60 protein-coding genes (2 of these 60 cut by a window edge) are annotated in these 54,462 nt (G+C 61.4%); 24 read left to right on the top strand and 36 right to left on the bottom strand.

All coding sequences use genetic code 11. The features are described from left to right. Both nth and ACR0NT_RS09380 read left to right on the top strand, forming a co-directional pair. Positions 1–364, top strand: the 3' portion of a protein-coding gene (gene nth / locus ACR0NT_RS09385; protein ID WP_170672912.1) for an endonuclease III. The gene continues 281 nt to the left of window position 1, outside the view; only the last 364 of its 645 coding nucleotides appear in the window; its start codon lies off the left edge, out of view; its stop codon occupies positions 362–364. Next, entirely contained in the window at positions 361–1,350 is a 990-nt protein-coding gene (locus ACR0NT_RS09380) for an adenosine kinase (protein ID WP_170672909.1), read from the top strand. Before nth ends, ACR0NT_RS09380 begins: the two co-directional genes overlap by 4 nt. A 4-nt stretch (positions 1,351–1,354) precedes the next feature. Here ACR0NT_RS09380 and ACR0NT_RS09375 read toward each other — a convergent pair whose 3' ends face one another. The 3 genes from ACR0NT_RS09375 to ACR0NT_RS09365 all read right to left on the bottom strand — a co-directional run bounded on the left by ACR0NT_RS09375 (position 1,355) and on the right by ACR0NT_RS09365 (position 4,136). Then, positions 1,355–2,191: a DUF547 domain-containing protein gene (locus ACR0NT_RS09375; protein WP_170672907.1), complete on the bottom strand. Its 837-nt coding sequence runs from the start codon at positions 2,189–2,191 to the stop codon at positions 1,355–1,357. Beyond that, complete coding sequence (locus ACR0NT_RS09370) at positions 2,188–3,561, bottom strand: radical SAM protein (RefSeq protein WP_170444005.1); 1,374 nt, start codon at positions 3,559–3,561, stop codon at positions 2,188–2,190. The genes ACR0NT_RS09375 and ACR0NT_RS09370 overlap by 4 nt, the downstream gene beginning before the upstream one ends. 89 nt (positions 3,562–3,650) lie before the next feature. Further along, positions 3,651–4,136 (bottom strand): RNA pyrophosphohydrolase, encoded by a 486-nt coding sequence (locus ACR0NT_RS09365; protein WP_170444007.1) that lies wholly within the window; start codon positions 4,134–4,136, stop codon positions 3,651–3,653. A 137-nt stretch (positions 4,137–4,273) separates the two neighbouring features. On the opposite strand from ACR0NT_RS09365, the gene ACR0NT_RS09360 reads away from it, so the two are divergent. After that, positions 4,274–6,301 carry an NADPH-dependent 2,4-dienoyl-CoA reductase gene (locus ACR0NT_RS09360; protein ID WP_170672904.1) on the top strand — a complete coding sequence of 676 codons (2,028 nt, stop codon included), beginning with the start codon at positions 4,274–4,276 and terminating at the stop codon, positions 6,299–6,301. A gap of 187 nt (positions 6,302–6,488) precedes the next feature. Further along, a complete protein-coding gene (locus ACR0NT_RS09355) occupies positions 6,489–7,145 on the top strand; it encodes a hypothetical protein (RefSeq protein WP_170444011.1) in 657 nt (218 codons plus the stop codon). A gap of 95 nt (positions 7,146–7,240) precedes the next feature. Here the strand turns inward: ACR0NT_RS09355 and ACR0NT_RS09350 are convergent, their stop codons facing one another. Continuing rightward, positions 7,241–7,681: a DUF4399 domain-containing protein gene (locus ACR0NT_RS09350; RefSeq protein WP_170444013.1), complete on the bottom strand. Its 441-nt coding sequence runs from the start codon at positions 7,679–7,681 to the stop codon at positions 7,241–7,243. A 228-nt stretch (positions 7,682–7,909) separates the two neighbouring features. Here ACR0NT_RS09350 and ACR0NT_RS09345 point away from each other — a divergent pair, with 228 nt between their 5' ends. After that, entirely contained in the window at positions 7,910–8,815 is a 906-nt protein-coding gene (locus ACR0NT_RS09345) for a LysR family transcriptional regulator (protein WP_170444015.1), read from the top strand. 58 nt (positions 8,816–8,873) lie between these two features. Here ACR0NT_RS09345 and ACR0NT_RS09340 read toward each other — a convergent pair whose 3' ends face one another. Genes ACR0NT_RS09340 through ACR0NT_RS09320 form a run of 5 tightly spaced genes read right to left on the bottom strand, consistent with a single transcriptional unit; the run spans position 8,874 to position 12,553 of the window. Further along, entirely contained in the window at positions 8,874–9,584 is a 711-nt protein-coding gene (locus tag ACR0NT_RS09340; RefSeq protein WP_170672901.1) for an SDR family NAD(P)-dependent oxidoreductase, read from the bottom strand. A 53-nt stretch (positions 9,585–9,637) separates the two neighbouring features. Next, positions 9,638–10,540, bottom strand: coding sequence for an OmpA family protein (locus ACR0NT_RS09335; RefSeq protein ID WP_170444019.1), 903 nt, complete (start codon positions 10,538–10,540; stop codon positions 9,638–9,640). Next, positions 10,537–11,109: a peroxidase-related enzyme gene (locus ACR0NT_RS09330; protein WP_170444021.1), complete on the bottom strand. Its 573-nt coding sequence runs from the start codon at positions 11,107–11,109 to the stop codon at positions 10,537–10,539. Before ACR0NT_RS09330 ends, ACR0NT_RS09335 begins: the two co-directional genes overlap by 4 nt. Next, a complete protein-coding gene (locus ACR0NT_RS09325; protein WP_170444022.1) occupies positions 11,106–11,834 on the bottom strand; it encodes a GNAT family N-acetyltransferase in 729 nt (242 codons plus the stop codon). Before ACR0NT_RS09325 ends, ACR0NT_RS09330 begins: the two co-directional genes overlap by 4 nt. Then, a complete protein-coding gene (locus ACR0NT_RS09320; RefSeq protein WP_170444024.1) occupies positions 11,831–12,553 on the bottom strand; it encodes a molybdopterin-binding protein in 723 nt (240 codons plus the stop codon). The genes ACR0NT_RS09325 and ACR0NT_RS09320 overlap by 4 nt, the downstream gene beginning before the upstream one ends. A 51-nt stretch (positions 12,554–12,604) precedes the next feature. Between ACR0NT_RS09320 and sfsA the strand changes: the two genes are divergently transcribed. Together sfsA and ACR0NT_RS09310 are read left to right on the top strand one after the other, a co-directional pair. After that, positions 12,605–13,312, top strand: coding sequence for a DNA/RNA nuclease SfsA (gene sfsA / locus ACR0NT_RS09315; RefSeq protein ID WP_170672899.1), 708 nt, complete (start codon positions 12,605–12,607; stop codon positions 13,310–13,312). Positions 13,313–13,382: 70 nt separating this feature from the next. Continuing rightward, positions 13,383–13,805, top strand: coding sequence for a hypothetical protein (locus ACR0NT_RS09310; RefSeq protein ID WP_170444028.1), 423 nt, complete (start codon positions 13,383–13,385; stop codon positions 13,803–13,805). Here ACR0NT_RS09310 and ACR0NT_RS09305 read toward each other — a convergent pair. Continuing rightward, on the bottom strand, positions 13,802–15,469 hold the full coding sequence (locus tag ACR0NT_RS09305; protein ID WP_170672896.1) for a tetratricopeptide repeat-containing sulfotransferase family protein: 1,668 nt from the start codon (positions 15,467–15,469) through the stop codon (positions 13,802–13,804). The two genes, ACR0NT_RS09310 and ACR0NT_RS09305, sit on opposite strands and share 4 nt — an antisense overlap. Before the next feature lie 189 nt (positions 15,470–15,658). Here ACR0NT_RS09305 and map point away from each other — a divergent pair, with 189 nt between their 5' ends. Next, a complete protein-coding gene (map, locus tag ACR0NT_RS09300) occupies positions 15,659–16,471 on the top strand; it encodes a type I methionyl aminopeptidase (RefSeq protein WP_170444032.1) in 813 nt (270 codons plus the stop codon). Here map and ACR0NT_RS09295 read toward each other — a convergent pair. Genes ACR0NT_RS09295 through ACR0NT_RS09280 form a run of 4 tightly spaced genes read right to left on the bottom strand, consistent with a single transcriptional unit; the run spans position 16,459 to position 19,058 of the window. Beyond that, positions 16,459–16,638 carry a hypothetical protein gene (locus ACR0NT_RS09295; protein ID WP_170444034.1) on the bottom strand — a complete coding sequence of 60 codons (180 nt, stop codon included), beginning with the start codon at positions 16,636–16,638 and terminating at the stop codon, positions 16,459–16,461. The genes map and ACR0NT_RS09295 overlap by 13 nt on opposite strands. 23 nt (positions 16,639–16,661) lie before the next feature. Then, positions 16,662–17,297, bottom strand: a complete 636-nt coding sequence (locus tag ACR0NT_RS09290; RefSeq protein WP_170672893.1) for an HAD family hydrolase — start codon at positions 17,295–17,297, stop codon at positions 16,662–16,664. Next, on the bottom strand, positions 17,290–17,850 hold the full coding sequence (gene rsmD / locus ACR0NT_RS09285; protein WP_170672890.1) for a 16S rRNA (guanine(966)-N(2))-methyltransferase RsmD: 561 nt from the start codon (positions 17,848–17,850) through the stop codon (positions 17,290–17,292). Before rsmD ends, ACR0NT_RS09290 begins: the two co-directional genes overlap by 8 nt. Beyond that, entirely contained in the window at positions 17,847–19,058 is a 1,212-nt protein-coding gene (locus tag ACR0NT_RS09280; RefSeq protein WP_170672887.1) for an FAD-dependent oxidoreductase, read from the bottom strand. Before ACR0NT_RS09280 ends, rsmD begins: the two co-directional genes overlap by 4 nt. Positions 19,059–19,156: 98 nt before the next feature. Here ACR0NT_RS09280 and ACR0NT_RS09275 point away from each other — a divergent pair, with 98 nt between their 5' ends. The 4 genes from ACR0NT_RS09275 (at position 19,157) to ACR0NT_RS09260 (ending at position 20,703) form a co-directional block, all read left to right on the top strand. Beyond that, the gene (locus ACR0NT_RS09275) at positions 19,157–19,642 is read left to right on the top strand and encodes a peroxiredoxin family protein (RefSeq protein WP_170444042.1); all 486 of its coding nucleotides are present in this window, start codon (positions 19,157–19,159) and stop codon (positions 19,640–19,642) included. A 103-nt stretch (positions 19,643–19,745) separates the two neighbouring features. Continuing rightward, entirely contained in the window at positions 19,746–19,991 is a 246-nt protein-coding gene (locus ACR0NT_RS09270; protein ID WP_170444044.1) for a glycine zipper 2TM domain-containing protein, read from the top strand. Between the two features lie 11 nt (positions 19,992–20,002). Continuing rightward, positions 20,003–20,350, top strand: a complete 348-nt coding sequence (locus tag ACR0NT_RS09265) for an EF-hand domain-containing protein (RefSeq protein WP_480442945.1) — start codon at positions 20,003–20,005, stop codon at positions 20,348–20,350. 47 nt (positions 20,351–20,397) lie between these two features. Further along, positions 20,398–20,703, top strand: coding sequence for a hypothetical protein (locus tag ACR0NT_RS09260; RefSeq protein WP_170672882.1), 306 nt, complete (start codon positions 20,398–20,400; stop codon positions 20,701–20,703). Here the strand turns inward: ACR0NT_RS09260 and ACR0NT_RS09255 are convergent. From ACR0NT_RS09255 to ACR0NT_RS09240, 4 genes are read right to left on the bottom strand one after another with little or no spacing between them, the layout of a single operon-like run. Continuing rightward, positions 20,700–20,993: a 4a-hydroxytetrahydrobiopterin dehydratase gene (locus tag ACR0NT_RS09255; protein ID WP_170444050.1), complete on the bottom strand. Its 294-nt coding sequence runs from the start codon at positions 20,991–20,993 to the stop codon at positions 20,700–20,702. The two genes, ACR0NT_RS09260 and ACR0NT_RS09255, sit on opposite strands and share 4 nt — an antisense overlap. Next, on the bottom strand, positions 20,990–22,177 hold the full coding sequence (locus tag ACR0NT_RS09250) for a GNAT family N-acetyltransferase (protein ID WP_170672879.1): 1,188 nt from the start codon (positions 22,175–22,177) through the stop codon (positions 20,990–20,992). Before ACR0NT_RS09250 ends, ACR0NT_RS09255 begins: the two co-directional genes overlap by 4 nt. Positions 22,178–22,222: 45 nt before the next feature. Further along, positions 22,223–22,990, bottom strand: a complete 768-nt coding sequence (locus tag ACR0NT_RS09245) for a glycerophosphodiester phosphodiesterase family protein (protein WP_170672876.1) — start codon at positions 22,988–22,990, stop codon at positions 22,223–22,225. Further along, positions 22,987–23,442 (bottom strand): RidA family protein, encoded by a 456-nt coding sequence (locus ACR0NT_RS09240; RefSeq protein WP_170672873.1) that lies wholly within the window; start codon positions 23,440–23,442, stop codon positions 22,987–22,989. The genes ACR0NT_RS09245 and ACR0NT_RS09240 overlap by 4 nt, the downstream gene beginning before the upstream one ends. A gap of 335 nt (positions 23,443–23,777) precedes the next feature. On the opposite strand from ACR0NT_RS09240, the gene ACR0NT_RS09235 reads away from it, so the two are divergent. Continuing rightward, the gene (locus tag ACR0NT_RS09235) at positions 23,778–24,548 is read left to right on the top strand and encodes an MlaA family lipoprotein (protein WP_170445007.1); all 771 of its coding nucleotides are present in this window, start codon (positions 23,778–23,780) and stop codon (positions 24,546–24,548) included. Beyond that, on the top strand, positions 24,538–25,140 hold the full coding sequence (locus ACR0NT_RS09230) for a Tgt2/MlaC family protein (protein WP_170444057.1): 603 nt from the start codon (positions 24,538–24,540) through the stop codon (positions 25,138–25,140). Before ACR0NT_RS09235 ends, ACR0NT_RS09230 begins: the two co-directional genes overlap by 11 nt. Positions 25,141–25,199: 59 nt before the next feature. Here ACR0NT_RS09230 and ACR0NT_RS09225 read toward each other — a convergent pair whose 3' ends face one another. Genes ACR0NT_RS09225 through ACR0NT_RS09210 form a run of 4 tightly spaced genes read right to left on the bottom strand, consistent with a single transcriptional unit; the run spans position 25,200 to position 29,371 of the window. After that, positions 25,200–26,297: a sn-glycerol-3-phosphate ABC transporter ATP-binding protein UgpC gene (locus ACR0NT_RS09225; RefSeq protein WP_170672870.1), complete on the bottom strand. Its 1,098-nt coding sequence runs from the start codon at positions 26,295–26,297 to the stop codon at positions 25,200–25,202. Positions 26,298–26,302: 5 nt separating this feature from the next. Next, positions 26,303–27,202, bottom strand: a complete 900-nt coding sequence (locus ACR0NT_RS09220) for a carbohydrate ABC transporter permease (RefSeq protein ID WP_170672867.1) — start codon at positions 27,200–27,202, stop codon at positions 26,303–26,305. Then, positions 27,195–28,067 carry a carbohydrate ABC transporter permease gene (locus ACR0NT_RS09215; RefSeq protein WP_170401214.1) on the bottom strand — a complete coding sequence of 291 codons (873 nt, stop codon included), beginning with the start codon at positions 28,065–28,067 and terminating at the stop codon, positions 27,195–27,197. The genes ACR0NT_RS09220 and ACR0NT_RS09215 overlap by 8 nt, the downstream gene beginning before the upstream one ends. A gap of 59 nt (positions 28,068–28,126) precedes the next feature. Continuing rightward, on the bottom strand, positions 28,127–29,371 hold the full coding sequence (locus ACR0NT_RS09210) for an ABC transporter substrate-binding protein (RefSeq protein ID WP_170444063.1): 1,245 nt from the start codon (positions 29,369–29,371) through the stop codon (positions 28,127–28,129). 219 nt (positions 29,372–29,590) lie between these two features. Here ACR0NT_RS09210 and ACR0NT_RS09205 point away from each other — a divergent pair, with 219 nt between their 5' ends. After that, complete coding sequence (locus ACR0NT_RS09205; RefSeq protein ID WP_170444065.1) at positions 29,591–30,328, top strand: response regulator transcription factor; 738 nt, start codon at positions 29,591–29,593, stop codon at positions 30,326–30,328. After that, positions 30,325–31,776: an ATP-binding protein gene (locus ACR0NT_RS09200; RefSeq protein ID WP_170672864.1), complete on the top strand. Its 1,452-nt coding sequence runs from the start codon at positions 30,325–30,327 to the stop codon at positions 31,774–31,776. The genes ACR0NT_RS09205 and ACR0NT_RS09200 overlap by 4 nt, the downstream gene beginning before the upstream one ends. Positions 31,777–31,781: 5 nt before the next feature. Here the strand turns inward: ACR0NT_RS09200 and fliP are convergent, their stop codons facing one another. The 4 genes from fliP to fliF are packed head-to-tail and all read right to left on the bottom strand — an operon-like array spanning position 31,782 to position 34,978. Further along, complete coding sequence (gene fliP, locus ACR0NT_RS09195; protein ID WP_170672862.1) at positions 31,782–32,513, bottom strand: flagellar type III secretion system pore protein FliP; 732 nt, start codon at positions 32,511–32,513, stop codon at positions 31,782–31,784. Then, entirely contained in the window at positions 32,513–32,800 is a 288-nt protein-coding gene (locus tag ACR0NT_RS09190) for a FliM/FliN family flagellar motor switch protein (protein ID WP_170401225.1), read from the bottom strand. The genes fliP and ACR0NT_RS09190 overlap by 1 nt, the downstream gene beginning before the upstream one ends. Further along, complete coding sequence (locus tag ACR0NT_RS09185) at positions 32,793–33,389, bottom strand: ABC transporter ATP-binding protein (protein WP_170672859.1); 597 nt, start codon at positions 33,387–33,389, stop codon at positions 32,793–32,795. Before ACR0NT_RS09185 ends, ACR0NT_RS09190 begins: the two co-directional genes overlap by 8 nt. Then, the gene (gene fliF / locus ACR0NT_RS09180; protein ID WP_170444073.1) at positions 33,389–34,978 is read right to left on the bottom strand and encodes a flagellar basal-body MS-ring/collar protein FliF; all 1,590 of its coding nucleotides are present in this window, start codon (positions 34,976–34,978) and stop codon (positions 33,389–33,391) included. Before fliF ends, ACR0NT_RS09185 begins: the two co-directional genes overlap by 1 nt. Positions 34,979–35,097: 119 nt before the next feature. On the opposite strand from fliF, the gene ACR0NT_RS09175 reads away from it, so the two are divergent. Genes ACR0NT_RS09175 through ACR0NT_RS09155 form a run of 5 tightly spaced genes read left to right on the top strand, consistent with a single transcriptional unit; the run spans position 35,098 to position 39,819 of the window. Then, on the top strand, positions 35,098–35,589 hold the full coding sequence (locus tag ACR0NT_RS09175; protein ID WP_170444075.1) for a flagellar basal body-associated FliL family protein: 492 nt from the start codon (positions 35,098–35,100) through the stop codon (positions 35,587–35,589). A gap of 9 nt (positions 35,590–35,598) precedes the next feature. Next, on the top strand, positions 35,599–36,198 hold the full coding sequence (locus ACR0NT_RS09170; RefSeq protein ID WP_480442940.1) for a hypothetical protein: 600 nt from the start codon (positions 35,599–35,601) through the stop codon (positions 36,196–36,198). After that, entirely contained in the window at positions 36,195–36,770 is a 576-nt protein-coding gene (locus tag ACR0NT_RS09165) for a MotE family protein (protein ID WP_170444077.1), read from the top strand. The genes ACR0NT_RS09170 and ACR0NT_RS09165 overlap by 4 nt, the downstream gene beginning before the upstream one ends. Positions 36,771–36,808: 38 nt before the next feature. Next, positions 36,809–37,678 (top strand): flagellar motor stator protein MotA, encoded by an 870-nt coding sequence (gene motA / locus ACR0NT_RS09160; protein WP_170444079.1) that lies wholly within the window; start codon positions 36,809–36,811, stop codon positions 37,676–37,678. Next, a complete protein-coding gene (locus ACR0NT_RS09155) occupies positions 37,675–39,819 on the top strand; it encodes a hypothetical protein (RefSeq protein WP_170672856.1) in 2,145 nt (714 codons plus the stop codon). The genes motA and ACR0NT_RS09155 overlap by 4 nt, the downstream gene beginning before the upstream one ends. Positions 39,820–39,892: 73 nt before the next feature. On the opposite strand, the gene ACR0NT_RS09150 is transcribed toward ACR0NT_RS09155, so the two are convergent. The 3 genes from ACR0NT_RS09150 to betB all read right to left on the bottom strand — a co-directional run bounded on the left by ACR0NT_RS09150 (position 39,893) and on the right by betB (position 45,249). After that, positions 39,893–41,236, bottom strand: a complete 1,344-nt coding sequence (locus tag ACR0NT_RS09150) for an MmgE/PrpD family protein (protein WP_170444083.1) — start codon at positions 41,234–41,236, stop codon at positions 39,893–39,895. Beyond that, a complete protein-coding gene (locus tag ACR0NT_RS09145; protein WP_170672853.1) occupies positions 41,233–43,674 on the bottom strand; it encodes an FAD-dependent oxidoreductase in 2,442 nt (813 codons plus the stop codon). The genes ACR0NT_RS09150 and ACR0NT_RS09145 overlap by 4 nt, the downstream gene beginning before the upstream one ends. 120 nt (positions 43,675–43,794) lie before the next feature. Next, positions 43,795–45,249 (bottom strand): betaine-aldehyde dehydrogenase, encoded by a 1,455-nt coding sequence (gene betB / locus ACR0NT_RS09140; protein ID WP_170672851.1) that lies wholly within the window; start codon positions 45,247–45,249, stop codon positions 43,795–43,797. A 191-nt stretch (positions 45,250–45,440) separates the two neighbouring features. On the opposite strand from betB, the gene ACR0NT_RS09135 reads away from it, so the two are divergent. Beyond that, on the top strand, positions 45,441–45,770 hold the full coding sequence (locus tag ACR0NT_RS09135) for a hypothetical protein (protein ID WP_170672849.1): 330 nt from the start codon (positions 45,441–45,443) through the stop codon (positions 45,768–45,770). A 14-nt stretch (positions 45,771–45,784) separates the two neighbouring features. On the opposite strand, the gene ACR0NT_RS09130 is transcribed toward ACR0NT_RS09135, so the two are convergent. Both ACR0NT_RS09130 and trhO read right to left on the bottom strand, forming a co-directional pair. Then, positions 45,785–46,288 carry a potassium channel family protein gene (locus ACR0NT_RS09130; RefSeq protein WP_170672847.1) on the bottom strand — a complete coding sequence of 168 codons (504 nt, stop codon included), beginning with the start codon at positions 46,286–46,288 and terminating at the stop codon, positions 45,785–45,787. A 76-nt stretch (positions 46,289–46,364) separates the two neighbouring features. Next, entirely contained in the window at positions 46,365–47,270 is a 906-nt protein-coding gene (gene trhO, locus ACR0NT_RS09125; RefSeq protein WP_170672845.1) for an oxygen-dependent tRNA uridine(34) hydroxylase TrhO, read from the bottom strand. A 115-nt stretch (positions 47,271–47,385) separates the two neighbouring features. Here trhO and pncA point away from each other — a divergent pair, with 115 nt between their 5' ends. After that, positions 47,386–47,979 carry a bifunctional nicotinamidase/pyrazinamidase gene (pncA, locus tag ACR0NT_RS09120; RefSeq protein ID WP_170672843.1) on the top strand — a complete coding sequence of 198 codons (594 nt, stop codon included), beginning with the start codon at positions 47,386–47,388 and terminating at the stop codon, positions 47,977–47,979. Here pncA and ACR0NT_RS09115 read toward each other — a convergent pair. Beyond that, positions 47,976–48,509 (bottom strand): hypothetical protein, encoded by a 534-nt coding sequence (locus ACR0NT_RS09115; RefSeq protein WP_170444097.1) that lies wholly within the window; start codon positions 48,507–48,509, stop codon positions 47,976–47,978. The genes pncA and ACR0NT_RS09115 overlap by 4 nt on opposite strands. Positions 48,510–48,674: 165 nt before the next feature. On the opposite strand from ACR0NT_RS09115, the gene pncB reads away from it, so the two are divergent. After that, positions 48,675–49,967 carry a nicotinate phosphoribosyltransferase gene (pncB, locus tag ACR0NT_RS09110; protein ID WP_170444099.1) on the top strand — a complete coding sequence of 431 codons (1,293 nt, stop codon included), beginning with the start codon at positions 48,675–48,677 and terminating at the stop codon, positions 49,965–49,967. 3 nt (positions 49,968–49,970) lie between these two features. Here pncB and ACR0NT_RS09105 read toward each other — a convergent pair whose 3' ends face one another. The 4 genes in view from ACR0NT_RS09105 to ACR0NT_RS09090 are tightly spaced (at most 32 nt apart) and all read right to left on the bottom strand, a layout consistent with a single transcriptional unit that may run on beyond the window. Continuing rightward, positions 49,971–51,422, bottom strand: coding sequence for an aldehyde dehydrogenase family protein (locus tag ACR0NT_RS09105; protein WP_170444101.1), 1,452 nt, complete (start codon positions 51,420–51,422; stop codon positions 49,971–49,973). A gap of 32 nt (positions 51,423–51,454) precedes the next feature. After that, complete coding sequence (locus ACR0NT_RS09100; protein ID WP_170672841.1) at positions 51,455–53,053, bottom strand: dipeptide ABC transporter ATP-binding protein; 1,599 nt, start codon at positions 53,051–53,053, stop codon at positions 51,455–51,457. After that, positions 53,050–53,865: an ABC transporter permease gene (locus ACR0NT_RS09095; protein ID WP_170672838.1), complete on the bottom strand. Its 816-nt coding sequence runs from the start codon at positions 53,863–53,865 to the stop codon at positions 53,050–53,052. Before ACR0NT_RS09095 ends, ACR0NT_RS09100 begins: the two co-directional genes overlap by 4 nt. Further along, positions 53,862–54,462, bottom strand: partial view of an ABC transporter permease gene (locus tag ACR0NT_RS09090; RefSeq protein WP_170672836.1) — the 3' portion only. Its footprint extends 347 nt past the window's final position; only the last 601 of its 948 coding nucleotides appear in the window; the start codon falls outside the window, past its right edge; it ends in the stop codon at positions 53,862–53,864. The genes ACR0NT_RS09095 and ACR0NT_RS09090 overlap by 4 nt, the downstream gene beginning before the upstream one ends.

The raw sequence follows: 54,462 nt of genomic DNA, 5'->3' as shown, positions 1-54,462 counted from the left end.
CAAGCTCAGCCGTATTCTGGTCGAGGACTACGGTGGCGAGGTCCCCAATTCCCGCGCCGCGCTGCAATCGCTGCCGGGGGTCGGGCGCAAGACGGCCAATGTGGTTCTGAACATGTGGTGGCGCTATCCGGCGCAGGCGGTGGACACCCATATCTTTCGCGTCGGCAACCGCTCCGGCATTTGCCCCGGCAAGAATGTGGACGCGGTCGAACGCGCCATCGAGGACAATATCCCAACCGATTTCCAGCTGCATGCGCATCACTGGCTGATTCTGCATGGCCGCTATCACTGCAAGGCCCGCAAACCCATGTGCGGCACCTGTATCATCCGCGATCTCTGCGAATTTGAGGACAAGAATCTATGAAAACCTACCAATTGACTGGCATCGGCAATGCCGTTGTGGACGTGATTTCCCAGGCCGATGACAGTTTTCTGGAGCTGATGGGCATCGAAAAAGGCATCATGCAGTTGATCGAGCAGGAACGCGGCGAAGTTCTGTATGCCTCGATGGAAGGCCGGGTGCAGACGCCGGGCGGGTCCGTGGCCAACACCATCGCCGGGGCCGGTGCGCTGGGCCTGGACGCGGCGTTTATCGGCCGGGTGCATGATGACGCCTTGGGCCGGTTCTACGCGGATGCGATGAACGAGGATGGCGTTGATTTCGTGAACCCTCCGGTCCCGGGCGGAGAGCTGCCGACCTCGCGCTCGATGATCTTTGTTTCGCCCGATGGTGAGCGGTCGATGAACACCTATCTGGGGATTTCGTCCGAGCTGTCCTCGGCCGACGTGTCCTCGGACGTTGCGGGTAAAAGCCAGATCATGTTCCTTGAGGGCTATCTGTTCGACAAGGAAAAGGGCAAGGCGGCGTTCCTTGAGGCGGCGCGCGATTGCCACAAGGGCGGCGGCAAGACCGGCATCGCCATTTCCGACCCGTTCTGCGTGGAACGCCACCGGGTCGATTTCCTGCTGCTGATCGAGAATGAGTTGGATTTCGTGATCGGCAACGAAGCCGAGATCAAATCGCTGTTCGAGACCGACGATCTGGAAGAGGCGCTGGCGAAAACCGCCGGGATTTGTCCTCTGGTCGTCTGCACCCGCTCGGGCGACGGGGTGACCGTTCTGCATGGCGGTCAGCGCATCGACGTGCCGGTGGAAAAGGTGGTTCCGGTGGACGCGACCGGCGCGGGCGATCAGTTTGCTGCAGGCTTCCTGTTCGGCATGGCCACGGGCCGCGACTATGAAACCTGTGCCAAGATCGGCAATGTCTGTGCCCGCGAAGTGATCAGCCATATCGGCCCAAGGCCCGAGGCCAACATGCAGGAACTGCTGCGCGCCGAAGGGTTGCTCTGACCTTTCAGAACGCCGCAGCAGCGTCGTTCAAGGCCCAGTTGTATTTATAAGCATTGACGCGCGCGGTGTTCTGCAACCGCGCGCGCACATCGGGATCGGCCACTGTCTGGAGATAATTCAGAACTGCCTGCTCGTTGGCGCCGAAATCTTCACGAAACCAGATATAGATCTTTGACAGGATCAACCGCCCGCGCTCGTCAAACCGGACCCCGCGCGGATCGTTGACATAGGCGCGTTCGGCGGCGGCAAAGTCACGCTCGAGCGTCTCGGCCTGCCAGGCGCGGTTCATCAGGTTGGGGCAGCCCACGGCGGCGCAGTTCAACGCGTAATGGATACGTGGATCGTCGAACGTGGGCCGGATGATACGATGCTCGATATCGTTCAGGGTCAGCGTTTGCCCCGCGACCTGCACCAGCGGGCGGCTCCAAGGCCCGATCGAAAGCGGCCCGTCCTTGATGTCGCGAATCGAAGCAACGGGATAATTCTCGAGGATCACATCCACCGTCACCGCATTATAAAGGTTGATCCAATAGGCCAGTTGCTGATCTCGGGTCAGGCGTGTCGGGTCAACGGCCTGCAGGTCGGCCAAGTAGTCGCTTAGTCGCGCCCGGTCCGCCGGGGACACCTGCCCATAGGCCACCCGGTTCACGCCTTGGGCATCCGCCGCGACATAGCGGGTCAGAAACACCGTCCAGTCCTTGTGATCGACTTGCTGGCCCGGCGCAGAGGCAAACCGGGTCAGGGATTGCCCCGGCAACACCTCGGGCGCGGGCAAAGCCAGACGTTCGACGCTGGCGCAGGCGGCCAACAGGGGCAGCAGCAGGATAAGCAGCTTTTTCATGACGCATCTTTCCGAATCTGGCGTAGGACCCGCATCTGCCCCTTCAACCGTTTAAGCGGCGCCAGTGCAGGGTCGTTCAGGTCAGGCAAGTCCGAACATGCGGACAAACGGGGCACCGCCGCGTTCCACCAGCTTGGCCCGGTGGGTCCGTCGATCCGATCCGGACTGGCCAGATGCTGATCGCGCTGGGCGTTGTGCACGCACATCGACAAGGGGCCGTTCGCCGTCGCCACCATGAACACACACGAGGCGCAGCGGTCCTCCTCCAACGCATCCGCCGCCATGAAATTGTGGATGAACACCGCCTGCCGTCGCACCGGACCGCGCAACAAGCCCGTCCCCAGACGCGCCATGCTCACTGCCAGATGTGCCACGGCACGCAGCGCCAGCAATGGGTGACGCCGGATCGCGCGCCACAGCTTGGGTCGAATACGGATATGAGCGTCCTGCCTGTCATCCACCCCTTCCAACACTGCAATAACCCGATGCACCAGGCGCCGGTTCGACAAAAGCGACACCGCGCGCCCTCCGGCGGTGACGACACTGGAATAGCGGTTGCATTTGGAATGCCCCACCGCGGCCGTGCCGAAATGCAGCGGCGCCCCGTAGCCCGCCTCAATCGCACGCGCGACGCTGTCCTGCGTGATCGCATCGGGCCGCGCACGCAATACGCCACGCCCGGTATCGGCCTGCATCTGGAACGAGACAAAGGCGACCTCGGGGCAATCCCGCAGGAACCGCGCCAACGCCGGGAGGTCCTCGAAATTGCCGCCAAAAACGGTGGTGTTGAACAGAATACGCAGCCCCAACCCCTGCGCCCGGCGGATATAGGCGCGGCGCACGGTGTTCAGTTCGACCTCGTTGCGGAACCCTTTGCGCTCCTGCGTCATGTCCACGTGAAAGGCCACATCGTCCAGCCCCGCCGCCACCAGCCGTGTCAGCATCGCCCGGCTGGCGCGGATGCCGTTGGTCATCAGGCAGGACCGCATCCCCAGACGGCGGATTTCACGACACAACGCTTCAAGGTCCTCAACCTTGCGCAGGGTCGGGTCGCCGCCGGTCAGTTGCACCGAAACCCCGGTGCCGTAATGGCTGCGGATCGTCGCCAACCGCGCAAACAGCACCGAGAGCGGCGGATCATAGGTCATCTCGGCCCGGTCCGAGAGGTAGCACAGCGTACAGTCCAGATTGCAGCGCTGCGTGACCTCCAGCGCGACGCAGGCAATGGGATAGAACCGTCCCGCCGTCTGGCCGGGGCCGTATTCACCGCAGCTTTGCAGCCCCTTTCGCAGGCGCGCGCGCCGGTCTTTGCCTTGGAATGTACGACCGGCAGGAACGATGGCGGGTTGTATAGGGGCAACGTCTTTCATGCCCACCAAGCTAGAGAGGTGCCGGAACCCGAACCACGCCCCCTCACGGCAAGTTGTCGCGGGGTGATCAGCAGGATGAGGTGCCGCCCTTAGCCCAGATAGCTGTCAAACGCTGCAATCACCTGCTCATACACCTCGCGCTTGAACGGCACGATTTCCTCGATCAGCTTGCCGGGGTCCTGCCATTTCCAGCGGGTGAATTCCGGATGGTCGGTTTCGATATTGATCTGATCGTCGCGGCCGGTGAAGCGCAGCAGGAACCATTTCTGCTCCTGCCCGCGATAGCGGCCTTTCCAGATGTTTGGCACGATGTCATGGGGCAGATCATAGGGCAGCCAGCCGTCGGTCTCGGCCACGACCTCAACCAGTTCAGCCGTCACACCGGTTTCTTCCCACAGCTCGCGCAGGGCGGCGTCGCGGGGAGCTTCGCCCTTGTCCACGCCGCCCTGAGGCATCTGCCAGGCATCCGCGTGCCGGTCATTGCGCTGGCCGACGAAAATCTTGCCCTCGGCATTCATCAGCATCAGCCCGACGCAGGGGCGATAGGGCAGTTTGGCGATTTCTTCGGGGGTCATGCGCGGCCTCGTAGGTTGCTCTGGCAACTCTGTATCAAGCGGTTCGGGAACAGCAAAGGGTGTGACGTTAGGTTCTGCGTGACAAAGGTGACGTGAACGTCAATCTAACACTTAAGAATCGGGAGGGAGAGTTCGCCATGACTGCGTACCCAAACATGCTGGCCCCGCTGGATCTGGGCTTTACCACGTTGAAGAACCGCGTCCTGATGGGCTCGATGCACACGGGGCTTGAGGAAACCGGCGACTGGAACCGCGTGGCTGAATTCTATGCCGACCGGGCGCGCGGGGGTGTGGCGCTGATGGTGACAGGTGGGATTGGCCCGAACCTTGAAGGCTCGGTTCTGCCCGGCGCGTCGATGATGACCAACGACAAAGAAGTCGCGAACCATGCAATCGTCACACAGCGGGTGCATGAGGCGGGCGGCAAGATCGCCATGCAGATCCTGCACGCAGGCCGCTATGCCTATGGTCCCAAATGCGTGGCCCCCAGCCCGGTGAAATCCCCGATCTCTCCGTTTCCGCCGACTGAGCTGGACGAGGACGGGATCGAGAAGCAGATCAGCGACATCGTTAACGCCGCCGTTCTGGCCCGGAAAGCGGGCTATGACGGGGTCGAGATCATGGGGTCCGAGGGGTATTTCCTGAACCAGTTCCTGGTGACACACACCAACAAGCGCACCGACTGCTGGGGAGGCTCCTATGAAAACCGGATGCGCCTGCCGATCGAGGTGGTGCGCCGCACGCGTGAGGCCGTGGGGACGGATTTCATCATCATCTATCGGCTGTCGATGATCGACCTGATCCCAAATGGCTCGACCCATGAAGAGGTTGTGGAACTGGCCCAGCGGATCGAAAAGGCCGGGGCCACGATCATCAACACCGGTATTGGCTGGCATGAAGCGCGGATTCCCACCATCGCCACCAGCGTGCCGCGCGCGGCCTTTGCCTGGGTGACGAAAAAGCTGATGGGCAAGGTCGGCATACCGGTGATCACGTCGAACCGGATCAACACGCCGGAAGTGGCCGAAGAGGTTCTGTCCACCGGCTGCGCCGACATGGTATCTCTGGCGCGTCCGATGCTGGCGGATGCGGATTTCGTGAACAAGGCGATGACCGGTCAGTCGGCGCAGATCGCGCCCTGTATCGCCTGCAACCAGGCCTGTCTGGATCACACCTTCAGCGGCAAGCTGACCTCGTGTCTGGTCAACCCGCGCGCCTGCCATGAGACCGTGTTGGAGATTGGCACTGCCGAGACGCCGAAGACCGTCGCCATCGTTGGTGCCGGTCCGGCCGGGCTGTCCACCGCCATGACCGCCGCGCAGCGCGGCCATGACGTGACCCTGTTCGATCGCGCCGCCGAGATTGGTGGCCAGCTGAACATGGCCAAACAGGTGCCGGGCAAGGAAGAGTTCTGGGGGCTGGTTGACTGGTACCGCACCATGATGGCTGATCTGGGCGTCAAGGTGGAACTGAACCGAGACGTCAGCGCCGACGACCTGACCGGTTTTGACGAGGTGATCATCGCCACCGGTGTCACCCCCCGCGATCCGCAGATTCCGGGGCAGGACCGAAACAACGTCATCACCTATATCGACGTGCTGCGCGACAAGGCCGAGGTCGGGAAATCCGTCGCCGTTATCGGCGCGGGCGGTATCGGCTTCGATGTGTCTGAATTCCTGCTTGAGAACGGCCACAGCATCACCACCGACCTGCCCGCCTGGATGAAGGAATGGGGCGTGACCGACCCGGAGCAGCATCGCTCGGGCCTGGCACCTGAAGGCCCGCAACCCGAAGCCCCCGCGCGCGACGTCACGCTGCTGCAGCGCAAGAAACAGGCACACGGCAAGGGACTGGGCAAGACGACCGGCTGGATTCACCGTGCAACGCTGAAGATGAAGGACGTTAATTTCGCGGGTGGCGTGAACTACGAACGCATCGACGACGACGGTCTGCATATCAGCTTTGGCGAAGAACGCGCCGACCCCACCGTGATAGCCGCAGACACGATCGTGCTGTGTTCCGGTCAGGTGTCCGAACGCAGCCTTGCGGATGCGCTGATCGAACGGGGGATCACCCCGCATGTGATCGGCGGCGCGGATGTGGCGGCGGAACTGGACGCAAAACGGGCGATCAATCAGGGGACGCGGCTGGCAGCAAAGTTATAAAAAGTCGCGCCGTTCTTTGGAAAACGAAAGAACTGTTATTTGATAAGAAATAGTCTGTTTCGCCCTGCCTGATTTGCAAGGCGTTTTAATGTGTTGATCAAAGGGGGGTTACTGGGCATCTATTTCAAAAACTATTGGCTTGCACCAAGAAAATGCGAGCCTCGCAGAGATAGGCAGGAGTCAGAAATTGGAAGCACTGAAAGTCAGGAAACCTTTCGAACTAGAACATTGTCAGGGTAAAACCATCGCCCATTTTGAACCCGTGGGATTTGTGCTTTCAGGAAAAGAGTTCCAGGGCAAAATTGCCGTATTCCTCGCATTTTTGTTCGGTTGGTTGCCGAGTTCTTTTTTCGGGGTGCTTGTGGCTTTGCCGTTTATGGCGATCTGGCCCGTTGACGAAAGTGGCTTGGCTGCGATCCCGGGAGTCGCAGGCTTTGTCGCGGGGTGGGTGATGTTAATCAAATTTGCCCGGAGAATTGGGCGGAAAGCGCGTGAAGCAAGCTTAGCGCACGGCAGCAATGCGACCACTATTATCTTCGAAAAAGACAAGGTTCGCGCGTCGTCGCTCGACAAAGAACCTGTGGTTCTTGCCAGAGAGGAGATTGGAGAGGTTTTCTCGAATTCGCCAGACACAAGCTACACTTATAACGGTCGAACCGACCGTGCGGTGAAGGAAGCTGTCGCAAGAAACAAAGCAAAAACGGCTCATGCTGTAATTGTAGAGTACGGGCAGGACCGCATTCCTATTGTGCCCGGCGTTCTCAGTGAACTTCAAGCTGACAGGATCCGAGATCTCGTTACAAATTGGCGTGACGATCCTTCTTCGATTGTCACTGGTGCCTAATTCGCCGATCAGGATTCAGGCGAAGCATGATTTTGGCACGTCAAGTAACTACTGTCGCCAGAATACTCGCGCGCGCTGATCTGGAGTCTAGGAACTCACTCCACCGTTATCGTAATCACATCAGACACAATCGGCGTGGAATGCGGTACGTGGCCCGCATCGCCCAGCACCAGTTGCAGCGTATGCTCACCAGGGGCCAGTTCCAAAGTCACCTCGGTCTGACCGCCGCCGAAATGCAGGTGGTTGTCGTCCGCGGGCAGACCGTAGGCCAGCTCATCCGCGCCGTCCTCGCCCTCACCCAGCGGCGGACGGTCGATCAGCAGGTGGTGATGGCCGGTGTTTTCCTTCTCGGTCCCGGCGGGGGCCACGCCCATGCCGCTGAGGCCAAAGACCACGATGACCGGCGACTGGACGGTGTCCCCATCGGCAAGGTTCACGAAATAAACCTTCGCGTCAGGGTTGGATGCGGTTTCCCCTCCGGCCAGCGCAAGGGTTGCGGACAGGCACAGGGCAGTTAGGGCAAGCAAGGCTTTCATGAAATCCTCCGTGGTCACAAATTTGCCATGCTCACCTTAGCACAATCGGACGCAAACGCCGAAAATCCCTGTCTGTCAGGCTCTGCGGCGATGCCGGAAACCATTGTTTCCGCGTTTCCTATCTGCAAACGATCTGATTCAAATCCCTGATATTATCCCATGTCTGCCCTGTTTCCGCCCAGATTGAAGGCGACAGTCGGGCAACGACTATACACCCGGGGAACGAGAATGGATCGACTTACCGAAATGGAAGCCTTTGCCAATGTGGTGGACCAGGGTGGATTCACCGATGCGGCCAAGAAAATGGGCATCTCCAAATCGGCTGTGTCAAAGCACGTGTCCAGCCTTGAGGCCCGATTGGGCGCACGACTGCTGAACCGTACCACACGCCGCGTTTCCCCCACCGAGATCGGACTTGCCTATTACGACCGCGCGCGCCGTGTGCTGAATGACGCGGGCGAGGCGGATGCGCTGGTAACCTCGATGCAGTCCGCCCCCTCGGGCCTGCTGCGGATCAGCGTGGCGACGGATTTCGGCGTCAATCATCTGTCGCCGGTTCTATCGGATTTCCTGGCCGCCTATCCCGACATCACCGTCAACATGGTGCTGAACAACCGCTATGTTGAGCTGATTTCCGAGGGGTTCGACGTTGCCGTGCGCATTGGCGAGCTGGAAGACAGCACCCTGCGCGCGCGCAAGCTGACCGAAACCGTGAAACGCATGGTTGCCGCGCCCAGCTATATCGAGAAATTCGGGCGTCCGCAGAAGATCGACGACCTGAACGAACACAAGCTGCTGCACTACTCCAGCCAATCCTCGGGCAATGTATGGAAGCTGACCGCGCCTTCGGGTGAAAAGCGGCAGGTTCGCACCGCAGGCTGGCTGAGCGTCAATGACGGGCAGTCGCTGTTGAATGCGGCCATCTCGGGGCTGGGGATCGCGTATCTGCCCAGCTATCTGTACGCGGACGCACTAAAATCCGGTCAGGTACTGGATGCGATGCCGTCGCTGCCAGATGAGGTGCAGGGCATCTACGCCGTCTACCCGCCCGGCCGTTTTACCCAACCCAAGGTGCGGGCATTCATTGATTTTCTTGTCGAGTCCTTCAACGAAAAGGGCCCGATGGACTGGTAATATCTCCCCCGGTGAACCTCGACGGCCCGCGCATCTGTGCGGGTCTTTTTTTGTCGTCTCAGAACCGTTCGACCCAGGGCCGCAGGGTAAGTTCATCGCTCCAGGCCGATCGGTCCTGATGGATCAGATGCATGTATTCGCGGGCAATGGCATCCGGATCCAGCATCGAGTCGGGCGTGTCGGCCGCTGCAATCCGCTCGGGGTTGCGGATACCGCCGTCGATATTGACCCAGGCCACATGGATGCCGCGGGGGTGCAGCTCGCGCGCCATGGACTGCGCCAACCCTCGTTGCGCGAACTTGCCCATGGCAAAAGGCGCCGACAGCGGAAAGCCTTTGACGCCCGCCGAGGCACCGGTGAACAGGATCGTGCCCCGCCGGTTGTCACGCATCGGCTGATCCAACATGCGGCGGGCGGCGGCCTGACCCAGAAGGAACGCCCCATGCGCCGTCACCTCAACCGCCTTGCGGACGGTTTCCGGGTCAAGCTCTGTGATCGGGCCGCGCTGCCGGGCCGAGGGGTTATAGCACGCCACCCGAAGCTCACCCGGCAGGCTGGTAACCAGCGTCGCCACGCCCTGCGCATCCGTGCCATCCAGCTGATGCAACCTCGCCCCTGTCTCGGCGGCCAAAAGTTCCAGATCCGAAACGTCGCGGGCGGCCAGATGCACGGCATACCCGCCCTGCGCCAATGCTCGCGCGAACGAGGCCGACAGACCGGCCCCTGCGCCAATGATCACGGCCTGCGGCGTTGGTGTCTGGTCAGTCATGTGGGGTCCTTTCGTTTTCGATCGGCTCGCCTGTCTGACCTATGCCACCAAGGTCAATTGACCAGCAAAACCGCCTCGACCCGACGGTTCAGGTCGCGGCCCTCGGGCGTAGCATTCGAGGTCAGCGGGGCCAGGTAGCCAATGCCGCGCGCCTCGACCCGGTCGGCGGCAACCCCATGGGCCTCGATCAGACGGGTCCGGACCGCCTGCGCCCGCCCGGTGCTGACCGAGATGTTGGCATCCAGCGCGCCGGTGTCGTCCGTGTGCCCGACCAGCGCCAGCCGCGTATCGGGGTTGTCTGCCAGAAAGGCCGCGATCTGGTCCAGCGAAGCAAAAGGACCTTCGCCCAGCGTAATTTCTCCAGTGCGGAAATGCAGATCATCCAGAATGACATGCCCATTCTTTTCCAACGTCGCCAACAGCCCGCCGGACGGGCCGACCGTTTCCTCGACCACCAAAGGCGGTGGGGCCTCTGCCTCAGCCGGAGTGACACGGATCAACTGAATGTAGCCGCTGGGCGGATTGCGGCTGACCAGCAGGCTCAGAACATCGTCGCCACGCGTGGCGGTCAGAAAACGGTAGTCCTGAATCGCCACATACATATCGGGGGTCGGAACAACCTCGGTTCCGAACCGGAAATCGAACCCGCCACAGGCGCGGGCCTCGCATTCGAACAATACGTCATAGCCCTGCGCCACGATCTGCTCGCGCAGCGGCGCCAGCAGTTGCAGCGTTGTACTGGCGCCCGATTGCAGGCGCCAGGTCATCCGTTCAACCCGCCCCTCGACCTGCCGCACGGGCAGGGTGCCGTCAGAAAACGGACCGGTGGGGAGGTCATAACTGTCCAGCGGGCTGATCCGGTCGCTGATCTGGCGCGCGCCCGAAGGCAAGGTCAGGTCCTGCGCAACCCCCGGCCCGGCCAACAGCAACAGGATCAGTGAGGCAAAACGGATCATCGGGCCTGCGCGTGGTATTGGTCGTTCGGAACCATCGCCGTAGCACTGGCAACCCGGTTCGACATGTTGAAAAAGCCGGTCACGTTGGCGATGTCCCAGATGTCACGGTCGGTAAAACCCGCATCCCGCAGGCGCTGACGGTCGGGTTCTTCGATCTCGGTGCTGGCCGAGGTCATCTTGGCGGCAAAGTCCAGCATCGCCCGCTGGCGTGTGTCCAAAGACGCGACGCGGTAGTTCATCACCAGCATTTCCCCCAGTTGCGGATCGCCCGACAATTGCCGCACCGCTGCGCCATGAGCCACGAGGCAATAGAAGCATTTGTTGATCGCCGACACGACCACCGCGATCATCTCACGCTCAAGCTTGCTGAGGCCACTGTCGCCCAGCATGAGGTCGTTATACATCGCGGTAAAGGCGTTCAGCTTGTCGATGTCAAAGGCATAAGCCCGCAGCACATTCGGCACAAAGCCCAGTTTTTCCACGCAAATATCAAAGTACTTCTGCGTCTCGGGCGGCAGCGGGTTCACCATCGGCAGGTCCAGCGCGGTGGGGGCGGATTGGTCGGTCACGTCGGGCTTTCTCCTTGAACAAGCTGACGGTAGTGGTATTCGCCGACAATCTCCATCCCGAGCGCGCTATAAAGCCCGTTGGCCCCGGCATTTGCCTTGGTGCAGATCACGCTGAGCGTTTCTGCCCCGTTATCCCGCGCCCAGAAGGCGGCGGCGCGCATGGCCCAGCCGCCCAAGCCCTGACGGCGATGATCGGACAGGATTTCCAGCGCGTGCACCATCGCGACCCCATCGTGCATCGCAACAAATCCGGTTCCGGCAGGCTGATCATTGTGGCGCAGCAACAGGCCGGTTTTGGGGCCTCGCGCGCGCTCCATCACCGCCACCCGCTGGGGGCCAATGCCGCCCTTCGCCCAAATCTCACGCATGATCGCCAGCGGCTCGGGTGTAAGGAACACCGTAACACGGGGGATCGGCATATCCGTCAGGTGACCGATGGGACAGGCGTAGATGTTGACCGGGTCCAGAACCTGATACCCGCGCGCGGTCAGTTGCGCATCCAGCGCCTCGTCCCCCGGGCGCAGGCAGAAGATGCGCTTTTGCCCCATCGCCTGCATCGCGGCCTCGGCGGCGTCAATATCCGCGTCGCTTGTCGGGCCCAGCGCATTGGTCGCCGACACGCGCGACCCGCCGCCCTGCCCCTGCCGCAGTTGAAACGGCCCCAGCCGCTCATACCGCGCGGCAGGCCAGGTGCCGTCGACGACGTCGGTCCAGTTTTCGCTCACAGATCAAGCTCTTTCGCAAGCCGGGTGGCGGCGGCATCGATACGCGCGCCATCGGTGCCGCGCACCACGACATTGGCGCCAAAAACGCCGTTGATCTGGAACGGGTAGCACCCGATCGACAGATCCGCGAAATCATTGGCCAAAACGGAAAGAGTGGCAGCGATATCGCCTTCACCCCGATCCACCCGCAGGGTTTGCGACAGCAGCGGGCTGCCCCCGGTCAAGCCGGGCAACACACTGGCCACCATCGCCTGAAACACCGACGGCACCCCGGCCATCACGTGCACGTTCGCAATGGTGAACCCCGGCGCGGTCGAGACCGGATTGTCGATCAGCACCGCCCCGTCCGGAATGCGCGCCATGCGCAGGCGGGCCTCGTTCAACTCCAGCCCCGACTTGTCGTAATGCGCCTGCAGCAGCGCGCGGGCGTCGTCACGAATGTCGATATGCGCCCCAAAGGCACGCGCGATGCAATCGGCGGTGATATCGTCATGGGTGGGGCCGATGCCGCCGCTGGTGAATACATGGTCGTGGTCGTCGGAAAGCGCCTTGACCGCCGTCTCAATCGCCGAGGCATCGTCGCTGACGATGCGCACCTCTTTCAGGTCAATGCCGTGCTTGGTCAACTCCCCGGCCAGATAATGCATATTCGCGTCGCGGGTCCGGCCCGAGAGGATCTCATCCCCGATCACCAGCATTGCAGCGGTTGGATTTGCCATGGCACGCGCCCCCTCTTGATCGACCGTTAGGGCAGGTATAGGCCCTGAGACATGCGATTTGAAACCCCCCTTGTCCCCGCCCGCCTGATCCGCCGCTACAAACGCTTTCTGGCCGATTGCACGCTGGAGGGCGGGCGCGAGGTCACCGCCCACTGCGCCAATCCGGGGTCGATGATGGGGCTGGCCGAACCGGGTGAGAAAATCTGGCTGGAGCCCAATGACGATCCGAAGAAAAAGCTGAAATACGGCTGGCGGCTGGTCGATCATGAAAACGGCCATTTCACCGGGGTCGATACCTCGGTTCCCAACAAAGCCCTGCGCGCGGCGCTGGAGGCGCGCGAAATCCCCGAGCTCGCCGCCTATGAAACCGTCCGCCCCGAGGTGAAATATGGCGAAAACAGCCGCATCGACTTTCTGCTGACCCAACCCGGCCTGCCGGATGCCTATGTCGAGGTCAAAAGCGTTACCCTGTCCCGCCAACCCGGTCTGGCCGAGTTCCCCGACAGCGTCACCGCCCGCGGCACCAAACATCTGGGAGAGCTGGCGGCGATGGTGGCACAGGGGCACCGGGCGATCCTGCTGTATGTGGTCCAGCGCACCGATTGCGACCGTCTGGCGCTGGCCGCCGATATCGACCCCACCTATGCGGCGGCGTTCGAGGCCGCACAGGCGCAGGGGGTGGAGCGGTTGGTCTATGGGACACGAATTACGCCCGAGGGGGTTTGGGTGGATGCAAGTAACGGTTTTCAGATGCCATAAGCGGGCTTTCCCACGGCTCCTGAATGCTTCAATCTGGAATAATCAGATTGCAAAACCTAATGTCCTAAAGATGTTTATCCGATTTGTGGCCAACACAGACCATCCAAACCTGAATGCAGAGCTGGGCATGTTTGCAGCACGGGACACAATCGACTTTTCACAAATGAAAGGCAGTGTTCAACGCGCCCACGAGGAAGCTTTCTACTGGTTCAGCCCTGACGGCGGCGGGGGGCTGACATACCCTCGATTGCGGGGAAAGGTCCGCACGCCAGATATCAGAAAATCTCTGTTCTGGTTTCGGGAAGACGCTAAATTCTACAACCGCGCGGCAGGAAACGTCATACCGCGGGTGCGTGAATTGGCCTCGGCGCTGACCCTGGCAGGATGTGAAATTCGCGAAATCAGGGCAAGTGATCCAGGCAAGATCATTTGGCAAGATCACCTGCAGGTACTTGCGCGACCCCGGTCTGATGACATCCCCAGAGCGTTTTAACCCGCCTCCATCACTTCCGGCCACAGCTCGGAGTCCAGCCCCTTCACGAACGGCTCCAACTGATCCGCCACCGCCTGCCAGCCGCCAACCGAGGCTGAGTTCACCGGCTGTCGGGCCTGTAGGTTACTTGCTGTTTTGATCGCGTTGCTGGATTTGTCTGGCGTCAGCATGGTGTCCTCGAACGGCAGATCGCAAATCCGCGCCAGATCCTGCGCGGTGTTCTGTAGATCGCCCACCAACGTCTCATACCGGATATCGTGAATGCGGCCCGGCAGGACCTGATGCCAGTGGCGCATATAGCGCTGATACCGGTTGGCCTCGGCCGCCATCCAGGTCAGGTCATGGGTGTAATACAACCCGCCCGCTCCGAAATTCGCCCGCCACATCGACAGGGCGATATCGCGCGGGTCGCGCAGCACGTTGAGGATGACGGCGTTGGGGAAGGCCTGCGCAATCTCGCCCAGAAAGGCATAGTTTCCGGGGGCTTTGTCCACAAAGGCCGTGGCATCTTCGGGCAACGCAGGCAGCTTTGCCATGTAGTGCGCAGCCAGCCCGTTGACGGCGCGCCATTCCGGCGGTTGCGCTTCGGCCTGCCGGACCCATTGATGGACCGAGGCCAGCTCTCCCAGACCCTGAACCGTGGAATGGCGGGCCAGAATACGTTCAACCAGCGTGGTGCCGGACCGGGGCAGGCCGACCACTAAAATCGGCCGGGGGCTGCCTGCGGATGACTCAGCCCCGGCAGCGAGCAATGGGGCGGCCAGCCGTTTGGCGCAGTCTTTGGCGCTGCGGTCTTCCCAGGCTTCGAACCCTTTGCGCTGCAGCTTGTGGGCCTCGGCCAGATGCTGCATTTCCTGCGCGGTGTTCTTTTGCCGGCGCGCCAGATTGGCCGCGGCAAACCGCAATTTCACCTCATCCTCCGGATTGGCCGCAGGACCGCGTTCCAGCGTTTTGGATATCCGGGTCTGCAATGTGGCGATGTCGTCAAAGGTGAGGTTCGGCAGCCCGGCCATTAATTCCAGCGCATCCGGATGCTCGGGCGCCAGTGCAAGCGCGGCGCGGACATTTTTCAGAACCTCGTCCAATTGACCCAGCCCCAGCTGCGATCTGGCCAGCCGCACGAGGCCGGGAAGGTATTTCGGTTGCTTCTTGACCAGCGCCGTCAGCACATCAACCGCGTCCTGCCATTGGTGCATCGAATCCAGAATGTCCGCCTTCAGAATCTGCGCATTCGGATTGGCAGGTTCGCGACTCAAAACCTGCTCGACATCCGCCAGCGCCTGTTCCGGCTGCTGCTCCTGCAACAGGGCCAGCGCGCGGATGAACTGCTGGGCGGGACTCAGCGGGCCACGCGCGGCGATCTTTTTCAGAAACGTCAGCGCATCGGCGGGATCACCGCCCTGAACCAGACTAAGGGCATAGTTCTGGATCAGTTCGGCATTTCCGGGATCCAGCCGCCAGGCCTGTTGGAAATGGGTCTGGGCCAGTTTGGGTTTCTGCTGCTGCACCGCGCTGATGCCCGCAAGTCTTGGCAGCGCCGCGATTTTTGGCCACTTCTTGGCGGCCTTGGTGGCCCGTTTGAACGCACGGTCCGGCCGTCCGGCCTTGAGAAGTTCGCTGATGCCGGCAATCTCGGCCCTCAACTGGTCAGCTTTTCTTTGCATCTGCCTGCCCCTCTCTGTTTCGTGTGCCCGCCCGGACTTGCCTTGTGCTAGTTCAAAATTACCTGAGGGTCTACATACGATCAGACCGCATAAGGGGTGGTGCCGACTTTGCGGACTGACACCCTCTGGTACTTTCTGCACAAGCAGCGTAAAAGGAATGCTGCGCGAAACATTTGGAGCCTCGCATCCATGAAGGAACATCGTGGCCGTCTGACCAAGGACGGTATCCGCATCTATGAACAGGGTGACTTTGCCGGCATGCATGCGGCAGGGGCCTTGGCCGCGCGGATTCTGGATGACATTGCCGATCACGTCTTTCCCGGCCAGACCACTGGCGCGATTGACGGGCTGATCACCCAGATGGTCGAGGACGCGGGCGCAACCTCGGCAACCATCGGCTACAAGGGCTATCAGCACGCCAGCTGTATCAGTGTCAATCACGTGGTCTGCCACGGCATTCCCGGTGACAAGCGGCTGAAGGATGGCGATATCCTGAATATCGACGTCACCGTCATCGTTGACGGCTGGTTCGGCGACACCTCACGCATGTATGTGGCGGGCAAACTGCCGCGCAAGGCCGAGCGTCTGATCCAGGTGACCCATGACGCCCTGTTCAAGGGGATCGAGATGGTCAAGCCGGGCAATACCTTCGGTGATATCGGCCACGCCATTCAGGCCTATGTCGAAGCGCACCGGATGAGCGTTGTGCGCGATTTCTGCGGTCACGGTCTGGGCCGGGTGTTCCACGCGCCGCCCAACGTGCTGCATTATGGCCGTCCTGGCACCGGTGCCGTTCTGGAAGAGGGCATGTTCTTCACCATCGAACCGATGGTGAACCTTGGCCGCCCCGAGACCAAGACCCTGTCCGATGACTGGACCGCCGTAACCCGCGACAAGTCGCTGTCGGCGCAGTTCGAACATTCGGTGGGTGTAACAGCAGATGGGGTCGATATCTTTACCCTGTCACCGGGCAACAAGTTTCACCCGACCTATTCCTCCTGATCGGCGGCCTGATCGCGTAGCAGTTTCAGCAGCAGGGTTTCCTGCCCCCACGGCGTGACCGCATCATGGATGAAAACCGGCGCGCGCGTGGGTTTCCGCTCGGGTCCGGTGGTGGCGTCGGTTTCCTGTGGAACAGTCCAGATCGGGAGTTTCAGGGCACGGTCCATGCGCCGACACTAGCACGCCCCGGTCAAATCCCCAAAAGCGCCGGAACCTCGGCCATATCGGTGATGACTTCGGCACCAAGTTTGGCCAGTTTTTCTCCGCCCCCGTGCGGCGCATAGGCCAGACAGCGCATATTGGCGCGGATTGCGGCGGTAACACCGCTGGCGCTGTCCTCGATGACCACGGGTCGCGAGGCGCCAAACTGTTTCGCCGCTGTCAGGAACATGGTCGGGTCGGGCTTGGCCGTGCCCAGCACATGCGCCGAGAACATCACGCCCTGAAAACGATCCCACAGCCCATTCTGGCCCAGCGTGATCTTCATTTTGTCCGGGCTGCCATTGGAGGCAACGCAAAAAGGAATGCCCTCGGCGTCCAGCGTGGTCAGCAAATCCGAGACACCCGGCATCAGGCCCACACCCTGCCGCAGGCGGCCGTAGGTTTCGGCGTAGACCTCATCGACCCAGTCATCCGGCAGGTCTGCACCCAGTTCCCGGGCCTTGTCCCGAACACCGGTCATGGTGCCACCAACGAAAAACCCCACGCTGTCTTCAAGGGTCAGATCAAGACCATAGCGCCCGAGATTGTCGACCAGCACCTGATTGGACAGGGGCTCACTATCGACCAGAACGCCGTCGCAATCGAAGATGACCAGATCATGCATTCAAGGGATCGCTCCACATCAGGGTGATATGCGTGTCGCCGTATTTACGGCTGTCCTGCTGCGTGAACCCCGCAGGCGGTTGCATCGGGGCGTTTTCTTCCCACACGATCAGGGCCTCGTCGGCGATCCAGCCTTGCGACAAAGCCGCGATGGCTTTCTGTCCAAGGGACTTGCCATAAGGCGGGTCCAGAAAGAGCAGATCATAAGGCGCGCCGGGGTTTTCACCCAGCCTCGTGGCATCCCGGCGGATCAGATCGGTGCGGTCGGCGCTGCGGGTCAGGTCGATATTCTTGCGGATCAGACCCTGCGCCACGCGCCCGTCATCGACAAAGGTCACATGCGCAGCCCCACGCGACAGAGCCTCAAGCCCCAGCGCGCCGGTGCCCGCAAACAGGTCCAGCACGCGCAGACCGTCAAAGTCGATCTGATGGCCAAGCACGTTGAACAGGCTTTCGCGTACGCGGTCGGTGGTGGGGCGCAGATGTGCGCCCGCATCCCCTTTGCCGACCGAGGCCAAGGCACGGCCCCGGAACTCTCCGGCGATGATCCTCACGCCTTGAGCAGCGGTTTCAGATCCGCGCTTGCGTCGGCCACGATGGCAGGATCGGCGGTCTTGCCTGACTCAATCAGGCGTTTGCCGACCATATAGGCGCGCGGATCGTTCATCGCGTCCACCGCAATCAGCTGATCACCCTTGTAGTACCAGAAGGAGACCGTCTGCCCTTGGCCCTGACGAGTCACCACGCGGTTATAGCCGGTGTTCAGACCCGCAATCTGCAGTTTGACGTCATACTGATCCGACCAGAACCACGGCGTTGCCACGTAATCCTTGGCCGCGCCCAGCATGTTCTGGGCCACAACCTCGGCCTGATCGATTGCGTTTGGCACGCTTTCCAGACGGATACGGGTGCCGCCATGCGGGAAGGACGCGCAATCGCCCGCCGCCCAGATCGATGGATCAGACGTACGGCCATGGGCATCGGTCTTGATGCCGTTATCCAGCTCAAGCCCCGCCATCTCGGCCAGTTGCGTCGAGGGAACGATGCCCACACCAACAACGACAAAATCGACCTGCAATTCGGTACCATCGGTCAGAACCGCGCCCACAACCTTGCCGTTTTCACCGACCAGACGCTCCAACCCGACGCCTTCGCGGAGATCGGCGCCGTACTCGCTGTGCAAAGCCCGGAAATAGTCGCTGGTCTCGGGCGCGGCCACCCGTTGCAGAATACGGTCGGCCATCTCGACCAAGGTCACCTTGACCCCGCGCTTGGCACAGACCGCTGCGGCCTCAAGCCCGATATAGCCACCACCGACGATCAAGGCGCGCGCGCCGTCTGTCACGCGGGGCTCCATCTCATCGATATGGGCCAGATCGCGCACCACATGCACGCCGTCCAGATCACCACCAATCGCGGCAGGCAGGCGGCGCGGGTCCGACCCAGTGGTCAGCGCCAATTCATCATAGGAGAACACCTCATCGCCGACGGTCACGGTCTTGGCCTGCGGGTCAATCGCCGTCACACGCTGCCCCAGACGCAAGGTGATGTTGTTCTCGGCATAGAAACTCTCTGGCCGCAGAAACAGGCGTTCCAGCTCCATCTCGCCCAGCAGATAGGCCTTGGACAGCGGCGGGCGCTGATAAGGCAGATGCGGTTCGGCCCCGATCAGGGTGATCTTGCCGTCAAACCCGTCCTTGCGCAGTCTGGCGACAAGCGATGACCCCGCCTGCCCCGCACCGATCACGACAATATGGCTCATGTTCCTCCCGCCCTGTCGAATTCCCGTGGTCTCAACCACATGACCACCTATATTGCGGCTGAGCCCGACTCTGCAAATCCAAACGACAGGAGCTTAAAATGATTTCAACAGGTGACATGCTGCCCGACGCCACACTGACCCAACTGGGCGCGGACGGCCCCGAAGAGGTGCGGATTTCAGACAAGACCAAAGGACGCAAAGTTGTGATCTTTGCGGTACCCGGCGCCTTTACGCCAACCTGCCATTCGGCCCATGTGCCCAGCTTCATGCGCACCAAGGACCAGTTCGATGCCAAGGGCGTGGACGAAATCATCTGTGTCTCGGTCAACGACCCTTTCGTGATGAAAGCCTGGGGAGACGCCACCGGCGCGACCGAGGCCGGGCTGACCATGCTGGGCGACGCCACATCCGAGTTCACCAAGGCCATCGGCATGGATTTCGACGCCCCGCCCGCCGGTCTGATCGCGCGGTCCAAACGCTATGCCATGCTGGTCGAGGACGGCAAGGTCACAGCACTGAACCTGGAAGAAAACCCCGGTGCCTGCGAAATTTCGGCGGGTGAGGGCCTGCTGGACGTGATCTGAGATCGCATGGCCCCGGGTGACCTCGGGGCCAAGAGGACCATTTAACTTGATGCAACGCCCTGATCTGCCGATATTTGAATAATACAATCAGGGAGTTTGTTTGATGAAACTGAAGATCATTACACTCTTGCTTGGTTCTGCGGGGGCGCTGGCCGCCTGCGGGCCGGCACCGACCCCGCAACAACAGGCGGCACGCCAGCACGAGATTGCCTGCCTCAGCGGCACTCTGGGCGGTGCGCTGATCGGTGGCGCCATCGGCAACCAGTTTGGCGGCGGCTCTGGTAAATCGATCCTCACGGCGGCAGGCGCTGCGGCCGGCGGGATCGAAGGTAACAGATACGCATGTTGAGGAGAGCCGGAATGACACGTGGACTTATTATCGCTGCGGCCGTTTTTCTGGCCGGTGCCGCCTCGGCCGAAAACGTTGCCGAACTGCACGAAAACGAGCTGAGAGCCATCGACAAGAACAATGACGGGTTCCTGTCCCGGGAAGAATACGACGCCTTTGCCGACTACGCGTTCCAGTCGATGGATGTGAACAAGGACAATTCGGTGGGTCTGCAAGAGGCCAAACCGCACATGGACGAAGATCAGTTTCAGCAGGTTGACCGCGACAATGACGGCTTTATGTCAAGGTCGGAATACGATTACCAGATGAACGACGATTTCCTATCGGCCGACCAGAACCAGAACGGCCAGCTGGATTAAACCGGACGGCCTCGCGTTTGGCGGGGCCATCCACACGGGGGCCTGCCATGCAAAAATGGGGAATTCTCGGTGTTCTGGGCCTGTTGGCGGCCTGTGACGTGCCACAGGCCCCGGTGGTGACCGGGCCGGACGGGCAGACGCGCATTCAGATCAGCACATCCGGGCTGACCTGTTACAACAATCGCTGTCTGGACATTAATCCGGCTGCGCGCAGCGTGCGCCAGATCGGCAACCGGACAACGCGTATTCCCGGCGACATCGACGTCAGCGACGGCACCGTGACCCCCGCCGAATTTCAGCAGATGGGCGTGACCGCCGCATTGGCCGGTGGCATCGGAGAGGGCAACCGCTAGCAGAGACTGTCCATCTTGCGGGCAAGCTTGGCGTCCAGCGCCGACAGCCCGCCCACGTCATGGGTGGCCAGCGTGACCTCGACCGTGCGGTAGACATTGGACCATTCGGGGTGGTGGTTCCATTTTTCGGCAAAAATCGCCACCTGCGTCATCCAGCCAAAGGCGTGGACGAAATCCTCGAAGATAAAGGTCTTGGTGATCGCATCCCGGCCGTCGACCATGGTCCAGCCATTCTTGAACAGCGGGTCAAGCAGCGGGCCGCGGGTCTCAGGCGACAAGAGTTCGGTCATTGCTGTTCCTCCGGGTTCAATTTCCTGAACGGGCCGTATTCCGTCAGGATCTCGATCTCTTCTCCCACTGCGGCGGCCTCGGCGTCCAGATATTTTCGGATCGCATCGGCAAAACCGGGGTCACCGACCCAATGCAAGCTATGCGTGCGGGTGGGCAAATAGCCCCGCGCCAGCTTGTGTTCGCCCTGCGCCCCGGCTTCAACCCGGGCCAGACCATGGGCAATGGCAAAATCAATCGCCCTATAGTAGCACAATTCGAAATGCAGACAGGGGTGATGTTCGACGCAGCCCCAATAGCGGCCAAACAGGGTTTCGCGCCCGATGAAATTCAGCGCCCCGGCAATCGGATAACCATCGCGTTCCGCCAGCACCAAAGCCATGTCGCCCGCCATGACTTCCTGAGCGATATCAAAGAACTGACGGGTCAGGTACGGCGCGCCCCACTTGCGCGACCCGGTGTCCTGATAAAACCGCCAGAAGGCATCCCAGTGCTCGGGCCGCAGTTCGTCCCCGGTCAGCGTGCGAACCTCACCGCCGAATCCGCAGGCCTGCGCCCGTTCCTTGCGGATATTCTTGCGTTTGCGCGACGATAGCGCACCCAGAAAGCCGTCGAAATCCGCATATGCGTCATTGAGCCAGTGAAACTGCTGCGAGGTGCGCAGCATCAGGCCCATCTGCTCTCCGGCGATGGCCTCATCCTCGGTGCAGAACGTGGCGTGCAGCGAGGACACACGGTTGTCGGCGGCCAATTGCACCGCGCCTTGGACCAGCGCCGACATGCCCACCGCCTCATAGCCCGGCCGCACCAGAAAACGCCGCCCGGTGGCGGGGGTGAAGGGCACCGCGATCTGCAGCTTGGGATAATACCGCCCGCCAGCATTTTCATAGGCGTGCGCCCAGTTGTGATCGAAGATGTACTCGCCCTGACTGTGCGACTTGGCATACATCGGCGCCGCGCCGATCAGCATCCCGTCCAGATAGGCGGTCAGGTATTGTGGCTGCCAGCCGGTGCCCCGCCCGACCGAGCCGCTGCTCTCCAGCGCCAGCAGGAACCTATGGGTGGTGAACGGGTCCAGCGGCCGCCCGCCATCGGCGGCCTCGGGGCAGGCGCAACTGTCCCAATCCTCGGCAGAAATCTGCGACAGCGATCCCAGAACCTGAACTTCGATTTGCGCCTGATCCATTTGCCCTCCACGTCTGATCTTTATCTGTGACAGAGGGGGACAGGTTCAACCCGGATGCGGGGCCAAATAGCCTTCGAAGGTCACATTGTCGGCAACCGCGCGGGCCTGTGCCTCTTGTTCAGGCGATCGCACCGTCCAGCACAGAATCGGCACGCCCTGCGCTTTCAATTCGGCCACGCGGGGGCGGGACAGATCGGCAACCTCATGGCTGATGAAACTGGCACCGATCCGGTCGAAATCGGGGATGTCGCGCAGGTGATCGCAGACCTTCTGCGGCAACAGTTCCTCCTTGGGCTGATACGAACAGGTCACGATGCCACGCGGCAGATGCGGTGCAAGGCGCGCCAGTTCAGCCACCGAATTGGGGTTGAAGGACATCAGCGCCACCGGCCCGTCATAGCCCTGCAGCGCGCGCACCGCGTCCGCCTCAAGCGGCCCGACATCGGGGCCCATCGCACCGTCCTGGTCCTTGAACTCGATCAGCAGCGGCACCTTGCCGCCCACCATCTTTAGCACCTCGTCCAGTGTCGGGATGCCATCATCAGCGTGCAGCAGCTGGGTGGCCTGCGCCTGCGCCGCCGAGATCTGCTGAATCGGCCCCGGCTGCCCGGTCAGGCGCGTCATGTCATAGTCATGAAACACCATCGCCCGGTTGTCCGAGGTCCGCTGCAGATCGATCTCGATCCCATACCCGGCCTCGATCGCGGCCCGAATGGCCGCCCGGCTGTTTTCCGGGCGGTTGTCCGAGAGGTCATGCAGCGCCCGATGCGCGATCGGGGTTTGCAGGAACACAGAAGGCAGGGGCGGTGTCATTGGACCTCGAAAATGCCTTCGATTTCGACGGCCACGCCCAGCGGCAGCGCGGCAGCGCTGACGGCGGAACGGGAATGGCGACCGGCATCGCCCAGCGCCTCGACCAGGAAGTCGGACGCGCCATTGATCACCTGCGGCTGCGCGGTGAAATCAGCGGTCGAGTTCACGAAACCGGTCAGCTTGATCACCCGCACCAGTTTTTCGATATCACCGCCACAGGCCGCCTTGACCTGGGCCAGCAGGTTGATGGCGCAGACCTTTGCCGCCGCCGCACCGGCCTCAACCTCCATGTCGTCGCCCAGCTTGCCGGTGATCAGATCGTCATCCTTGGAAATCTGGCCCGACACATAAACGATGTTGCCGACCCGCACGAAGGGGACGTAATTCGCCGCCGGTGCGGGCGCATCCGGCAGGCTAACGCCGAGGCTTTCCAGTTTCGCTGCGATGCTCATGAGGTTTCCTCCAAATCTTGAGTCGCGGCGAAGCTAACCGGGACGGGCAATTTCGGAAAGCCTGAAAACGGGGATGGACGTGCCCGACAGGTGGGCGTAACTCTTCTTATTCCGAACAGTTGAAGCGGTGCCGCTTTACCTCGGCCCACCGGGCAGGTTAAACGCTATCTGTTTCATACGTGTTGTGGAACGTATATGTGACCTCGGATTGGGCCGCGCTATGTGGCCATAGGCAGTATTGATTGATAGTTCGGGCCAACGACCCCGAATGGTTTGGAGTGGCAAAGACCGTGTTGAGCAGACCCCGCCTGAAGCACCTGATCGTTCTGTCCCTGATGACAGTCCTGAGCGCCTGCGCCACGCGGGCGCCGGAAGGAACTCCGCCAAACGAGGTGTTCGATCCTTATGAACGAAACAACCGGGGCATTCACAAATTCAATCTGGGCGTTGACCGGTTCCTGTTCCGCCCGGCCTCGAAAGGGTACGTCAAGATCGTGCCCGATCCGATGGTGACCAGCTTCAGCAATTTCGCCGAGAACCTGACCCTGCCCGGGCAAGCCGTGGATTACCTGCTGCAGGGTAACGTCAAGCAATCGGGCAATGCGCTGTTGCGCTTTGTCATCAACATGACTGTGGGCGGGGCGGGGCTGTCTTCGCCTGCTGACGAATTGAACCTGCCGCCGGTCGATACCGATTTCGGCGAAACCCTGCATGTCTGGGGTGTTGGCGAAGGCGCCTATGTCGAATTGCCGTTTTATGGCCCGTCAACCCAGCGGGACGCGATTGGCGTTGTGGTCAATCTGTTCTCGAACCCGATCAATTTCAGCCCCACGCGCCCGGTCGACAATATCGGTGTCTATGCCGAGGTCGTGCGGCGCATGGGTGACCGGGGCCGGTTCTCGGACACGGTCGATTCGATCCTGTATGAAAGCGCCGACAGCTATGCGCAGGCGCGCACAATCTACATCCAGAACCGCCGCTTCGAACTGGCACGCGACGATGAGGAAGCCTATCTGGGTCTGTATGATGACCCCTATGCAGAAACCGGGACCGACCCTGTCAGGGACCCCTACCTAGACCCCTACGAGGACCCCTATGCCGAATAACCATTTGAACCGACGCGGTTTTGTCGCCACTGGCCTGGCTGGTGTGATGCTGACCGCCCTTCCCGCCTTTGCCCAAACCGAAGCCAGCGCCAAGGCTCTGGTTGTCAGTGTGGTGGATGATATCAACCGTGTGATCGCTTCGGGCAAATCCGAAAAAGCGATGATCCGCGATTTCGAGAAGATTTTCGTGCAATATGCCGACGTGCCGATCATGGCGCGCTATGTGCTGGGGGTGGATGGCCGTTCCGCCAGCCCATCGCAGCTGAGACAGTTCACCAGGGCGTTTCAGGGCTATATCTCGAACAAATACGGCCGCCGCTTCCGCGAGTTCATTGGCGGTCAGGTCACCGTGCGCAATGCCCGCAAGATCAAGGCCGGCTACGAGGTGCGCACCTCGGTCAAGCTGCAGGGCTCGTCGCCGTTCGAGGTGACCTTTCTGGTGTCGGACAAATCGGGCCGTGACAAGTTCTTCAACATGTTCATCGAAGGGGTGAATATGCTGCTGACCGAACGGACCGAGATCGGCGCCATGCTGGATGCGCGCGGTGGCGATCTGAACCGTCTGATCAAGGATATGAAGCGGGCGGGGTGATCCGGGCGAAATTGCAAAAAAACGCCGCATGATTGGATTCACGCGGCGTTTTTTTTGTTTCAGTTCAACCGTTCGCCGGTTTCCTGAGCGAAATAGGACACTTTGCTCATGTCAAAAGCCAGATTCAGCATCTGACCCGCCTGCGCGCTGGTTTCAGCGTGCAGACGCGCGGTGACCTGCTTGCCGCCAAGTTCCGAGACCACATAGGTATCCGCGCCCGCCGGTTCGACCATATCGACAAGGCATTCAGCCTCTTGCACGCCTGCACCGGCGCGGAAGCCTGCCTCGGCAATGTCTTCGGGACGCAGACCAAGGATCACGTCTTTGGGCAGCGACAGGTCACGGGTATCTTTCAGCACCAGCGTCTCACCCGTTTCGCGCGCGATGGCGATCTCGGTGCCGGATCCGTTCTTGGTTGCCTGCGCCGGGATCAGGTTCATTGCGGGCGAGCCCATGAAATCGGCCACGAACAGGTTCGCCGGGTTGTTGTAGATCTCGGCCGGGGTGCCGATCTGCTGCACGACACCACCTTTCAGAACCACGATCTTGGTGGCCAGCGTCATCGCTTCGATCTGGTCATGGGTCACATAGACGATCGAGGCATCCAGCGTCTGGTGCAGTTTCTTGATCTCGGTCCGCATCTCGACCCGCAGCTTGGCGTCGAGGTTGGACAGCGGCTCGTCAAACAGGAACAGCTTGGGGTCCCGCACCAGCGCCCGGCCCATCGCCACCCGCTGCCGCTGACCACCCGACAATTGGCTGGGGCGGCGGTTCAGCAGCGGCTCGATTTGCAGCAGCGAGGCGACCTCTTTCAGCTTGGCCTCCTGCGTGGCGGGGTCGACGCCGCGCACCTTCATGCCAAAGGTGATGTTCTTGGCCACCGACATGGTCGGGTACAGCGCATAGGATTGGAACACCATCGCGATGTCGCGGTCCTTGGGGCTGACATGGGTCATGTCATTGCCGCCGATGGACAGGGTGCCGCCGGTGATTTCTTCCAGCCCCGCGATACAGTTCAGCAGGGTGGATTTACCACAGCCCGAGGGGCCGACCAGCACCAGGAAATCGCCCGGTTCGATCGAGATGTTGATGTCCTTCAGAATCTCGGTCGCGCCGTAATTCTTGTAGAGCTTGTTGATATCAAGGATGGGAGCCATGGGTCTTATCCCTTCACTGAGCCGGCGGTCAGGCCGCGGATGAAATACTTACCGGCAACGACATAGACGAGCAGCGTCGGCAGCCCCGCGATGATCGCGGCGGCCATATCGACGTTGTATTCTTTGACGCCGGTGGTGGAGTTTACGATGTTGTTGAGCGCCACGGTCACAGGCTGCGTGCCCGCCTGACTGAACGACACGCCAAACAGGAAGTCGTTCCAGATCTGCGTGAACTGCCAGATGACGGTCACCACAACGATGGGCAGCGATAACGGCAGGAAGATCGACCAGAAGATCCGCAGGAACCCGGCCCCATCAACGCGCGCGGCCTTGGTCAGCTCGGACGGGATGGTGACATAGTAGTTGCGGAAAAACAGCGTGGTGAAGCCCAACCCGTAGATCACGTGGACAAAGATCAGGCCCGGAATGGTCCCGGCAATCCCCATCATGCCCAGCAGGCGCGCCATCGGCAGCAGAACCACCTGAAACGGGATGAAACAGCCAAACAGCATCAGCGAGAAGATGATGTTGGCCCCTTTGAACCGCCACTGCGCCACCACATAGCCGTTCAGCGCGCCCAGCAGGGTCGAGATTGCCACTGCAGGCACCGCGATCAGGACCGAGTTCCAGAAATAGGGCCGCAGACCTTCGCATTGGATACCGGTACATGCGCCGGACCATGCGGTTTTCCACGCCTCGAAGCTGACCTCGCGCGGCAGCGAGATCAGGGACCCGGTGCGGATTTCCTCAAGGCTTTTCAGCGATGTGGTCAGCATCACGAACAGCGGCATCAGGTAATACAGTGCAAACAGGCCCAGCAGGACATAGAGCAGCCAACGCAGGGCAATTTTGCCCGTGGCACTTTGGGTGCGGGTTTGGGTTTGGGGCATCGACAGATCAGTCATTTTTCGCCCTCAGCTCTGAGTAAAGATAGGGAACCACGATGGCAAAGACGACCAGCATCATGATCATCGCGGAGGATGCCGCCTGACCGATGTCACCGCGCGAAAACGCCATTGCATACATGTAGGTAGCGGGCAGATCGGTTGCGTAACCCGGACCGCCACCCGTCAGGGCGATGACCAGATCAAAGCTTTTGATCGCCAGATGCGCCAGAACGATGAAGGCCGACAGGAAGATCGGGGCCATCGACGGGATGATGATCGCGGTATAGATGCGCCATGTGGGGATACCATCGACCTGAGCGGCCTTGATGATCTCACCATCCACAGAACGCAGACCGGCCAGAAACAGCGCCATCACGAAGCCCGAGCTTTGCCAGATCGCGGCAATCACGATGGTGTAGATGGCGTAATCCGGGTTCACCAGCCAGTCGAATTCGAAGTTTGTGAACCCCCAGCCCTGCACCATGGACTCGATGCCAAGACCCGGATTCAAAATCCACTTCCACGCGGTCCCTGTCACAATCATCGACAGCGCCATGGGATACAGGTAGATCGTGCGGATCGCACCCTCGACACGGATTTTCTGATCCAGCAGGATGGCCAGCAAAAGGCCCAGCACCATCGCGATCACGATGAACAGCGCGCCAAAGATATACAGGTTGTTGATTGCCGTATCCCAGCGGGGCGAGTCGAACAGGCGTTCATACTGGATGAATCCCTTGATCTCGTATTTCGGCAACAGTTTCGATCGGGTCAGTGACACCCAGGCCGTCCATCCGATAAAGCCGTAGACAAAGATCAATACGGCAATGAACGACGGTGCCAGCACCACCTTGGGTAGGTGGTTTTCCAGCCATTCGGACATTTTTTCCTCCGGGAGAAAAGAGGTTCTGCCCCGCAGTATAGGGGCAGAACCGGTTCGGATCAGTAGCTGTTGGCCACCGCGTCCGCCAGTTGCTGAACCGCGTCAGCCGAGGACATGTCCGAGTTGAAATGCGCGGTCACAACATCGGTGATCGCACCAGCCTGCGACCCGCGCAGCGCCATGCCATGGGCATAGGACGGCAGCAGCGACCCGCCGGCCGAGGTTGTTCCCATGTCTTCGGCCGAAATTTTGGCGCAGATGTCGAACGCATCCAATGCCACGTCCGTCCGCGCTGGGATTGAGCCCTTGTTCAGGTTGAACACTTCCTGGAACTTGGGCGCAACGATCAGCTTGGCCAGCAGCTCCTGCCCGGCACGATTGTCGTCACCTTCGACTTCGAACATGGCAAAGCTGTCAACGTTGTACAGATAACCGTCGCCGGGGGTCGAGGCGCACAGGAAGTCTTCGCCGGGGGTCTTGCCCGCCGCAAGGAATTCACCCTTGGCCCAGTCGCCCATGATCTGAAACGCCGCTTCGCCGTTCATCACCATCGCGGTGGCAAGGTTCCAGTCACGGCCCGAGAAGTTCTCATCCACGTACCCGCGCAGCGTGCGCATCTGGTCAAAGACCTGAACCATCGTGTCCGAGGTCAGAGCCTCGGGGTCGAGATCGACGAAAGCCTTCTGATAGAATTCAGGCCCGCCAAGGCCCAGCGCAACCGCTTCGAACACGGTCGCATCCTGCCAGGCCTGACCGCCATGGGCCAGCGGGATCACCCCGGCGGCCTGCAGCTTTTCAGCGGCGGCGTTGAATTCGTCCCATGTGGTCGGCATTTCGATGCCGTTGGCGGCCAGAATATCGGCGTTGGCCCAGATCCAGTCGATGCGGTGCACATTGACCGGCGCTGCGCACCATGTGCCTTCGCACATCATATGCCCGGCAATCGAGGCAGGCAGCACGTCGGCCCAGCCTTCGGCCTCGGCCACGCCCGAGATATCGGCCAGAACGCCCTCTTCATACCATTCCTGAATGGCGGGGCCTTTCAGCTGAACGGCGGTCGGCGCATTGCCCGCCAGAACGCGGGCGCGCAGCGCGGTCATCGCCGCATCACCGCCGCCACCGGCAACCGGCATATCGGTCCAGGTCCCGCCGTTCGAGGCGAACTCTTCCTGCAGAACGGCCACCGATTTGGCCTCACCACCCGAAGTCCACCAATGCAGAACCTCAGCCTGCGGCTCGGCCAGAACCGACGTTCCGGCCACCACGGCCAGTGTCGACGCAGTAGCAAGTGCAAAACGCTTCATTACGTGTCTCCTCCCTAGAGAACTTAGTGACTGCAAAAGCAGCGATGCCCGACATACTGCGCCCGGATTGCTCTCTGGCAACGCGGAATCCGCGCCAAACCCCTGCCACCGTCCAATTTTTCACCGCTTTTGTTACAGCGTGTTACGTTGACATTGAATCTGTTTCCGTTCGTTACAATGCACGATACCGGAGGAGCAGAAACTGGGAGGACAAGCCGCGTGAGCATTCCGCGACTACTGGTGGTGGATGACGACCCCGAGATGCGGTCGATGATGACCCAATTCCTGCAGCAGAACGGGTTCATCGCCCTGCCCGCCAGTTCGGAAAACGAAATCCGGTCGCATCTGACCGCGGGCCGGATCGACCTGATCCTGCTGGACGTGATGCTGGGGGATGAGAACGGCGTCGAGATTTGCGCCCGCCTGCGCGCCGAGCAGGATGTGCCGATCATTCTGGTCTCGGCGCTGTCCGCCGATCATCAGCGCATGGCGGGGTATGAGGTCGGGGCCGATGACTATATCGCCAAGCCGTTCAACCCGCAGCTGTTGCTGGCCCGCGTCCGCGCGGTGATGCAGCGTGCCCGCCGCACGCCGTCACTGGCCTATCGCCGCCGCACGCGCAGCTTTCGGTTCAATAGCTGGATCTATGATGGCAAGCGGGACGAGGTGCACTCGCCCGACGGCTATCTGGTCTCTCTGTCACAACGGGAAACCGCACTGCTCAAGGTTCTGTTGGCCAATCCGCATATCCCCCTGACCCGAGATGAGATTGCCGCCGCGCTGGACGTCACCGGCAGTACGGACAAACCCGAGGCGCAGGGCCGCGCCATCGACATGCTGGTCGGACGGCTGCGATCCAAGATCGAGGCCAACCCGAAAGACCCGCAAATGCTGCGCACCGAACGCGGCGTCGGCTATGTCTTTGCCGCCGAAGTGTCCGTGGACGAGGGCGCATGACAGCGCGCGCCCCGCGCCTGCGCAGCCTAGGCTGGATCTGGACCGGGGCGGCCTTTGCCACCGGCCTTTTGTCCGCAGGGTTGTGGTTTTCTTCGGCCCGCGCCTGGGACGATTTTCTGACCCGCGCCTATGTCGCGGGCTTTGCTGTCTACGAAGAATTGCGGGGCGGAATAACCCCTCCGCCCGGTGTCACGGTTACAGCCTTGTCGCCACAGGCGGTACACTTGGCCAATGCGGGCCAGTTCGAGCAACTGCCGGGCCTGTCGGACCGCAGCTTTGTCACCAACCTGTCGATTCTGACCGACAACACCGCCCCTTTGGCCGGGCGTGAGCTGACGCTGGCGGTGATGTCCGACCGGCTGGTCTATCCGGTATCCGATATCCTGTCGCGTATCGACCAGACCGGGGCCGAAAAGATGGGCAACCTGACCCGCCTGCTGGCCACCTATTGCAGCGAACCAATCCTGATCGCCCGGTTCGGGCGCAATGACTGGCGGCAGGTGGACGGCACCAATGTCTGGGGGTGCAAGGCCGCCCCCGCCGATCTGCGCCTGCCCGCCATTCTGGCCGCGGTCGTCGCGCTGGCGGTCATCCTGACCTCGGTCGGCAATGTTTCGGATACCTTTACCCGGTTTGCCGGCGCGCTGCGCGATCGCAAACGCCGGGGCGGGCCGAACAGCTATGACGCCGATGGCCCGGCGGAACTGCGCGAGATCGTCTCGGCCGTCAACGATCATCTGGATGCCGAGCGCGCGCAGCTGGAAAAACGCGCCACCGTTCTGTCCGGGGTCAGCCACGATCTGGGCACGCCCGCCACACGGGTCCGCCTGCGCGCGGCGCTGATCCCCGATGACGAGCTGCGCGAAAAGCTTGAGGCTGACGTGGATCAGATGACCGGCATGATCGAAAGCGTGCTGACCTACACGCGATCCGAATTGAGCGTCGAAGAACCGCGCCAGATCTCGCTGACCGCGCTGGTCGAGTCTCTTGTCGCCGATTACCAGGACATGGGCTTGCCGGTGACGCTGAGGAAAATCGCCCCGGTCGCGGTCGAGGGCGCGCCCTCGGTCTTCATGTCGCGGCGCGGACACGGTTCACTGCCGGAAACGCGGCGGATGCTGGTGATGGGGCGGCCGATCTCGTTGAAACGCGCGCTGACCAACCTGATCGACAACGCCCTGAAATACGGCCGTCATGCCGAGGTGCAACTGGAAACCGATGCCCGCAGGGCCACCATAACGGTCGAAGACAAGGGGGCCGATCTGTCCGTTTCAGATATCGAAGCGCTGATGGCGCCGTTCCGCCGCGGGTCCAATACCGGGTCCTCGGACGGGTTCGGCCTTGGCCTGACCATTGTGGCCACGATCGCCGAACAGCATGGCGGTTCGCTCAGTTTCGAGGCCGGGGATCAGGGTTTACGGGCGCGGCTGCAGATCACCCGGCAGTGACTGCTCTAGGTCATGTAACTGCGCACCAATGCTCCGGCGATCAGCGACCAGCCATCCGCGATGACGAAAAATGCCAGCTTGAACGGCAGTGATACGGTCGCAGGCGGCACCATCATCATCCCCATCGACATCAGCACCGCCGCCACCACCAGATCGATGATCAGAAACGGCAGGAAGATCAGGAAACCGATCTGAAAAGCGCGGGCGATCTCGGACAGCATGAAAGACGGCATAAGGATCGACAGCGGCGCCTCGGGCGACAGCGCGATGGCGTCTCCACCGGGGCGCAAGGCGGCCATGGAGTGAAACGTATCGGGGTCCAGCCGCGCAGCCATGAAGGCGCGGAACGGTTGGATGGCAATCTCAAGCGCTGGCTCAACCTCCATCGTTTCCTCGACCATCGGTTTGATGCCAGTGGTCCAGGCCTCGGTAAAGACCGGTTCCATGATGAAATAGGTCAGGAACATCGCCAGGCTGACGATCAGCATGTTGGGCGGCGATTGCTGCAGCCCAATACCCTGCCGCAAAATGGCCAGAACGGTGATCAGAAACGGAAAACAGGTGATCATGATTGCCAGCCCCGGCGCGAGGCTGAGCACTGTGATCAACAGGATCAGCTGGATGGTCCGCGCCGAGATCGAGCCCCCCTCGCCCAGTGACAGCGACAGCTCCTGCGCTGCAGCCAGCGATGGGGACACGGTCGCAAGCACAACAACCAGCCAAAGCAGAATCCGCATCAACCGATCCCGTTCTGCAAATCCGCGATCTCGGTCAGGCGTACGGCGAGCTGCCCGGCCTGATCGCCCTCCATCTCTTCCAGCAGGCCACGGGCGACCAGTTGATCACCGACATACAGGTCGACCGGATCCTCGATCCGCTTGTCCAGCGTCAGCACGGCGTTTTCGCCCATGTTCAACAGGTCGCGGATCAGGGGCCGTGCACGTCCGACCGAGACCGTAACCTCGATCGGGACGGCTTCGAACGGGTTGGCTTTTTCGGGTTTCGGGGTCTGGGAATCACTCATGGCTCACTGCCTCTTTTGCCTCAAATACATATGCGTCGAATGCCCCGGCGACCGAGGTGAGCAGCCCGCTGCAATCCACCTCACGCTGCGAGGTGCCGACCTGCAATCGCGCCTGTCCGGCCTCCAGCGACGGGTCTTCGATCACGCGCGTGGGTGAGGACAGGTCTTGCGGCAGCAGGGCCTCAACCTCGTCCGTGCGGCCTGCGGGTACGAATATCTGCATCGGCTGACCGACCTGCGCGCGCGCCATGTCGGTCAGTTGCTCAACCAGCCGTGCGGCAAAGCCCCGATCCAGCGTCTCGGGCAGAACAACCTGCACCAGACTTTGAAACATCGGCTCCAGCGACAGGGTCATCCGGGTGACGGCCTCGTGATAGGTAAAGGACATGTCCTCCAGCGATTTGGCCAGTTCAGCCGAGACCTGCCCCCGGCTCTGCTCCTGTGCCTGAACCGCGTCTTCCCAACCGGCGCTGTAGCCTTGTTCAAAGGCGGCCAGCCGGTATTCTTCCAGCGCGTCCTCGTCCAGCAGGTGCAGCTTGCCGCCGCCGGCCTGCAGGGTGAAATCCTCAAGAAGATGGGCAATCGACATCAGACACGCTCCTCCCCTTCTTCGAGCCAGCTGCGCAGGATTTCGACGGTTTCTTCCTGTTTGTCGCCGATCATCGCCCGCAGCCGGTCCACAGGATCAGCGCCCTGCTGCGCGGCCAGCGCCGGAACGTCACCAGCAGGTGCCTGCCCCGGCAGCGAAGTGAATTGTCCATTCTCGTCGGTTGCGATTTCGCCGGTCAGATAGGCCTCAGGCTCCGGAGCAGTCCCGGCAGGCAACAACGCGGGCGCCATTGCCGGTTTCGTCAGAATCGGGCGGATCACGAACAGGCCGAGCACCAGCGAGACAATCGCCAGAACCGCCATCTGGATCAGCGACATCGCGTCGAAATGTACCTTTTGCCAAACCGAGGCCGTGGCCATAGTGCCCTGCGGCTCAACCACCGGCAGGTCCAGAGATTTCAGGGTAATGACGTCCCCGCGCGCCTCGTCAAACCCTACCGCCGAGGCCACCAGCTCTTTCAAAGCGTCCATCTCGGCCTCGGGCATCGGCTTGAATGCCTCAACCCCGGCCGCGTCCACCGTGCGCGTTCCGTTGACCAGAACCGCCACGGTCAAGCGTTTGATCGCACCGGGAGCGTTGTGAACCTCCAATTCAGTCTCGGAAACCTCATAATTCACTCGCTCGCGCGTCTGCGTCGCGTTGGAGTTCGATTCGTCGCCGCCAGCACCATCCCCATCCGGCAGGTTCGACGCCACCGTGACATCGGCAGACTGGTTACGGGCGCTGTCCGAGCGTTCTTCGACATCGGTACTGATGGCGACGCGGCCATTGGGGTCAAAGCGGCGTTCGCGGATGGATTCGGTCTTGGTCACCGTATCGACACTGACCTCGACCACAGCATTCCCGGTGCCGACACGCGCCTCGACCAGCCTCATCACCCGTTCGCGCAGCTGTCGCGCCTTGTCATCCGCCGTATCAGCGGCAACGGCCGTTTCCTGCGCCCCTATCACCGCCCCGTTCGAATCGACGACCGTAACATTCTCGGGTGCCAGACCGCTGACGGCCGAGGCCACTAGAAACCGGATCGCCTTGGCCTGATCGGACGTGACCTGCGCCCCCGACGGCACTAGGTAGACCGAAGCCGTCGGCGCCACGCTGCGCTGGAACGGATTGGTCGACCCGTTGGCGATATGCACACGAGCTTGGCCGACATGGGGGCTGCCGACGATGGTGCGAGCCAGTTCCCCTTCTTTCGCACGCCAATAGGCGGCATCGAACATTTGTGACGTGGTGCCAAAGCCGCTGAGCGAATCCAGCAGCTCATAGCCCTGATTGCCATTCGCGGGCAGGCCTTCGCTGGCAAGGGTCATGCGCAGCTCATCCCGCTGCGCCCCGGGCACATAGATCGAGCCGCCCCTGATCTCGTACGTAACCCCGCGCTGTTCCAGCGAGCGGACGATATCCCCTGCGGCCCCGCTTTCCAGCCCCGCATAGAGCAGGGTCATCGACGGTGCCGTCACAAGGCGCGACATCGCAAGGACCCCAAGAAATACCAGCACAACCGCACCGGCAACGATGATTTGTTTACGCCTGTCCAAACTTGCCCAGACAGTTCCGATCTGCTGCACGCTCACCTCCGACTCGCCGACATTCTGCCCGGCGCATCCCCTGTTTGGACGATTGCCCTTAACAATCGGTTAGTCCCTGCCGGGTTATGACGATTGCAGAACGGACAAATGAGGACGTCATGACTGACGCGACTGCAGAACAGGCAGAAGCCCCGGAAAAGTCTGGGAAAAAGGGGCTGATCATCGGGGTGATTCTGGCCGTGGCCGGGGCGGCTGGCGGGTATTTCCTGACCACGTCCGGAATGCTGCCTTTCGGCGGCAAATCCGCGATGGAAGAGGCCAAGGACAAGGGCAAGCCGGTCAAGGCGCTGCCGCAGGTGGGTTTCATCGACCTGCCGCCGGTGATCGTGTCGGTGAACGCAGGCGATTCGCGGCATCTGAAATTTCACGCTCAGCTTGAGGTGAACAGCGAATACGCCGCCGATGTCGAGAAGATGAAGCCGCGAATCATGGACATCCTGAACGGCTATCTGCGCGCGGTCGAAGTGTCGGATCTTGAGGATTCACTGGCCCTGATGCGCATTCGCGGCCACCTGCTGCGGCGCATTGAAATTGTCGTCGGCGAGGGGCGCGTGCGCGATGTCCTCGTGATGGAATTCGTATTGAACTAGGAGGCGAAGTTGGAGCTGATTGCAGATATTTTTCTGGTCGCCGGCGCGCTGGGTGCGGGTCTTTATTGTTTTGTGCTGTCCCGGCGGCTCAAGCGGTTCACCGATCTGGAAAAGGGCGTTGGCGGCGCGGTTGCCGTGCTGTCGACCCAGGCCGATGAGCTGAAAAAGTCGCTGGGCGCGGCGCGGGAGGCGTCGGACCAGTCCGGTGAGGTTCTGAAAGAGCTGACGCAACGGGCCGAATCGGTCGCCCAGCGCCTCGAGCTGATGATGGCTTCTATGCACGATGTCGTGCCGCCCGAAGAAAAGGCTGCGAAGACGGCCGAACCGGAACCAGCCAAAACCGCAAAAGAGACAATCGCAAAACCTGAGGCGGATGAGGAAACAACCACAGCAGAGACGGAAGAAACTCCTGATTCGAACGAAAAGTCTGCAGAGCCGGAAGACAGTGTTGAAGCGGCCGACAAGCCAAAACAGCCGGAAGACACCGCTGAAGCAAGGGAAAAGTCCGCAGAGACGGACAGCGAAACACCTGCCGCAACCCCGGCCAAGCGGCCCGATGGCCTGATGTTTTTCCGGCACGACCGGTCTCGGAGTGAGGCAGCGACATGACCCGCAAGCCAACCGAAAAACGGCCAAAGAGTGGTGTGCTGGCGGTCATCTCATTGCTGATGATCGGGTCGGCCGCGATTCGCATCGGGTTGGAGGCAGGTCCCGCGCTGGCAAAAGGTGCCGAGCCTGCAATGCCCGAGGCCAAGCAAGCACGGGCCGATTTACCTGGTGCACAGGTTTTGCTGAGCGAGTTGCTGCGCCGGGAAGAGGCGCTGGAACAGCGCGAGGCGGCAGTCCTGGACAAGGAAAAGGCGCTGGCCATTGCCGATCAGGCGATCGAGACCCGTCTGGTTGCGCTGCAAGAGGCTGAAGAAGCCCTGCGCGAAACACTCTCCATCGCCGAAAAGGCCGCCGAGTCCGACCTGACGCGCCTGACAGATGTTTATCAAAGCATGAAACCCAAAGACGCCGCCGCCCTGTTTGAGACGATGGACCCGAGCTTTGCCGCCGGCTTTCTGTCACGGATGCCGCCGGACGCGGCGGCGGGCGTTCTGGCCGGGCTGAGCCCCGAGGCCGCTTATACGATCAGCGTCATTATGGCTGGCCGCAACGCGGCAGTGCCGCAGGAATAACATTTCAACCCCGCACAGGGCTTTGCTGGAGACCACCCATGATCGGATTAATCGGAATTGTCGTCATTTTCGCCATGGTGTTCGGCGGCTATCTGGCTGCGGGCGGCAAGATGGCCATCATCATGAAGTCGCTGCCGTTTGAGATGATGATGATCGGCGGCGCCGCCGTCGGGGCCTTTATGATCAGCAACGACATGAGCGCCGTCAAACACACAATCAAAGACATGGGCAAGGTGTTCAAAGGCCCGAAATGGAAGCCAGAGGATTATCGCGATCTGCTGTGCCTGCTGTTTTCGCTGATCCGCATCGCCAAGGCCAACCCGGTCGAGGTTGAGCAACATATCGAAGACCCGGAAAACTCGTCTTTGTTCTCGGCCTACCCCAGAATTCAGGCTGATAGAGAAGCCGTTGATCTGATCTGCGACACGATGCGGTCCGCTTCGATGAACTATGACGATCCGCATCAGGTGGAAGAGGTGCTGGAAAAGCGGATGGAGACGAATTTTCACCACGCCATGCACTCCAGCCACGCCCTGCAGACGGTTGCGGATGGCCTGCCCGCCCTGGGCATCGTGGCGGCGGTTCTGGGGGTGATCAAGACGATGGGCTCGATCGACCAACCGCCTGAGGTATTGGGCAAACTGATCGGCGGTGCGCTGGTGGGGACCTTTCTGGGCGTGTTTCTGGCCTATGGTCTGGTCGGCCCCTTTGCCGGCAAACTGAAGGCGGTGGTCGAAGAGGACAACCATTTCTACCAATTGATCAAAGAGGTTCTGGTCGCCAACCTGCACAACCACAATGCCGCCATGTGTATTGAGGTCGGGCGTCAGAACACGCCGACCCATAACCGCCCGGATTTCACCGAGCTTGAAGAAGCACTGAAAGAACTCAAGCAGGCAGCCGCATGACCCGGTTTGCGCTGATTGTTTCCGCCCTGATGGCAGCAGCCACCGGCGCCACCGCGCGGGATGTGACCGTGCGCTCGGGCGAGCATGACGGCTATACAAGGCTGGTTGTTCAGGTTCCGCCAGACACCGGCTGGGTATTGAAACAAACGAAAAACGGCGCGCGCCTGAACGTCGCGCTTGAGGATGTGGCGTTTCGAACAGGGGCGGTGTTTCAGCGCCTGACCCAGAACCGCTTGGCCACCCTTTCCCAGGCTGAACCCGGTGCGCCCCTTGAACTGGAGTTCGGTTGCGACTGTGTCGCCTCGGCCTTTCTGTTCAAGAATACGATGATCGTGGTGGACATCGCGCCCGGCACTTTCCTGCCACCGCTTACCAGCGACATTCCGGCTCTGGCTCTGCCCAAAGCCCCGAAGGAAAATATAACGCCCGGGCAGGATCAGAGTATCGCGGCACTTGAACTGCCCTTGCTGAACCTGAACGCGAGCGGGTTCGAAGACCAGCTTGCAACGCGCCTGCTACAGGGTGCTGACCGTGGCATCATCGATCTGAACATTGCCCCGGTGGGGCCACGTGCCTCGGTTGGCAACCAAAGCCTGCTCATGCCGGCAGACGTGGAGCTGAACGTTCAGGTAACCTCAATTCTGGACACCCTGAACGGGCTTTTGGGTCCGGATGTTCCTCAGCTGGAACGACGCCCCCCCTGCGTATCCAGCGCCGAGCTTGCTTTGGATGACTGGTCCGGTGAACGCCCGTTTGCCGAACAGACGGCACAGCTGAGGGCGGATCTGTTTCAGGAGTTCGACGCCATCGACAAGACCCGCGCGCTGCAATTGGCAAAGCTCTACGCCTATTCCGGATTCGGTGCCGAAGCCATCAGAGCACTGGATCTGCTGGGTGAGCGGTCCGTGGAAACCGAACGCATCGCTGCCATTGCCCGCGTTCTGGACGACGGGCCACTGACAGAACCGAACCCGTTTACGGGCCTGCAGCGGTGCGATAGCGACGCCGCTTTGTGGGCTGCCCTGACCGAGGGCCGCTTGCATGAAGACGCCAATCTGATCGCGATTGAGCAGACCTTTGCGCGCCTGCCGAACCATCTGCGCCGCCATGTCGGGCCAAGGCTGTCAGACATTCTGGTGGACGGGCAGGAATTGGAAGCCGCCCGCCGTGTCTTGCGCTCGGTGGATCGTGTCGAGACTCTGGTCAGCGCAGACACCACGCAGGCCAAAGCAAAGGTCGCCACGGCCGAGCACGATGCCCCCCGGACCGAAGCCTTGCTGACCGAAGTGATCGGGGCCCCGGACGCCACGCTGGAAGCCCCGCTGGCGCTGGCCCGGCTGGTTGACAAACGCTGGCTGGAGCGTGGGGCGGTCTCACCGCAAGAGCTGGATCTGGCGGAATCCTACACGGTCGAGTTTCGCCGGTCGGATATCGGCCTGATGATGCAACAAACGCACGCTGTTGCCCTGAGCCTTGGGCAGGAATTCGATGCGGCGCTGGACGTGACGGCAGAGCTGCCCGAGGATGACGGCTCAGCCGAGACGCTTAACCGCGTGGTGTTCGTTCTGACCGAACGGGCCGACGATGCCACCTTTCTGCGCCGCATCCTGAGCCTGCGCCAAGCCCAGACACAGGGGCTGACAACCGATGCGGCAATTGCGGTTGCAGACCGGTTGGCCGAGCTTGGGTTTGCAAGGCAGGCGCAGGCCCTTGCGAAACGCCCTCAGGACAGGCTCAAGCGCGGGGAACGGGCCCGGTTGCGGGCCAAGGTGGCATTACTGGCGCAACGCCCGCATCAGGCGATGCTTGAGCTGGGAGATGATTCCACGGAACAGGCCGTTTCACTGCGGGCCGCAGCCCTGCAAGCCGCGGGCGATTTCGCGGCGGCGGGCGAGTTGATGCGCGCCTCGGGACACGTGGAGGAAGCGAACCGGCTGTTCTGGCTGGCCGATCTGACGGAAAAGGCGGATCAGGATGACGGTACGAAATTCAGCCATGTTGCGAAAGCAACCCGAGGTTTGACGGTCTTACCGCTGCGCGTTCCTGAAAAACCACTGGCCGACGCGGAAGCCCTGTTGCAGGACAGCGCCGACACCCGGCAAAGGATTGCCGACCTCTTCGCGATGTTGAAGGAACAGTAAAACAGGCTCTAACCGGCAGTAAAATCGGTGTCAGAACTAATGTCACTCGGATCAATGGCCGGGCGCCCACCGCTCAGGGGCCGAAAATCAAGGGCGACAAGTCAGCGTATCGGGAGTTCGGGGTAACCCAGCCCAGAATGACATTGCGGATCGCCTCGGCACGCGCCGCGCCGATGACCGGGGCGGCGAATTCCATGTATTTGGCGATCACCTCATCCCGGCTGATCGGAGCTTCGGGGCCGCCGCGGGCGTGAATGTCTCCGGAGTCCAATACCCGCCCATCGGTGGTGGCGATGCTGACATCTGCCCAGCGGCCCTCGGGAAATCGGGAGTTGTGCCGGTCAGATTCAGCCACGCTAATACGCGTCATCAAATCTGCCACGGCCGGGTCAGACAGCCCCGAGCCGGAAATGTGCTCGACGCCTATCCGGCCATATATAGCCTGCACTGCTACGGCAAAGGGCAGAGAATACTGGGCCTGAGACGTCGTATCCGGCATTCCGGCGTACAGGCAGGCCGCTTGGTGGAAACTGTTGATCTGAATGGATTTAATCCGGTCATGGGACAACGTGTTGTTCCGCATCACCGCCCGGACGCCATCTATCGCCGCATGGGCCCAGCGGCAGATCGGGTAGGGTTTCACATATTGATGCTCAACCTGCCAGAACTGCCCCAGATCGGCCCAATAGGGGGCAGCGGCCTCGGCTTCGATTGTGATGGCAGGTGCGCCAGTAAAGCCACGCTCGGCCAGAATTGCGGCAGAAATACCAACCAACGCGCCCCAGCCCGAGCCGTCATGCAGCATCGTCGGGTTGGCAATCTCGCGCATCATCTGGCTGCGGGGGCCGTGGTACTCGGCAATTCCCATCGCCTGCCGCATCTGTTCGGATGTGAACCCCCGCAACCGCGCGGCCATCGCCACCACGCCCAGCGCGTTCCACGCGCCCGAGGTGTGGTAGTCATCGACCGACGCGTGCAACGACAACCCGGCGCGACCGGCGATTTCGTAACCGGTGATCACGGCAGCCAGAGCTTCGGGCCCCGTCAGATCAGGCCGATGTTCCGCCAGAGCGATCAGTGCCGGCAGAACCACAACCCCGATATGCCCTTTGGTCGGGTTATATCCATCATGCCCGTCCAGATTGTCGGTCTGGGTAGCGGCGGCATAGGCCGCGCCTGCCATGCTGACCGGGCGACCGTCGAACATCATCCGCGTGCTGTAGGCCGGATCGGAACTTGCATAGAGCAGCGCCGCTGTGTCACGCGCAATCACCCCGGCCTCCATCGGGCCCGAGGCGATCAGGATGCCCATCGTGTCCAACATCATCAGCGCCGCCGCCTCTTTGGCACTGTCCGGCATCTGATCAGCCGGGCGGTTCAGGGCAAAATCGGCAACGCGCATGATGGTATCGGTCATGACGCGCCCTCTGTCACCGGGTGGATGTCACGCAATCGGTGACCCTTGGGATCAAAGGGCGGTTCCGCAAGAATCCTGGCCCTGTGTTGCTTGCCCAGGATGAAGATTTCAACCGTATCACCCGGACCTGCCACCTTGGGGTCGGCATATCCGATGGCCAGAGACTTGCCGACCGAGTACCCATAGGCGCCCGAGGTCACGCGACCCACGGGTGTGCCATCGGGGGTAAAGATCGGCTCACCACCTGAGGCATCGGCCACATCGGCGTCGACCTCGAAGATCGACAGAACCTCGCGCGCCGGGTTGTCCTTGATGGTCAGATAGGCCTCTTTGTGCAGGAACTCCTTGTCCAGCTTGATCAGGCCCGCCAGCCCCACCTCTTGCGGCCAATATTCCTGAGAATACTCGCGGCCCCAGGACCCATAGCCCTTTTCGATGCGCAGCGACCCCAGCGCGCGGCCACCGACCGGACCGCCGTTCAGATCCTTTGCAGCCTCCAAAAGTGCAGAATAGAGCCTGATTTGGTCCTCTTCTGCACAATGCAATTCCCATCCAAGATCACCGGTAAAGCTGACGCGGATGGCAAGGCAGATAACCCCGGCGACCTCGATCGTGCGGGACCGCATGAATCGGAAGCCTTCGTTGCTCAGGTCCGCGTTGGTCAGTCGCTGTAACAGATCGCGCGATTTCGGCCCGGCCACGTTAAAGCCTGCAATGCGGTTGGTGGCGACCTCGAAAGTGGTGCCCTCGGGCAGATCGACCATGTTGAAGAAACGCTGGTGATAGCGCTCGGCCATGCCCGAGCCGATCATCATATACTCGTCGTCAGCGACCTTGGTGATGGTGAAATCTCCGGCCACCCCCCCGCGGACCGAGATCAACGGGGTCAGGCAGGACCGCCCAACCTCGGTCGGCACCCGGTTGGCGACAAGACAGTCGAGCCACTCGTAGGCTCCTGGCCCCTTGATCACGTAATTGGCGAAGTTCGAGATATCGATGACGCCCACATGATCCCGCAGCATCTGCACTTCGCGCCCCACCGGCTCCCACCAGTTCTGACGGGTGAAGCCGTTGGTTTCCACCGCGCCGGGTTGATTGGCAAACCAAAGCGGGTGTTCCCAACCGCAGTTCAGGCCAAAGACGCAGCCCATGTCCTTTTGCATCTGATAGGCCGGGCGCACTCGGGCAGGACGACCGGCGCTGCGTTCTTCGTTCGGGAAATGGATGGCAAAACGGTGTGTGTAGACATCCTCGACCCGTGCTTTGGTGAATTTCTTGTCGGCCCAGTCACCGAACCGAGCCAGATCCCAGGCGAACATGTCGTATTGCGGCTCGCCCTCGATCATCCACTGCGCCGACAACAGGCCAAGACCGCCCGATTGCGAGAATCCGGGGATGATCCCGGTGCAGCAGAAATAGTTCTGCAGCTCGGGCACCGGCCCCCAAAGCGCGTTGGAATCCGGAGACCAGATCATCGGCCCGTTGATCACCCGCTTGACCCCCGCAGTCGCGGCCACGGGCACGCGTTCGGTGGCGCGGATGACGTTTTCCATGATGCGGTCCAGATCGTCGGGGAACAGGTCATGGGCGAAATCCAGCGGCGTGCCATTTTCCGCCCAGAACCGCATATCTTTTTCATAGGCGCCGATCAGCAGGCCGTTGCCCTCTTGCCGGAAGTAATACTCGCCATCCCGGTCGGCGATCGACGGAAGGCGGCGGCCCAAAGCGGCGACCTCGTCGATCGCCTCGGTGACAAAGTACTGGTGTTCGGTCGGTTGTAGCGGCAGCTCGATCCCGGCCAGCGCGGCCACCTCGCGCCCCCAGAGGCCGCCTGCGTTCACCACCCATTGCGTTTGAATGTCACCCTTTTCGGTGCGCACAATCCACGACCCATCAGGCTGCTGATCAGTGCCTATTACAGGGCAAAACCGCTCAATCGTGGCCCCCAGTGCACGCGCACCGGCGGCGTAGGCATGGGTCACACCAGACGGGTCCACATTGCCGCCATCGGGTTCGTACATGATACAGCGGATGTCGTCGAACTGCGCCAGCGGGTGCAATTCCTTGGCCTGTTCCCGGCTGATCTCATAGAAGTTCAGACCGTAGAACTTCGCCTTGGCCTCTTGCAGGCGCAGCTGGTGCTCGCGATTTTCGGTCTGTGCCAGATACAGCGATCCGGGCTGGAACACACCGCACCCCTGCCCGGTTTCCTTTTCCAGCTCTTTATACAGGTTCATCGTATAATGCTGGATACGGGTGATGTTGTTGTTGTCGTGCAGCCCATGAATGTTGGCCGCCGCGTGCCAGGTCGAGCCCGAAGTCAGCTCATCCCGTTCCAGCAAGACCACATCGGTCCAGCCGAGCTTGGCCAGATGGTAGAGGATCGAACAACCAACAAGACCGCCTCCGATCACAACGGCCTGAGCGTGGGTTTTCATGGGCGGACCTCCTGCTTGCGAACTAAGCGCTTGTTGGAAAGTCAGCCACAGGTCAGGGGCAGCTTATGCTCTGTTCCCGACGCGAAATGTCGGGAACAGAGCGTGGATCGCCGGTTTCGATCAGTAGGGCGCCTCGACATCGTTCATCGAGACATAAACCGTCTTCATATCGCTGAAGTGGTTGATCGCCAATTTCGAGTTCTCGCGCCCGACGCCCGACATCTTGGACCCGCCGAACGGCGCCTCAACCGGGGCGAGGTTGTAGGTGTTGATATAGCAGGTGCCCGCCTCGAAACCCGCCACGATACGGTGGGCGCGGGTCAGGTCGTTGGTAAAGACGCCTGCGGCCAGGCCGAATTCGGTGTCATTGGCGCGGGCCATGACCTCTTCTTCGGTGTCGAAATCCAGCACCGACATGACCGGGCCAAAGATCTCCTCGCGTGCGATGGTCATGTCGTCGGTCACATCGGCAAAGACGGTGGGCTGCATGTAGAAACCATCGCCGTCGATCCGCTCGCCGCCATAGACCAGACGTGCGCCCTCGGCCCTGCCCTTTTCGATATAGCCCAGCGCAATGTTCATCTGGTTTTGGCTGACCATGGGGCCAAAGTTGACCTCTTCATCCAGCGGGTCGCCGATTTTCGCGGTTGCCAGACGTTCGGACAGGCGGGCAAGGAAGGCTTCTTTGATGCCTTTCTGCACGAACACGCGGGTACCGTTGGAACACACCTGACCCGAGGAATAGAAATTCCCCAGAATTGCGCCCGACACGGCGTTTTCGATATCGGCATCATCAAACACGATCATCGGGGACTTTCCGCCCAACTCCATGGTCACGTGCTTCATGCCATCCGCTGCGGCAGCATAGACCTTTCGGCCCGTCGGCACCGAGCCGGTCAGCGAGACCTTGGCGACGCGCGGGTCGGTCACCAACGACGCGCCGACATCGCCATAGCCCTGCACCACGTTATAGACGCCTTTGGGCGCGCCAGCCTCGATCAGAATCTCGGCCACTTTCAGCGCCGACAAAGGCGTGATTTCCGAGGGTTTGAACACCATCGTGTTGCCACAGGCCAGCGCGGGCGCGCCCTTCCAGCAAGCGATCTGGGTTGGATAGTTCCACGCACCGATGCCGACGCAGACGCCCAGCGCCTCGCGGATCGTATAAACGAAGTCGCCACCGCCCAGCGGGATGTGTTCACCGGTCAGCGAGGCTGCCAGACCACCGAAATACTCCAGCGCGTCAGCACCACTGGTCGCATCGGCCACCAGCGTTTCCTGCAGGGGTTTGCCAGTGTCGTGGGTTTCCAGAACCGACAGGTCATGGTTGCGCGCGCGCATGATGTCGGCAGCGCGACGCAGAACGCGGCCACGCTCGGTGCCTGACATCGCAGCCCACTCGGCCTGAGCCGCTTTAGCACTGTTTAGAGCCTGATTTATGATCTCAGGCGTGGCGGAGTGCAGCCGCGCGATGACCTCTCCGGTGGCCGGATAGATGACGTCGATCGGGGCGCCATTGGTGTCTTCGACATATTCGCCATTGATGAAATGGCTGGCCTTGGGCTGAAACTTCATGCCGCGTCCTTTTCTGTTCGGATGTCCCTTTGAGACAGGGAAATGAGTGCGTTGCGCACGGGAATATCTTTTATTGATTGGCCAGTCAATAAACGCGTGAGCAGGCGTGTTTTTGCTTAGCCAAAAGGGTCTACTCTTGAAATGAAAGGTTAATGTTCTATTTATGTTCTACACAGTCAGAGGATCACCCGATGACCCGGAACATGCGAAACTCGGCCCTGAGCGGCCCGACAAACGACTATCATCTGCTGCCCGTCACCGACCGGCAGATGCGCTATGCCCGCGCCATCGCGGAACAGTCGGCGCTGGATATTCCGGTCGAGGCACAGCGCGACCGGCGGTCGATGTCAGCCTGGATATCGGCGCACAAACCGGATGATCCGTCGCCCTTTGCAAATTACCCGACGGGCAAGCAGATCGCTTTTGCCGAGCGTATTTCACGCAGCAAGCGCAGGCCGATCCCGTCCGAGTGTTTCCGCGACAAACAGATGATGTCGCGCTGGATCGATCACAACAAATAACCCTTGATCAGAGCCTATTCCTGGCTGTGTGTGCGGGCGTACAAAGCAACGGCAGCGGCGACAAACATGCCCAGCAGGATATACCCGGTCACGGCCTCGGCCACAGCCAGCCCGCGGCACAGGCCCGTGGGGGACATGTCCCCGTACCCGACCGTGGTGAAGGTGACATATGAGAAATAGAGGATATCCGCAGGCCCCTTCGCCCCAAGCACGCAATTGTCGGTGTAACCGAACGCGCCATAGGCGGCCGCAAACAGGAAGGGGACGACCTGGATGAAGGACACCCCCATCAGGAACAAAAGCCGCCGCGGGGATTTCACCTGCGTCATGTAGAACCAGGATTGCGAGACGATCCACAGCACCAGCCCCACCGACGCAATCGTGCCGATCGTGTCCCCGGCGGCGGCCTCACTCAGACGCGACAGGCCGAACCACGCAACGAAGCTGGCGACGACCATGCCTGCGGCGGCCAGAAACGTCGATTTCCATTCTGCCAAAGTCGTGGGCTTGCGGGCCATGGGGCCTCCAACACGCTGATATCGCCTGAATTATCCAGATTCCAATGCGCCGCTGCAACCGGAATTGCGAACAGGCCTAGCCGGCGCCCAGATGCTCCTGCCCGCGCAACCGCGCCAGCTGGATCTGTTTCTGCCGCTCACGGAACCGCGTCTTGTCAGCCTCGGAGGTCTCGTCGATGCACTGATGGCAGGACACGCCATGTTCATATTCGGGGCGTTTCATGTCCTCGGGCAGGATCGGGCGGCGGCAACCGTGACACAGGTTGTGTGGTCCTTCGACCAGCCCGTGACCGACGGACACGCGGTTGTCGAACACGAAACATTCCCCCTGCCAGGTGCTGTCCTCGGGGGGCGTCTCCTCGAGATAGCGCAGGATGCCGCCCTTCAGGTGATAGACATCCTCAACCCCCTGCCCCAGCAGGAAATTGGTGGACTTTTCGCACCGTATACCGCCAGTGCAGAACATCGCCACGCGCTTGTTGTGGAAGCGCTCCTTGTTTTCCTCCCACCAGGCCGGGAAATCGCGGAAACTGGCTGTTTCAGGGTCTATTGCGCCCTCGAATGTGCCAATTGCCACTTCGTAATCGTTACGGGTGTCGATCACCACCACATCATCCGAGCGGATCAGATCGTTCCAGTCCTCGGGCTCGACATAATTGCCAACCCGGGCACGCGGATCGATATCCGGCTGGCCCATGGTCACGATCTCTTTCTTCAGGCGCACCTTCATCTTGCCGAAGGGCGGGTGGCCGGCGGTGGCCTCTTTCCAGTCCAGATCGGCACAGCCCGGCAGCGCGCGGATATGGGCCAGCACCGCGTCGATCCCGGCGCGGGGGCCTGCGATGGTGCCATTGATCCCCTCTTGCGCCAGCAGCAGCGTGCCTTTGACCAATTGCGCGCGGCACAGGTCAAGCAGCGGCTCGCGCAGTGCGGCGGGATCGGCGAAACGGGTGAAATGGTACAGGGCAGCGATCGTATACATGCATGTGATCTAAACCTGCAGGTCCAGCGCCGCAAGCCATCGGGGGATTGCCCGGCGCAAGATTGACGATCCCGCCCCCGCCCCGTACCGATAGAAAGCCCGAGGAGACACCGCGATGACCCATGCCCTGATTGTAATCGACGTCCAGAATGATTTCTGCCCCGGCGGCGCGCTGGCTGTACCCGCAGGGGATGAGATCGTCGCCCCGATCAATGCGATGATGGATGATTTCGACGCCGTGATCCTGACGCAGGACTGGCATCCGGCGGGGCATTCCTCATTCGCCAGTTCGCATCCGGGCAAAACCCCCTATGACGTGACCGAAATGCCCTATGGCCCACAAGTGCTGTGGCCGGACCATTGCGTGCAGGGCACGCCCGGCGCGGCGTTTCATGCCGATCTGCGCAGCGATGGCGACCTGATCATTCGCAAAGGGTTTCGCAGCGCCATCGACAGCTATTCGGGGTTTTTCGAAAACGACCAATCCACGCCAACGGGCCTTGAGGGATATCTGAGAACACGCGGCATCGACAAACTGACCCTTGTTGGTCTGGCGACGGATTTCTGCGTCCATTTTTCGGCCGTGGACGCCGCGCGGCTTGGGTTTGACGTGACTGTGCGGATGGAGGCCTGCCGGGCCATCGATCTGGACGGGTCCCTGGCCGCGGCCGAAACCGCGATGCGCGCGGCCGGCGTGACACTGTGCTAGGGCGCGGTGCCCGCCGACGCCAGATATTTCAGAACCACGATCACAACCACCGCCAGCCCAAGTGCGAATCCGATTCTCCCCTGGATCGAACGCCTTTTGGGTTTCGGCCCGGAGGAGCCTTGCGGTTTGCTTATCCGCTCCTGAACTTCGGATGGCACGTCGTCCTGTGGCCGGGCTGTTTTCACGTCATCGATAAACTGCCGGATGTCGAAGGCGCCACAATATTCGCCCTTCACACCCACCGCCCTGATATTGGCGAACAGCGCACGCAGGATGCGTTCCCGCTCGGCCGTGTCCTGCGGGCGGAAATATCCGTGTGCAAGATTGCTGTTGGTGGGTTCCAGGCCGAACCCGGCCTCTTCGAAAATCATACGGATTTTGGGAGAAGCCGTGCGCAGGGCCTCGGCGGTGCTGGCACGACGAAACTGAGCACGCGTTGCCCTGTCCGCGGGCGCTGCGGGCTTCGCTGATCCGGAATTCGTTTCGTCAGCATCAATCGTTACAATATCAAAGTCGTACTCGAGACCCATTCACCGACTTAACCTTGTTCTTCCATCCCCTTTTTCTACTAACCAACGAAAAGATCAAACAATATGCTCGTATTGTGTTCTGACCTTGTCATTGTCTTCAATCTAGCGACTCTTGCCAATCCACGCACCTATTGATCTAACAACGGAAATCGCAGGAGTTCCACAATGGTCGATATTGCGACACGCGTGTACAATCATAAATGGAAGATTGACCCGATTGTCCGGTCTTTGATCGACACTGACTTCTACAAACTGCTGATGTGCCAGTCAGTGTTTCGAAATAAGCCCCAAACGGATGTGGTGTTTTCGCTGATCAACCGGTCGAATCACATTCCGCTGGCCCAGCTGATCGACGAAGGCGAACTGCGCGAACAGCTGGATCACATCCGATCGCTCAGCCTCAGCAGGGGCGAAAGCACCTGGCTGCGCGGCAATACATTCTACGGCAAACGGCAGATGTTCCGCTCGGATTTCATGGAGTGGTTCGAGAACCTGCGCCTGCCGCCCTATCACCTGGAACGCAAGGGTGATCAGTACGAGCTGACCTTCGAGGGCAAGTGGCACGAGGTCATGCTGTGGGAAATCCCCGCGCTGGCGGTGCTGATGGAGCTGCGATCCCGCGCGGTTCTGAACGACATGCGCCGGTTCGAGTTGCAGGTGCTCTATGCCCGCGCCATGACCCGCGTGTGGGAAAAGATCGAGCAGTTGCGGGACATCGATGGCCTCGGCATTGCTGATTTCGGCACCCGCCGTCGGCATTCCTTCCTGTGGCAGGACTGGTGCGTACAGGCGATGATCGAAGGGCTGGGGTCGGCGTTTTCCGGCACCTCGAACTGCCTGATCGCCATGCGGCGCGAGGTCGAAGCCATCGGCACCAACGCCCATGAACTGCCCATGGTCTATTCCGCACTGGCCGAAACCGACGAGGCGCTGGCACAGGCGCCCTATGAGGTCCTCAGCGACTGGCATGACGAACATGACGGCAACCTGCGCATCATCCTGCCCGACACCTATGGCACGCAGGGTTTTCTGGACAATGCGCCCGACTGGCTTGCGGGCTGGACCGGTATCCGCGTCGACAGCGGCGATCCGGCGGCCGGGGCCGAAATTGCGATCAACTGGTGGAACTCGCGCGGCGAGGACCCGACGCAGAAACGGGTGATTTTCTCGGACGGGCTGGACGTGGACAAGATCCGCGAGCTTCACGGCCAGTTCGCTCACCGCACCAAGGTCTCGTTCGGGTGGGGCACTCTGCTGACCAATGATTTCCGTGGACTGGTGCCGGATGACGCGCTGGCGCCGTTCTCGTTGGTCTGCAAGGCGGTGTCGGCCAATGGTCGCCCGACCGTGAAACTGTCGGACAACCCGGAAAAGGCGATGGGGCCGCAGGACGAAATCGAACGCTATAAAAGGGTGTTCGGTGTCGGTGCGCAGGAACCGATCGAGGTGATCGTTTAGACCCTAACCATGGAAAGCCGCGACAGTTTTCAGTTGCGAGAACCCGTAAAGGGCCTCGAACCCTTTTTCGCGGCCGTGGCCTGATTTACCCACGCCGCCGAACGGCAATTCAACACCCCCGCCGGCGCCGTAATTGTTGATGAACACCTGCCCCGAGCGCAGCCGTTTCGCAAGCCGCATCTGCCGCGCGCCATCGCGGGTCCATATGCTGGCGACCAGCCCGTAATCGGTGCTGTTGGCGATCAGCACGGCCTCTTCCTCGGTGTCGAAGGGGATCAGAACCTGAACCGGGCCGAAAATCTCGTCGCGCGCCAGAACGTGGTCGGGTGGAACATCGGCAAACAAGGTTGGCCGGACATACGCACCCTGCGCCGAGGCGTGATCAACGATCCGCCCCCGCCCGGCAATGCTCAGATCAGAGCCCTTGGCCAGAAACCCGGTCACGACCTCTTTCTGCCGGGCCGAGATCAGCGGACCAACCCGCAAATCCTCATGCGCCGGACCAACGGTCAGATCGGCATAGGCCGCCGCCATGCGGGTTTTGACCTGCTCATACACCCCCCGCTGCACCAGAATGCGCGATGAGGCCGAGCAGGTCTGCCCGGCGTTCTGAATGCCCGCATTGACCAGAAACGGCAGCGCGGCGTCCAGATCGGCATCGTCGAACACCAATTGCGGGGATTTCCCGCCCAATTCCAGCGTCACCGGCACCACATTGCGCCCTGCCGCCTGCTGCACCAGCGCTCCCGTCGCGACCGAGCCGGTGAACGAGATATGGTCGACGCCCGGATGCCCGGACAGTGCGGCCCCGGCCTCGGCCCCCAAGCCGGGCACCACGTTCAACGCGCCCGCAGGTAAACCAGCCTCCTGCGCCAGATGGGCAAAGGCCAATGCGGTCAGACAGGCCTCTTCCGCCGGTTTCAACACGCAGGCATTACCCATTGCCAGCGCTGCCCCGACCGAACGGCCGATGATCTGCATCGGATAGTTCCACGGCACGATATGGCCGGTCACCCCATGCGGTTCGCGCAGGGTATAGACGGTGTAGCCGTCCAGATAGGGGATCGTCTCGCCCATTACCTTGTCCGCTGCACCCCCGTAGAATTCGCAATACCGCGCCAGGGCCACCGCATCCGCCCGCGCCTGGGTCAGCGGCTTGCCTACATCCATCGCCTCGATCCGCGCCAGATCATCCACGCGGTCCAGAACCAACTGACCCAACCGGGTCAGGATACGGCCCCGTTCCAGCGCGGTTTTATGCCCCCAATCGCCTTGCAGCGCGGCGCGCGCGGCCTGCACGGCGGCATCGATATCTGCCGCGCCCCCCCGCGCAATCCGGCAAATCTCGGACCCGTCCGACGGGTTGATCAATGGAATATCCGCCTGAGAGGTAGGGCTGACCCATTTGCCGCCGATCAGACACAGGCCGGGATTGAACCAGAGGGGGTTGGACATTTGGGCCTCCTTTCAGGCTCTAACAAAAGGATTTATGCGACGTTTTTGCCGATACCGGGCAAGATGGGCGCGGCTTCGATCAGGGCTTGCGTGTAGGGGTGCTGCGGGTTGGCAAAGACCTGTTCGGTTTCGCCCTGTTCTACGATCCGGCCCGCCTGCATCACCATCACCCGGTCCGTGATCGTGCGCACTACGCTCAGGTCGTGGCTGATGAACAGATAGGTCAGGTCATAAGCGGCGCAAAGCTCGGCCAGCAGGTCGAGGATCTGCGCCCGGACCGAGACGTCCAGCGCTGAGACCGCCTCATCGAACAGGATCAGTTCGGGGCGGATGATCAGGGCGCGGGCGATGGCGATGCGCTGCCGCTGCCCGCCCGAGAATTCGTGGATGTATTTGCCCGCGTCATCCGGGCTGAGGCCCACGGCGGTCAGTATCTCGGCGATGCGGTCCTGCCTGTCCGAACCTGCAGGCAGTGCGTCCAGCAGGTAAAACGGCTCGGTAATCAGCCGCGCGACTTTGTGGCGGGGATTGAAGCTGCCATAGGGGTCCTGGAACACCACCTGCATCTTGCGCCGCACCTCCGGGTTCGGCTTGTGGTTTGAAAAGACGGGGTGCCCATCCAGGCGAATGTCACCGCTTTGCACCTCTTCCAGCCCCAAAATTGCGCGTGTTAGGGTCGATTTTCCACATCCGGACTCGCCCACCAGCCCCAGCCGCTCACCGCGATTAAGGGTGAAGCTGACGTGATCCACAGCGCGATGCAGGGCCGGTTTGTCGAACAGGCGCTTTCGCGGAAGGCGGTAATCCCGGACAACCTTTGCGACCGTCAACAGCGGAGTTTCAGCCGCCGTCTCGGGCAGCGCCACCTGATGGCCCGAAGCCTCAAACAACATCCGCGTGTAAGGGTGCTGCATGTTGCGCAGCAGATCGGTGGTGGCGCCGCTTTCAACCACCTCGCCGCGGCGCATCACCACGATCTGATCCGCCATATCCGCCACCACGGCCAGATCATGGGTGATCATCAGCAAGCCCATGCCGTATTCGCGCACCAGCCCTTTGAGCAGATCAAGGATTTGAGCCTGTGTGGTCACGTCCAGCGCGGTTGTCGGCTCGTCCGCGATCAGCAGCTTGGGGCGCAGGGCGATGGCCATTGCGATCACAACGCGTTGGCGCTGGCCACCGGACAGCTCATGCGGATAGCGGGACAGGGGGAAGCGGTCGGGCGGCAGACCGACGCGGGTCAGAACCTCCTGCGCGCGCGCCTGCGCTTGCGGGCGCGGCAGGGCCTTGTGGATCAGGATCGTCTCCATCACCTGATCGCCAATGGTCTTGACCGGGTTCAGCGCCGTCATCGGCTCCTGAAACACCATGCCGATCGCGGCACCGCGCAAGGCGCACATCTCGCCCTCGGGGCGGTTTAGCAGGTCCTGCCCTTCCAGCCGGATCACGCCTCGCGTTTCAGCCCCGTTTGGCAGCAATTGCATCACGGCAAAGGCGGTCATCGACTTGCCCGAGCCGCTTTCCCCGGTCACGGCCACGATCTGACCGGGGTCGATGGACAGGCTGACCTGTTTCAGGATGTCCGCATCGTGGATCGACAGAGAGAGGTTTTCGATCTGCAACAAACTCATGCGCGCGCCACCCGTATCCGAGGGTCCAGCCAGTCGCGCAGCCCGTCGCCCAACAGGTTCAGGCCCAGCACCGTGACGATGATTGCCAGACCCGGAATCAGAGCCAAATGCGGGGCAAAACTGACCATTGTCTGCGCGTCGGCCAGCATCCTGCCCCAGCTGGGCGTGGGCGGTTGGGCGCCAAGGCCGACATAGGACAAGCCGGCCTCGGCCAGTATCCCCAGCGAGAACTGAATGGTGCCCTGCACGATCAGCAGGTTGGCAACATTGGGCAGGATATGTTCCGCCGAAATCCGCGCCGCGCCCTTGCCCGACACGCGGGCGGCGAGGATGAACTCCCGCTCCCACAGCGACAGCGCGGCGCCGCGGGTGATGCGGGCAAAGACGGGGATGTTGAAGATGCCGATGGCGATGATGGCATTGATCGCTCCGGCCCCGAACACGGCGGTGATCAGGATGGCGATGACCAGCGAGGGGAAGGCAAAGACGAGGTCATTGCCGCGCATGATGACCTCATCCAGCCACGACCCCTTGCGCGCGGCCGCCGTCAGCCCCAGCGGAACGCCCAAGCCGATGCCGATACCCACCGCCACCAGCGCCACCGCAATGGACGTGCGCGCGCCCACCATGATCATCGAGAACATGTCGCGGCCGAAGTGATCCGTGCCGAACCAATGCTGCGCATTGGGTGACTGCAATTTGTTGGGGATATCCAACGCCGCATGGTCGTAAGGCGTCCAGACAAAGGACACCAAGGCCGCCAGCAGGACCAGCGAGGACAACAGTGCACCAAGGATCAGATTGCGGCTCATGCCCGGCTCCGCAGTCTTGGGTCTACGGCGGCATAAGCCAGATCGACCATGAAATTCACCATGATGACGGCAAAGACCAGCAGCATGACCACCGATTCCACCACGATCAGGTCACGGGCCGAGATGGCCTGAAACACCAGCCGCCCGAGGCCGGGCAGATAGAACACCTGCTCGATGATGATCGAGCCCGCCAGCAGGAAGGAAAACTGCAGCCCGATGATGGTCAGTACCGGGATCAGAGCGTTGCGCACCCCGTGCCGCCACAGCGCCTGACGGCGCGACAGGCCCTTGGCGCGGGCGGTGCGCACGAAGTCCTCTCCCAGAATATCCAGCAGCGAAGACCGCATCACCCGCGCCAGAATGGCCGCTTGCGGCAGGGCCAGCGCAATGGCGGGCAGGGTCAGGGAATGCAGGCCGACCCAGACCCCCTGATCCCAGCCCGCGAACCCACCCGCATTGAACCAGCGCAGGTTGATGGCAAAGATCAGCACCAGCATCATGGCGAACCAGAAATTCGGCACCGCGATGCCCAGTTGCGTCGCCCCCATAACCGTCAGGTCACCGGGTTTGCCCCGGCGCGCGGCGGCGTAAATCCCG

Source organism: Ruegeria sp. AB10, from assembly GCF_056542745.1.
Note: the sequence above shows the minus strand (reverse complement) of the source record. Positions and strands in the feature narration are given on the sequence as shown.

Coding starts and splice junctions, on each gene's coding strand:
- ACR0NT_RS09380 (WP_170672909.1), top strand. CDS start 361: ATGAAAACCTACCAATTGACTGGCATCGGCAATGCCGTTGTGGACGTG.
- ACR0NT_RS09375 (WP_170672907.1), bottom strand. CDS start 2,191: ATGAAAAAGCTGCTTATCCTGCTGCTGCCCCTGTTGGCCGCCTGCGCC.
- ACR0NT_RS09370 (WP_170444005.1), bottom strand. CDS start 3,561: ATGAAAGACGTTGCCCCTATACAACCCGCCATCGTTCCTGCCGGTCGT.
- ACR0NT_RS09365 (WP_170444007.1), bottom strand. CDS start 4,136: ATGACCCCCGAAGAAATCGCCAAACTGCCCTATCGCCCCTGCGTCGGG.
- ACR0NT_RS09360 (WP_170672904.1), top strand. CDS start 4,274: ATGACTGCGTACCCAAACATGCTGGCCCCGCTGGATCTGGGCTTTACC.
- ACR0NT_RS09350 (WP_170444013.1), bottom strand. CDS start 7,681: ATGAAAGCCTTGCTTGCCCTAACTGCCCTGTGCCTGTCCGCAACCCTT.
- ACR0NT_RS09345 (WP_170444015.1), top strand. CDS start 7,910: ATGGATCGACTTACCGAAATGGAAGCCTTTGCCAATGTGGTGGACCAG.
- ACR0NT_RS09340 (WP_170672901.1), bottom strand. CDS start 9,584: ATGACTGACCAGACACCAACGCCGCAGGCCGTGATCATTGGCGCAGGG.
- ACR0NT_RS09335 (WP_170444019.1), bottom strand. CDS start 10,540: ATGATCCGTTTTGCCTCACTGATCCTGTTGCTGTTGGCCGGGCCGGGG.
- ACR0NT_RS09320 (WP_170444024.1), bottom strand. CDS start 12,553: ATGGCAAATCCAACCGCTGCAATGCTGGTGATCGGGGATGAGATCCTC.
- sfsA (WP_170672899.1), top strand. CDS start 12,605: ATGCGATTTGAAACCCCCCTTGTCCCCGCCCGCCTGATCCGCCGCTAC.
- ACR0NT_RS09310 (WP_170444028.1), top strand. CDS start 13,383: ATGTTTATCCGATTTGTGGCCAACACAGACCATCCAAACCTGAATGCA.
- ACR0NT_RS09305 (WP_170672896.1), bottom strand. CDS start 15,469: ATGCAAAGAAAAGCTGACCAGTTGAGGGCCGAGATTGCCGGCATCAGC.
- map (WP_170444032.1), top strand. CDS start 15,659: ATGAAGGAACATCGTGGCCGTCTGACCAAGGACGGTATCCGCATCTAT.
- ACR0NT_RS09295 (WP_170444034.1), bottom strand. CDS start 16,638: ATGGACCGTGCCCTGAAACTCCCGATCTGGACTGTTCCACAGGAAACC.
- ACR0NT_RS09290 (WP_170672893.1), bottom strand. CDS start 17,297: ATGCATGATCTGGTCATCTTCGATTGCGACGGCGTTCTGGTCGATAGT.
- ACR0NT_RS09280 (WP_170672887.1), bottom strand. CDS start 19,058: ATGAGCCATATTGTCGTGATCGGTGCGGGGCAGGCGGGGTCATCGCTT.
- ACR0NT_RS09275 (WP_170444042.1), top strand. CDS start 19,157: ATGATTTCAACAGGTGACATGCTGCCCGACGCCACACTGACCCAACTG.
- ACR0NT_RS09270 (WP_170444044.1), top strand. CDS start 19,746: ATGAAACTGAAGATCATTACACTCTTGCTTGGTTCTGCGGGGGCGCTG.
- ACR0NT_RS09265 (WP_480442945.1), top strand. CDS start 20,003: ATGACACGTGGACTTATTATCGCTGCGGCCGTTTTTCTGGCCGGTGCC.
- ACR0NT_RS09260 (WP_170672882.1), top strand. CDS start 20,398: ATGCAAAAATGGGGAATTCTCGGTGTTCTGGGCCTGTTGGCGGCCTGT.
- ACR0NT_RS09255 (WP_170444050.1), bottom strand. CDS start 20,993: ATGACCGAACTCTTGTCGCCTGAGACCCGCGGCCCGCTGCTTGACCCG.
- ACR0NT_RS09250 (WP_170672879.1), bottom strand. CDS start 22,177: ATGGATCAGGCGCAAATCGAAGTTCAGGTTCTGGGATCGCTGTCGCAG.
- ACR0NT_RS09245 (WP_170672876.1), bottom strand. CDS start 22,990: ATGACACCGCCCCTGCCTTCTGTGTTCCTGCAAACCCCGATCGCGCAT.
- ACR0NT_RS09240 (WP_170672873.1), bottom strand. CDS start 23,442: ATGAGCATCGCAGCGAAACTGGAAAGCCTCGGCGTTAGCCTGCCGGAT.
- ACR0NT_RS09235 (WP_170445007.1), top strand. CDS start 23,778: ATGACAGTCCTGAGCGCCTGCGCCACGCGGGCGCCGGAAGGAACTCCG.
- ACR0NT_RS09230 (WP_170444057.1), top strand. CDS start 24,538: ATGCCGAATAACCATTTGAACCGACGCGGTTTTGTCGCCACTGGCCTG.
- ACR0NT_RS09225 (WP_170672870.1), bottom strand. CDS start 26,297: ATGGCTCCCATCCTTGATATCAACAAGCTCTACAAGAATTACGGCGCG.
- ACR0NT_RS09220 (WP_170672867.1), bottom strand. CDS start 27,202: ATGACTGATCTGTCGATGCCCCAAACCCAAACCCGCACCCAAAGTGCC.
- ACR0NT_RS09215 (WP_170401214.1), bottom strand. CDS start 28,067: ATGTCCGAATGGCTGGAAAACCACCTACCCAAGGTGGTGCTGGCACCG.
- ACR0NT_RS09210 (WP_170444063.1), bottom strand. CDS start 29,371: ATGAAGCGTTTTGCACTTGCTACTGCGTCGACACTGGCCGTGGTGGCC.
- ACR0NT_RS09200 (WP_170672864.1), top strand. CDS start 30,325: ATGACAGCGCGCGCCCCGCGCCTGCGCAGCCTAGGCTGGATCTGGACC.
- fliP (WP_170672862.1), bottom strand. CDS start 32,513: ATGCGGATTCTGCTTTGGCTGGTTGTTGTGCTTGCGACCGTGTCCCCA.
- ACR0NT_RS09190 (WP_170401225.1), bottom strand. CDS start 32,800: ATGAGTGATTCCCAGACCCCGAAACCCGAAAAAGCCAACCCGTTCGAA.
- ACR0NT_RS09185 (WP_170672859.1), bottom strand. CDS start 33,389: ATGTCGATTGCCCATCTTCTTGAGGATTTCACCCTGCAGGCCGGCGGC.
- ACR0NT_RS09175 (WP_170444075.1), top strand. CDS start 35,098: ATGACTGACGCGACTGCAGAACAGGCAGAAGCCCCGGAAAAGTCTGGG.
- ACR0NT_RS09165 (WP_170444077.1), top strand. CDS start 36,195: ATGACCCGCAAGCCAACCGAAAAACGGCCAAAGAGTGGTGTGCTGGCG.
- motA (WP_170444079.1), top strand. CDS start 36,809: ATGATCGGATTAATCGGAATTGTCGTCATTTTCGCCATGGTGTTCGGC.
- ACR0NT_RS09155 (WP_170672856.1), top strand. CDS start 37,675: ATGACCCGGTTTGCGCTGATTGTTTCCGCCCTGATGGCAGCAGCCACC.
- ACR0NT_RS09150 (WP_170444083.1), bottom strand. CDS start 41,236: ATGACCGATACCATCATGCGCGTTGCCGATTTTGCCCTGAACCGCCCG.
- ACR0NT_RS09145 (WP_170672853.1), bottom strand. CDS start 43,674: ATGAAAACCCACGCTCAGGCCGTTGTGATCGGAGGCGGTCTTGTTGGT.
- betB (WP_170672851.1), bottom strand. CDS start 45,249: ATGAAGTTTCAGCCCAAGGCCAGCCATTTCATCAATGGCGAATATGTC.
- ACR0NT_RS09135 (WP_170672849.1), top strand. CDS start 45,441: ATGACCCGGAACATGCGAAACTCGGCCCTGAGCGGCCCGACAAACGAC.
- ACR0NT_RS09130 (WP_170672847.1), bottom strand. CDS start 46,288: ATGGCCCGCAAGCCCACGACTTTGGCAGAATGGAAATCGACGTTTCTG.
- trhO (WP_170672845.1), bottom strand. CDS start 47,270: ATGTATACGATCGCTGCCCTGTACCATTTCACCCGTTTCGCCGATCCC.
- pncA (WP_170672843.1), top strand. CDS start 47,386: ATGACCCATGCCCTGATTGTAATCGACGTCCAGAATGATTTCTGCCCC.
- ACR0NT_RS09115 (WP_170444097.1), bottom strand. CDS start 48,509: ATGGGTCTCGAGTACGACTTTGATATTGTAACGATTGATGCTGACGAA.
- pncB (WP_170444099.1), top strand. CDS start 48,675: ATGGTCGATATTGCGACACGCGTGTACAATCATAAATGGAAGATTGAC.
- ACR0NT_RS09105 (WP_170444101.1), bottom strand. CDS start 51,422: ATGTCCAACCCCCTCTGGTTCAATCCCGGCCTGTGTCTGATCGGCGGC.
- ACR0NT_RS09100 (WP_170672841.1), bottom strand. CDS start 53,053: ATGAGTTTGTTGCAGATCGAAAACCTCTCTCTGTCGATCCACGATGCG.
- ACR0NT_RS09095 (WP_170672838.1), bottom strand. CDS start 53,865: ATGAGCCGCAATCTGATCCTTGGTGCACTGTTGTCCTCGCTGGTCCTG.